Source organism: Alkalicoccus urumqiensis (assembly GCF_002993335.1).
In the GTDB taxonomy this organism is placed as follows: domain Bacteria; phylum Bacillota; class Bacilli; order Bacillales; family Salisediminibacteriaceae; genus Alkalicoccus; species Alkalicoccus urumqiensis.
Genome location: NZ_PVNS01000004.1, coordinates 57,672 through 112,056, shown reverse-complemented (window position 1 = coordinate 112,056; position 54,385 = coordinate 57,672). Strand labels below are relative to the sequence as shown.

Annotated in this window: 69 protein-coding genes (1 of these 69 running past the window's edge); 54 read left to right on the top strand and 15 right to left on the bottom strand. The window is 50.1% G+C overall.

The annotated features are described in order from the left end of the window. A protein-coding gene (locus C6I21_RS05320; RefSeq protein WP_105958418.1) for a CamS family sex pheromone protein crosses the window boundary here: on the top strand, positions 1-95 show its 3' portion. Its footprint begins 1,108 nt before the window's first position; the window shows 95 of its 1,203 coding nt (coding positions 1,109-1,203); its start codon lies off the left edge, out of view; its stop codon occupies positions 93-95. A gap of 128 nt (positions 96-223) precedes the next feature. Here the strand turns inward: C6I21_RS05320 and C6I21_RS05315 are convergent, their stop codons facing one another. Further along, positions 224-1,483: an ATP-binding protein gene (locus C6I21_RS05315; RefSeq protein ID WP_105958417.1), complete on the bottom strand. Its 1,260-nt coding sequence runs from the start codon at positions 1,481-1,483 to the stop codon at positions 224-226. A 208-nt stretch (positions 1,484-1,691) separates the two neighbouring features. Here C6I21_RS05315 and gatC point away from each other — a divergent pair, with 208 nt between their 5' ends. The 4 genes from gatC (at position 1,692) to C6I21_RS05295 (ending at position 5,645) form a co-directional block, all read left to right on the top strand. Beyond that, entirely contained in the window at positions 1,692-1,982 is a 291-nt protein-coding gene (gatC, locus tag C6I21_RS05310; protein WP_105958416.1) for an Asp-tRNA(Asn)/Glu-tRNA(Gln) amidotransferase subunit GatC, read from the top strand. A 17-nt stretch (positions 1,983-1,999) separates the two neighbouring features. Next, the gene (gene gatA, locus C6I21_RS05305) at positions 2,000-3,478 is read left to right on the top strand and encodes an Asp-tRNA(Asn)/Glu-tRNA(Gln) amidotransferase subunit GatA (RefSeq protein WP_105958415.1); all 1,479 of its coding nucleotides are present in this window, start codon (positions 2,000-2,002) and stop codon (positions 3,476-3,478) included. Next, on the top strand, positions 3,475-4,908 hold the full coding sequence (gene gatB, locus C6I21_RS05300; protein WP_105958414.1) for an Asp-tRNA(Asn)/Glu-tRNA(Gln) amidotransferase subunit GatB: 1,434 nt from the start codon (positions 3,475-3,477) through the stop codon (positions 4,906-4,908). The genes gatA and gatB overlap by 4 nt, the downstream gene beginning before the upstream one ends. A gap of 287 nt (positions 4,909-5,195) precedes the next feature. After that, positions 5,196-5,645 (top strand): hypothetical protein, encoded by a 450-nt coding sequence (locus C6I21_RS05295; protein ID WP_105958413.1) that lies wholly within the window; start codon positions 5,196-5,198, stop codon positions 5,643-5,645. A gap of 111 nt (positions 5,646-5,756) precedes the next feature. Here C6I21_RS05295 and C6I21_RS16395 read toward each other — a convergent pair whose 3' ends face one another. The 3 genes from C6I21_RS16395 to C6I21_RS16385 form a co-directional block, all read right to left on the bottom strand. Beyond that, positions 5,757-5,927 (bottom strand): hypothetical protein, encoded by a 171-nt coding sequence (locus tag C6I21_RS16395; protein WP_181186113.1) that lies wholly within the window; start codon positions 5,925-5,927, stop codon positions 5,757-5,759. 528 nt (positions 5,928-6,455) lie between these two features. After that, positions 6,456-6,662 (bottom strand): hypothetical protein, encoded by a 207-nt coding sequence (locus C6I21_RS16390; RefSeq protein WP_181186112.1) that lies wholly within the window; start codon positions 6,660-6,662, stop codon positions 6,456-6,458. 77 nt (positions 6,663-6,739) lie between these two features. Then, positions 6,740-6,883, bottom strand: a complete 144-nt coding sequence (locus C6I21_RS16385) for a hypothetical protein (RefSeq protein ID WP_181186111.1) — start codon at positions 6,881-6,883, stop codon at positions 6,740-6,742. Positions 6,884-7,155: 272 nt separating this feature from the next. Between C6I21_RS16385 and C6I21_RS05285 the strand changes: the two genes are divergently transcribed. Next, positions 7,156-8,079 (top strand): diacylglycerol kinase, encoded by a 924-nt coding sequence (locus tag C6I21_RS05285; protein WP_105958411.1) that lies wholly within the window; start codon positions 7,156-7,158, stop codon positions 8,077-8,079. A gap of 189 nt (positions 8,080-8,268) precedes the next feature. Here the strand turns inward: C6I21_RS05285 and C6I21_RS05280 are convergent, their stop codons facing one another. Beyond that, on the bottom strand, positions 8,269-8,730 hold the full coding sequence (locus C6I21_RS05280) for a DUF948 domain-containing protein (RefSeq protein WP_105958410.1): 462 nt from the start codon (positions 8,728-8,730) through the stop codon (positions 8,269-8,271). Positions 8,731-8,754: 24 nt separating this feature from the next. Continuing rightward, positions 8,755-9,102: a DUF5665 domain-containing protein gene (locus tag C6I21_RS05275; protein WP_105958409.1), complete on the bottom strand. Its 348-nt coding sequence runs from the start codon at positions 9,100-9,102 to the stop codon at positions 8,755-8,757. 273 nt (positions 9,103-9,375) lie between these two features. On the opposite strand from C6I21_RS05275, the gene C6I21_RS05270 reads away from it, so the two are divergent. From C6I21_RS05270 to C6I21_RS05185, 18 genes are all read left to right on the top strand, one after another. Beyond that, complete coding sequence (locus C6I21_RS05270; protein WP_105958408.1) at positions 9,376-10,629, top strand: NupC/NupG family nucleoside CNT transporter; 1,254 nt, start codon at positions 9,376-9,378, stop codon at positions 10,627-10,629. Positions 10,630-10,725: 96 nt separating this feature from the next. Beyond that, entirely contained in the window at positions 10,726-11,397 is a 672-nt protein-coding gene (gene deoC, locus C6I21_RS05265) for a deoxyribose-phosphate aldolase (protein ID WP_181186128.1), read from the top strand. A 593-nt stretch (positions 11,398-11,990) separates the two neighbouring features. Continuing rightward, positions 11,991-12,278: a hypothetical protein gene (locus tag C6I21_RS05260; protein ID WP_105958406.1), complete on the top strand. Its 288-nt coding sequence runs from the start codon at positions 11,991-11,993 to the stop codon at positions 12,276-12,278. Positions 12,279-12,372: 94 nt separating this feature from the next. Next, positions 12,373-12,570 carry a helix-turn-helix domain-containing protein gene (locus C6I21_RS05255; RefSeq protein ID WP_105958405.1) on the top strand — a complete coding sequence of 66 codons (198 nt, stop codon included), beginning with the start codon at positions 12,373-12,375 and terminating at the stop codon, positions 12,568-12,570. Positions 12,571-12,749: 179 nt separating this feature from the next. Continuing rightward, positions 12,750-13,715 carry a DNA-binding transcriptional repressor DeoR gene (locus tag C6I21_RS05250; protein ID WP_105958404.1) on the top strand — a complete coding sequence of 322 codons (966 nt, stop codon included), beginning with the start codon at positions 12,750-12,752 and terminating at the stop codon, positions 13,713-13,715. Further along, the gene (locus C6I21_RS05245) at positions 13,712-14,347 is read left to right on the top strand and encodes a phosphate propanoyltransferase (RefSeq protein WP_105958403.1); all 636 of its coding nucleotides are present in this window, start codon (positions 13,712-13,714) and stop codon (positions 14,345-14,347) included. Before C6I21_RS05250 ends, C6I21_RS05245 begins: the two co-directional genes overlap by 4 nt. Next, positions 14,344-14,991, top strand: a complete 648-nt coding sequence (locus tag C6I21_RS05240; RefSeq protein WP_105958402.1) for a hypothetical protein — start codon at positions 14,344-14,346, stop codon at positions 14,989-14,991. The genes C6I21_RS05245 and C6I21_RS05240 overlap by 4 nt, the downstream gene beginning before the upstream one ends. Next, positions 14,985-15,287 (top strand): EutN/CcmL family microcompartment protein, encoded by a 303-nt coding sequence (locus C6I21_RS05235; RefSeq protein WP_105958401.1) that lies wholly within the window; start codon positions 14,985-14,987, stop codon positions 15,285-15,287. The genes C6I21_RS05240 and C6I21_RS05235 overlap by 7 nt, the downstream gene beginning before the upstream one ends. Then, positions 15,287-16,699 (top strand): aldehyde dehydrogenase family protein, encoded by a 1,413-nt coding sequence (locus C6I21_RS05230; protein ID WP_105958400.1) that lies wholly within the window; start codon positions 15,287-15,289, stop codon positions 16,697-16,699. Before C6I21_RS05235 ends, C6I21_RS05230 begins: the two co-directional genes overlap by 1 nt. Positions 16,700-16,845: 146 nt before the next feature. After that, the gene (locus tag C6I21_RS05225) at positions 16,846-17,124 is read left to right on the top strand and encodes a BMC domain-containing protein (protein ID WP_105958565.1); all 279 of its coding nucleotides are present in this window, start codon (positions 16,846-16,848) and stop codon (positions 17,122-17,124) included. Positions 17,125-17,129: 5 nt separating this feature from the next. Beyond that, on the top strand, positions 17,130-17,954 hold the full coding sequence (tpiA, locus tag C6I21_RS05220; protein WP_105958399.1) for a triose-phosphate isomerase: 825 nt from the start codon (positions 17,130-17,132) through the stop codon (positions 17,952-17,954). After that, positions 17,951-18,421, top strand: a complete 471-nt coding sequence (gene rpiB, locus C6I21_RS05215; RefSeq protein WP_105958398.1) for a ribose 5-phosphate isomerase B — start codon at positions 17,951-17,953, stop codon at positions 18,419-18,421. The genes tpiA and rpiB overlap by 4 nt, the downstream gene beginning before the upstream one ends. 3 nt (positions 18,422-18,424) lie before the next feature. Further along, on the top strand, positions 18,425-18,715 hold the full coding sequence (locus C6I21_RS05210; protein ID WP_105958397.1) for a EutN/CcmL family microcompartment protein: 291 nt from the start codon (positions 18,425-18,427) through the stop codon (positions 18,713-18,715). Next, positions 18,708-18,980 carry a BMC domain-containing protein gene (locus C6I21_RS05205; RefSeq protein ID WP_105958396.1) on the top strand — a complete coding sequence of 91 codons (273 nt, stop codon included), beginning with the start codon at positions 18,708-18,710 and terminating at the stop codon, positions 18,978-18,980. The genes C6I21_RS05210 and C6I21_RS05205 overlap by 8 nt, the downstream gene beginning before the upstream one ends. After that, positions 18,977-19,243, top strand: coding sequence for a EutN/CcmL family microcompartment protein (locus tag C6I21_RS05200; RefSeq protein ID WP_105958395.1), 267 nt, complete (start codon positions 18,977-18,979; stop codon positions 19,241-19,243). The genes C6I21_RS05205 and C6I21_RS05200 overlap by 4 nt, the downstream gene beginning before the upstream one ends. A 188-nt stretch (positions 19,244-19,431) precedes the next feature. Beyond that, the gene (gene deoC, locus C6I21_RS05195; RefSeq protein ID WP_181186127.1) at positions 19,432-20,079 is read left to right on the top strand and encodes a deoxyribose-phosphate aldolase; all 648 of its coding nucleotides are present in this window, start codon (positions 19,432-19,434) and stop codon (positions 20,077-20,079) included. Between the two features lie 163 nt (positions 20,080-20,242). Continuing rightward, complete coding sequence (locus C6I21_RS05190; RefSeq protein ID WP_105958394.1) at positions 20,243-21,346, top strand: S-layer homology domain-containing protein; 1,104 nt, start codon at positions 20,243-20,245, stop codon at positions 21,344-21,346. A 193-nt stretch (positions 21,347-21,539) separates the two neighbouring features. After that, positions 21,540-23,258 (top strand): ABC transporter ATP-binding protein, encoded by a 1,719-nt coding sequence (locus C6I21_RS05185; protein WP_105958393.1) that lies wholly within the window; start codon positions 21,540-21,542, stop codon positions 23,256-23,258. Between the two features lie 39 nt (positions 23,259-23,297). On the opposite strand, the gene C6I21_RS05180 is transcribed toward C6I21_RS05185, so the two are convergent. Then, on the bottom strand, positions 23,298-24,269 hold the full coding sequence (locus C6I21_RS05180) for an SEC-C domain-containing protein (RefSeq protein ID WP_280953442.1): 972 nt from the start codon (positions 24,267-24,269) through the stop codon (positions 23,298-23,300). A 117-nt stretch (positions 24,270-24,386) separates the two neighbouring features. Here C6I21_RS05180 and rlmD point away from each other — a divergent pair, with 117 nt between their 5' ends. The 3 genes from rlmD to C6I21_RS05160 all read left to right on the top strand — a co-directional run bounded on the left by rlmD (position 24,387) and on the right by C6I21_RS05160 (position 27,978). Then, positions 24,387-25,751 (top strand): 23S rRNA (uracil(1939)-C(5))-methyltransferase RlmD, encoded by a 1,365-nt coding sequence (gene rlmD / locus C6I21_RS05175; RefSeq protein WP_105958391.1) that lies wholly within the window; start codon positions 24,387-24,389, stop codon positions 25,749-25,751. A 449-nt stretch (positions 25,752-26,200) separates the two neighbouring features. Then, positions 26,201-27,466, top strand: a complete 1,266-nt coding sequence (locus C6I21_RS05165) for a hypothetical protein (RefSeq protein WP_105958389.1) — start codon at positions 26,201-26,203, stop codon at positions 27,464-27,466. Positions 27,467-27,627: 161 nt separating this feature from the next. Further along, positions 27,628-27,978 carry a DUF2200 domain-containing protein gene (locus tag C6I21_RS05160; RefSeq protein ID WP_105958388.1) on the top strand — a complete coding sequence of 117 codons (351 nt, stop codon included), beginning with the start codon at positions 27,628-27,630 and terminating at the stop codon, positions 27,976-27,978. Positions 27,979-28,030: 52 nt separating this feature from the next. On the opposite strand, the gene C6I21_RS05155 is transcribed toward C6I21_RS05160, so the two are convergent. Beyond that, positions 28,031-28,591, bottom strand: coding sequence for an FAD-dependent oxidoreductase (locus tag C6I21_RS05155; protein WP_105958387.1), 561 nt, complete (start codon positions 28,589-28,591; stop codon positions 28,031-28,033). Positions 28,592-28,896: 305 nt separating this feature from the next. On the opposite strand from C6I21_RS05155, the gene C6I21_RS05150 reads away from it, so the two are divergent. From C6I21_RS05150 to C6I21_RS05055, 19 genes are all read left to right on the top strand, one after another. Next, the gene (locus tag C6I21_RS05150; RefSeq protein ID WP_105958386.1) at positions 28,897-29,346 is read left to right on the top strand and encodes a MarR family winged helix-turn-helix transcriptional regulator; all 450 of its coding nucleotides are present in this window, start codon (positions 28,897-28,899) and stop codon (positions 29,344-29,346) included. Positions 29,347-29,409: 63 nt separating this feature from the next. Continuing rightward, the gene (locus C6I21_RS05145) at positions 29,410-30,315 is read left to right on the top strand and encodes a ring-cleaving dioxygenase (RefSeq protein ID WP_105958385.1); all 906 of its coding nucleotides are present in this window, start codon (positions 29,410-29,412) and stop codon (positions 30,313-30,315) included. A gap of 216 nt (positions 30,316-30,531) precedes the next feature. Continuing rightward, the gene (gene wrbA, locus C6I21_RS05140) at positions 30,532-31,146 is read left to right on the top strand and encodes an NAD(P)H:quinone oxidoreductase (protein ID WP_105958384.1); all 615 of its coding nucleotides are present in this window, start codon (positions 30,532-30,534) and stop codon (positions 31,144-31,146) included. A 469-nt stretch (positions 31,147-31,615) separates the two neighbouring features. Then, positions 31,616-32,734, top strand: a complete 1,119-nt coding sequence (locus tag C6I21_RS05130; RefSeq protein WP_105958382.1) for a GGDEF domain-containing protein — start codon at positions 31,616-31,618, stop codon at positions 32,732-32,734. Between the two features lie 9 nt (positions 32,735-32,743). Continuing rightward, a complete protein-coding gene (locus C6I21_RS05125; protein WP_245411543.1) occupies positions 32,744-33,379 on the top strand; it encodes a class I SAM-dependent methyltransferase in 636 nt (211 codons plus the stop codon). A gap of 167 nt (positions 33,380-33,546) precedes the next feature. Further along, on the top strand, positions 33,547-33,900 hold the full coding sequence (locus C6I21_RS05120) for a hypothetical protein (RefSeq protein ID WP_105958380.1): 354 nt from the start codon (positions 33,547-33,549) through the stop codon (positions 33,898-33,900). Then, complete coding sequence (locus C6I21_RS05115) at positions 33,900-34,463, top strand: YtxH domain-containing protein (RefSeq protein WP_105958379.1); 564 nt, start codon at positions 33,900-33,902, stop codon at positions 34,461-34,463. The genes C6I21_RS05120 and C6I21_RS05115 overlap by 1 nt, the downstream gene beginning before the upstream one ends. A 12-nt stretch (positions 34,464-34,475) precedes the next feature. Then, positions 34,476-34,850, top strand: coding sequence for a gas vesicle accessory protein GvpU (gene gvpU / locus C6I21_RS05110; protein ID WP_105958378.1), 375 nt, complete (start codon positions 34,476-34,478; stop codon positions 34,848-34,850). Further along, positions 34,840-35,283, top strand: coding sequence for a hypothetical protein (locus C6I21_RS05105; RefSeq protein ID WP_105958377.1), 444 nt, complete (start codon positions 34,840-34,842; stop codon positions 35,281-35,283). Before gvpU ends, C6I21_RS05105 begins: the two co-directional genes overlap by 11 nt. A 17-nt stretch (positions 35,284-35,300) precedes the next feature. Beyond that, positions 35,301-35,561: a gas vesicle structural protein GvpA gene (gvpA, locus tag C6I21_RS05100; RefSeq protein WP_105958376.1), complete on the top strand. Its 261-nt coding sequence runs from the start codon at positions 35,301-35,303 to the stop codon at positions 35,559-35,561. 90 nt (positions 35,562-35,651) lie between these two features. Continuing rightward, positions 35,652-35,936, top strand: coding sequence for a gas vesicle protein GvpO (locus C6I21_RS05095; RefSeq protein WP_105958375.1), 285 nt, complete (start codon positions 35,652-35,654; stop codon positions 35,934-35,936). Positions 35,937-35,950: 14 nt separating this feature from the next. Beyond that, positions 35,951-36,691 carry a GvpL/GvpF family gas vesicle protein gene (locus C6I21_RS05090; RefSeq protein ID WP_105958374.1) on the top strand — a complete coding sequence of 247 codons (741 nt, stop codon included), beginning with the start codon at positions 35,951-35,953 and terminating at the stop codon, positions 36,689-36,691. Next, positions 36,691-36,915, top strand: a complete 225-nt coding sequence (locus C6I21_RS05085; RefSeq protein WP_105958373.1) for a gas vesicle protein GvpG — start codon at positions 36,691-36,693, stop codon at positions 36,913-36,915. Before C6I21_RS05090 ends, C6I21_RS05085 begins: the two co-directional genes overlap by 1 nt. Then, entirely contained in the window at positions 36,912-37,694 is a 783-nt protein-coding gene (locus C6I21_RS05080) for a GvpL/GvpF family gas vesicle protein (RefSeq protein WP_181186110.1), read from the top strand. The genes C6I21_RS05085 and C6I21_RS05080 overlap by 4 nt, the downstream gene beginning before the upstream one ends. A 23-nt stretch (positions 37,695-37,717) precedes the next feature. Then, a complete protein-coding gene (locus C6I21_RS05075; protein WP_105958371.1) occupies positions 37,718-37,945 on the top strand; it encodes a gas vesicle protein in 228 nt (75 codons plus the stop codon). After that, a complete protein-coding gene (locus C6I21_RS05070; protein WP_105958370.1) occupies positions 37,911-38,222 on the top strand; it encodes a gas vesicle protein K in 312 nt (103 codons plus the stop codon). Before C6I21_RS05075 ends, C6I21_RS05070 begins: the two co-directional genes overlap by 35 nt. Positions 38,223-38,250: 28 nt before the next feature. After that, entirely contained in the window at positions 38,251-38,559 is a 309-nt protein-coding gene (locus tag C6I21_RS05065) for a gas vesicle protein (protein WP_210200633.1), read from the top strand. A 33-nt stretch (positions 38,560-38,592) separates the two neighbouring features. After that, the gene (locus tag C6I21_RS05060) at positions 38,593-39,348 is read left to right on the top strand and encodes an alpha/beta hydrolase (RefSeq protein WP_105958368.1); all 756 of its coding nucleotides are present in this window, start codon (positions 38,593-38,595) and stop codon (positions 39,346-39,348) included. A 132-nt stretch (positions 39,349-39,480) separates the two neighbouring features. Beyond that, a complete protein-coding gene (locus C6I21_RS05055) occupies positions 39,481-41,112 on the top strand; it encodes a flotillin family protein (protein ID WP_105958367.1) in 1,632 nt (543 codons plus the stop codon). A gap of 58 nt (positions 41,113-41,170) precedes the next feature. On the opposite strand, the gene C6I21_RS05050 is transcribed toward C6I21_RS05055, so the two are convergent. Together C6I21_RS05050 and C6I21_RS05045 are read right to left on the bottom strand one after the other, a co-directional pair. Beyond that, complete coding sequence (locus C6I21_RS05050) at positions 41,171-41,488, bottom strand: hypothetical protein (RefSeq protein ID WP_105958366.1); 318 nt, start codon at positions 41,486-41,488, stop codon at positions 41,171-41,173. A gap of 768 nt (positions 41,489-42,256) precedes the next feature. Continuing rightward, positions 42,257-43,435, bottom strand: coding sequence for a DUF4317 family protein (locus tag C6I21_RS05045; protein WP_105958365.1), 1,179 nt, complete (start codon positions 43,433-43,435; stop codon positions 42,257-42,259). A gap of 140 nt (positions 43,436-43,575) precedes the next feature. Between C6I21_RS05045 and C6I21_RS05040 the strand changes: the two genes are divergently transcribed. Both C6I21_RS05040 and C6I21_RS05035 read left to right on the top strand, forming a co-directional pair. Beyond that, entirely contained in the window at positions 43,576-44,223 is a 648-nt protein-coding gene (locus C6I21_RS05040; RefSeq protein ID WP_105958364.1) for an ABC transporter ATP-binding protein, read from the top strand. Then, positions 44,216-45,016 (top strand): ABC transporter permease, encoded by an 801-nt coding sequence (locus C6I21_RS05035; protein WP_105958363.1) that lies wholly within the window; start codon positions 44,216-44,218, stop codon positions 45,014-45,016. The genes C6I21_RS05040 and C6I21_RS05035 overlap by 8 nt, the downstream gene beginning before the upstream one ends. 60 nt (positions 45,017-45,076) lie before the next feature. On the opposite strand, the gene C6I21_RS05030 is transcribed toward C6I21_RS05035, so the two are convergent. From C6I21_RS05030 to C6I21_RS05020, 3 genes are all read right to left on the bottom strand, one after another. Beyond that, on the bottom strand, positions 45,077-46,297 hold the full coding sequence (locus tag C6I21_RS05030; protein WP_105958362.1) for an MFS transporter: 1,221 nt from the start codon (positions 46,295-46,297) through the stop codon (positions 45,077-45,079). Beyond that, positions 46,294-46,752, bottom strand: coding sequence for an Rrf2 family transcriptional regulator (locus C6I21_RS05025; RefSeq protein WP_105958361.1), 459 nt, complete (start codon positions 46,750-46,752; stop codon positions 46,294-46,296). The genes C6I21_RS05030 and C6I21_RS05025 overlap by 4 nt, the downstream gene beginning before the upstream one ends. 134 nt (positions 46,753-46,886) lie before the next feature. Next, complete coding sequence (locus C6I21_RS05020; RefSeq protein WP_105958360.1) at positions 46,887-47,099, bottom strand: hypothetical protein; 213 nt, start codon at positions 47,097-47,099, stop codon at positions 46,887-46,889. A 260-nt stretch (positions 47,100-47,359) separates the two neighbouring features. On the opposite strand from C6I21_RS05020, the gene C6I21_RS05015 reads away from it, so the two are divergent. Genes C6I21_RS05015 through C6I21_RS05005 form a run of 3 tightly spaced genes read left to right on the top strand, consistent with a single transcriptional unit; the run spans position 47,360 to position 50,724 of the window. After that, positions 47,360-49,387 (top strand): flagellar assembly protein A, encoded by a 2,028-nt coding sequence (locus tag C6I21_RS05015; RefSeq protein WP_105958359.1) that lies wholly within the window; start codon positions 47,360-47,362, stop codon positions 49,385-49,387. Between the two features lie 31 nt (positions 49,388-49,418). Beyond that, positions 49,419-50,111, top strand: a complete 693-nt coding sequence (locus C6I21_RS05010) for a protein kinase family protein (protein WP_105958358.1) — start codon at positions 49,419-49,421, stop codon at positions 50,109-50,111. 55 nt (positions 50,112-50,166) lie between these two features. After that, positions 50,167-50,724: a general stress protein gene (locus C6I21_RS05005; protein WP_105958357.1), complete on the top strand. Its 558-nt coding sequence runs from the start codon at positions 50,167-50,169 to the stop codon at positions 50,722-50,724. A gap of 53 nt (positions 50,725-50,777) precedes the next feature. Here the strand turns inward: C6I21_RS05005 and C6I21_RS05000 are convergent, their stop codons facing one another. Further along, entirely contained in the window at positions 50,778-51,353 is a 576-nt protein-coding gene (locus tag C6I21_RS05000) for a metal-dependent hydrolase (RefSeq protein WP_181186109.1), read from the bottom strand. Between the two features lie 66 nt (positions 51,354-51,419). Further along, the gene (locus C6I21_RS04995) at positions 51,420-51,971 is read right to left on the bottom strand and encodes a hypothetical protein (RefSeq protein ID WP_105958355.1); all 552 of its coding nucleotides are present in this window, start codon (positions 51,969-51,971) and stop codon (positions 51,420-51,422) included. Between the two features lie 237 nt (positions 51,972-52,208). Here C6I21_RS04995 and C6I21_RS04990 point away from each other — a divergent pair, with 237 nt between their 5' ends. From C6I21_RS04990 to C6I21_RS04980, 3 genes are all read left to right on the top strand, one after another. Then, positions 52,209-52,889, top strand: a complete 681-nt coding sequence (locus tag C6I21_RS04990; protein ID WP_181186108.1) for a YjjG family noncanonical pyrimidine nucleotidase — start codon at positions 52,209-52,211, stop codon at positions 52,887-52,889. Continuing rightward, entirely contained in the window at positions 52,889-53,146 is a 258-nt protein-coding gene (locus tag C6I21_RS04985; RefSeq protein ID WP_105958353.1) for a hypothetical protein, read from the top strand. The genes C6I21_RS04990 and C6I21_RS04985 overlap by 1 nt, the downstream gene beginning before the upstream one ends. A 228-nt stretch (positions 53,147-53,374) precedes the next feature. After that, complete coding sequence (locus tag C6I21_RS04980; protein ID WP_105958352.1) at positions 53,375-54,001, top strand: FMN-dependent NADH-azoreductase; 627 nt, start codon at positions 53,375-53,377, stop codon at positions 53,999-54,001. The last annotated feature ends 384 nt before the right edge of the window (positions 54,002-54,385 follow it).

Below are 54,385 nucleotides of genomic sequence, written 5' to 3'. Positions count from 1 at the left end.
CGCCTGTTTACGTCTACCTGGAATCAGTAAACGGCCCGGAAGGTGTAGTCGTGCAGTATCCCGGAGAAGAAGCATTCATGCACATATACCGGTAGTAGGTGAACATACTTCAGGCAGAGAGACTGAAACAGTCATTATGACAGAGAGAAACGGGCACCCCTTTTTGAGGGAGTGCCCGTTTTCTCTGCAGTCTTCGCTGCTTTCCTTTTCCGTCACTGTTTTTTTACTGCGGTGATGGTTCTGTCTCGGCGGGCATGCGGAGGGACACCGTCGTCCCCCGTCCGGGCTCGGAGTCAATGGAAACGTGGCCGTTCAGCTTATCCATCGTCGTAAATACCATCAGCATACCGAGTCCGGTGCCCTCTTTTTTCGTCGAATAATACGGTTTCCCGATCCGCTGTACTTCCTCTTTCGTCATGCCGGCACCCGAATCTTCAATTTCAACAACAATCCAGTTCCGTTCTGAAAAGACCCGGATGTAAAGAGTTCCTCCGGTTTCCGTCATCGCTTCCAGACCGTTTTTCCCGATGTTCAGCAGGCACTGCTTCATCTGCTGTTCATCAAACCGCTTCGTAAGATTATTGGTAAAGGTGAGCTCGATGTCCAGCTTATGCATATGGGCAAACGGAAGCAGAATATTCCGGACGTATTCGGTTTCCGGCTCCAGAGTGGATACTACCATGTGCTGAGCCTGTGGCTTTGCCAGGGAGAGAAAGTCAGTCACAATCGCTTCTGCCCGTTTGACTTCCTGAAGCGACATATCGACGTAGCGTTTTTCACTGTGGTTGATGGAATCCGACTGCTGCAGAAGCTGAAGAAAGCCGCTCGTTACCGTCAGTGGATTGCGGATTTCATGCGCCACACTTGCAGACAGCTCACTGATAAGGTGCAGCCGCTCTGACTGAAAAAGCCGCTCGCGGGCATGGATATTATAGACGATTTTTTCGAGAAGCATCATGAGAACGACTGTAGATCCGGCGTGGATCAGCAGGACGTTCAGTGCTATTTCCCAGAACGGCCACGATACTGCGGAATAAAAGCGGAGCAGCGTGACGAGGTAAATGGACATGACCGTAAATGAAATAACGCCTGCTGTAATCACTCTGCCGGCCGGCAGACGTTTTAAGAAAAAGGGACGGAAAGCAGGGACGATCGTGTAGACAATCGTCGAGAAAAAGAAAGCATCTGCGACAAAGTCCCCGCCGATATAAAAGCGGTACAGGTTCATAACGATAAATGCAGGAAGCGCCGTGGTATAGCCGCCTACCAGCGCCAGAAGTAGAAATGGAACATAGCGCAGGTCAAAGATAAATCCGAGCTCCAGCTGAATTGGAAACGTCATACAGAGGAGTATGGACAGCGATGTAAATAAGGAAAGCTGCCACTTGTTATGGGACAGGCTCGTCCTGTCTTCAAAGAAGAGCAGATAGGCGAGCACCGGGAGCAGGAGAAACAGCATATTGGCCAGCAGGATTTCAGTCATAGGTAAACCTCTCTTTCACATGTCTTCATTATCTTATCAGAATGAAAGCCAAAAGTTAACGTCCTTTTACATAGGAAATAAGAAGGTCCATTTCCGCCTGGACGGTGTCTGGAAAGGGGTGGGGGAGGCGTCTGCTGATTGCCTGCAGGCGGCTTCTCTGGTATCATCATACTATTGCATGGACACTTTCAAAGAGGAGGAACCTGCTGTGGAACGAATTTCAAAAGAAAACATCCGTCACGTCGCGGAGCTTGCGCGGCTGGAGCTGAAAGAAGAAGAAATTGCCCACTTCGGTGAGCAGCTGGATAAAATCATCCTTGCTGCAGAAGAGCTGAATGAACTGAATACAGATAATGTAGAAGCGACTTCCCACGTGGTTGACGTCAGAAACGTCATGCGCCGTGATGAAGTTAAAGAATCCCTTTCACGTGAAGACGCATTGAAAAATGCACCGGATGAAGATGAAGGACAGGTACGCGTCCCATCGGTGCTTGATTAAAGGAGGAGCTGACCAGAATGACGGCATTTACCCTATCCCTGAAAGAGCTGCATGACCAATTACATAGCGGTGAGACGACAGTTACCGCGTTAACGGAACAGGCCCTCGGGCGCATCGATGACGTCGATGAAGCGCTCGGGGCATTTCTGCGCGTGGACCGGGAAACCGCACTCCAGCGGGCAGAGAAGCTGGATCAGGAACTAAAAGACGGCACGAAACAGGCGGAGGAAGTTCTTTTTGGCCTGCCTGTCGGAATAAAGGACAACATTGTGACAAAAGGACTGACAACGACCTGCGCCAGCAGACTTCTGGAGAACTTTGATCCAGTGCATGATGCGCACGTGGTGGAGCAACTGCGCGATGCCGGCACAGTGACGGTCGGTAAACTGAACATGGATGAATTTGCCATGGGCTCTTCCAATGAAAATTCCGGGTACAAGACCGTGCGCAATCCGTGGAACCTGGACCACGTTCCGGGCGGATCCAGCGGTGGGTCAGCAGCGTCCGTAGCTGCCGGCGAGGTGCCATTTTCTCTCGGCTCCGATACAGGCGGGTCCATCCGACAACCGGCGGCGTACTGCGGCGTCGTAGGATTAAAGCCGACGTATGGAAGAGTCTCCCGGTTCGGTCTTGTGGCGTTTGCTTCCTCACTGGATCAAATTGGCCCACTGACACGTTCGGTGGAGGACAATGCGTATGTACTGCAGCAGATTGCCGGACATGATGAACGCGACAGTACGAGTGTGGACATTGAAGTGCCGGATTACCTGAAAGCACTTACCGGTGACATTAAAGGACTGAAGATCGGTGTACCAAAGGAGTACCTCAGCGAAGGGGTCTCGGAAGGTGTAAGAGCACAGGTGCAGGCTGCACTTGATAAGCTGAAGGAACTCGGCGCGGAATATGAAGAAGTATCCCTGCCGCACTCGAAGTACGCACTTGCCACGTACTACCTTCTCGCCTCGTCTGAAGCATCAGCCAATCTGGCCCGTTTTGACGGAATCCGCTACGGCGTCCGGCACGAAGAAGACAACCTGCTGGATACGTATAAAAAATCACGGAGTGAAGGCTTCGGGGATGAAGTGAAGCGGCGGATTATGCTCGGAACGTTTGCACTCAGTTCCGGTTATTACGACGCATACTACAAAAAAGCGCAGAAAGTCCGGACCCTGATCAAGCAGGATTTTGAAGACCTTTTCCTGGATTATGACGTCATTATCGGTCCGACAGCGCCGACAACGGCCTTTAAAATCGGCGATCAGCTGGACGATCCGCTTACGATGTATGCCAATGACATTTTAACCATCCCGGTTAACCTTGCCGGAGTGCCTGCGATCAGCGTGCCGTGCGGACTTTCAGACGGTCTGCCGGTCGGTCTGCAGATTATCGGACAGCACTTTGATGAAGCAACGGTCTTCCGTGTCGCGCATGCCTATGAGAAAGCGGCAGGCCATGAAGAAGAAGTACCAGTGTTTAAAGGGGGCACCCATTCATGAGCTATGAAACGGTAATCGGCCTGGAAGTCCACGTCGAACTAAAAACAAATTCAAAGATCTTCTGCGGCTGCTCCACGGAATTTGGAGCACCACCGAACACCCATACATGCCCGGTCTGCCTCGGCCACCCGGGAGTGCTGCCGGTATTGAACCAGCAGGCTGTAGATTTCGCGATGAAAGCAGCGATGGCCATTAACTGCGATATCGCAGAAGTCACGAAGTTTGACCGCAAAAACTATTTTTATCCGGACAATCCGAAAGCCTACCAGATTTCTCAGTTCGATCAGCCGATCGGGGAAAACGGATGGATTGATATTGAGGTAAACGGGGAGAAAAAGCGGATCGGTATTACCCGGCTTCATCTGGAGGAAGATGCCGGAAAGCTGACTCATGTCGAAGGCCAGGGGCATTCTCTCGTCGATTACAACCGTGTCGGCACACCGCTCGTAGAAATCGTTTCAGAGCCGGACATCCGCACACCGGAAGAGGCGTATGCCTACCTGGAAAAATTGAAGGCGATTATGCAGTATACGGAAGTATCCGACTGCAAGATGGAGGAAGGGTCTCTCCGCTGCGACGCCAATATTTCTATCCGCCCGTCGGGTCAGAAAGAGTTTGGAACAAAAACGGAGCTGAAAAACCTCAATTCGTTTGCCCACGTACAGAAGGGACTCGAATTCGAAGAAAAGCGTCAGGAGGAAGAGCTTGAAAACGGCGGAGAAATTCTTCAGGAAACGCGCCGCTGGGACGACAGTGCCAAAGAGACGATCCTGATGCGTGTGAAGGAAGGGTCAGATGATTACCGGTACTTCCCGGATCCGGATCTCGTGAATCTATACATCGATGAGGACTGGAAGAAGCGGATCAAAGAAACGATTCCGGAACTGCCGGACGCCCGGATGGAGCGCTACGTAGAAGAGCACGAACTTCCGGCATACGATGCGGCAGTTCTGACGCAGCAGAAGGCGATGAGTGATTTCTTCGAACGTGGTCTTGACGCCGGAGCACCAGCCAAGCCGCTCTCCAACTGGCTTATGGGTGAAGTGAACGGCTACATGAATCAGGAAGGAAAAGAAATCGAAGATCTGCCGATAACACCGGAAGCACTGGCCTCGATGATTCACATGATCGATAAGGGAACGATTTCCTCCAAAATCGCCAAAACCGTATTCAAAGAGCTTGTCGAAAACGGCGGCGATCCGGAGAAAATTGTAGAGGATAAAGGCCTTGTTCAGATCAGTGATGAAGGGGAAATCCGCGGCATGGTGAATGAGGCGCTGGATAACAACCCTCAGTCTGTAGAAGACTATCAGAACGGGAAAGGGAAAGCGATCGGCTTTCTCGTCGGTCAGGTGATGAAAGCGTCGAAAGGAAAAGCAAATCCGCAGCTGGTTAATGAACTATTGAAAGAAGAGCTGGACAAGCGGTAAACAAAAAGCCGGACACAGATACCGGCAGCAATGGAACGGGCGCTCCTTTACGGGAGTGTCCGTTTTTCGTTTGCGCGAACGGCAGAACCCAGTAAATATGGAGAGAACGCGGAGTGAAAACGCCTCCATCCGGCGCATTTGTAAGTTAGTTTAAGAACAGCATCTCTTCATTCCATCTTATACTGTTTAAGGCATTGTAACGGTCAAACACGCTCCTTTACATAAAAGGCTTCACTCCCTATAATCATGGACATGTGATTTTTTCTGACGAAAGGAGAGAGGTACGGATGAAACTGATCATGACACTTTTCCTGCGCGCGCTGCTTCTGCTTACGGCGGCAGCTGGTGCCGCAGCTATTTTACTTGCAGGGTTATCTGTACTGCTCTCAGAGCATATAGCGGTTACGTCTGCTGGAGCATTGGCTGTATTTTCAGCCGCACTTCTCGGCTGGCTGGTTCCCGTACAGATTATTGACTGGCTGAAACTGATCCGTGTGCAGCGCCGTTGGAAACGGATCGCATTCCCTTATGCCGTAACGGCCATTCAGACAGGTATGTTTGCCTGGTATGTTACAACTGTCGCATCCGGCATTTCCGGGATGACAATGACAATGTCGGGTGTAATTATCACTACAGCGGCACTGATCATACTTTCCAGAACAACGTATACGGCTATGCTGCGCAGTGTGCGCCACATGAGACAGCCGAAGCTCCGCGTACAGCATTCAGAAGGCTGATAGCATTTTTAAACAGAAAACGGCTTTCCGCAATCGTTAATCGATCGTGGAAAGCCGTTTTATTTACGAGAGGCTTATCATCGCTGCCTCCTGCTTTTTTTATGTAAGCTTTTAATTCAACGCACTGCATCGGAAAGACCAGTTCAGCATGAACATATCGCGGCTGATGTCCGGAACACCTCCGGAATTAATGCATTGCGCCTGCGCTTCCTGAAGACCAGCTTCATTTAATCCGAGCATAAATACAAACATTGTCACCGCAGCAAGCATCAGAATAAACATCCACCGATGCTGCGCTTTCGTTATCCCATGATATCTCCTCCCCCTTTTTCTTTAGTGTAGCAGGAGAGGAAATAACTTGTCAGCACTTCTACGTGAAATTTCTGAAAAAAAGAGATATTCGAAGAAAACGATATCAAAAGAAGAGATATATAAAGCTGAACTCCTTAAAACTAACTATTCTGAATATTTACAACTGTCAGTTAATATTGTAGGATACACTCATACGCAGCACATGCTGCTGTTTTAGGAAAAGGAGGTTTTGCCATCGACGCACCGAAGCAGTAAAACCTGCCGGAGGGAGGGAGCAGAGACATAATGGAAGACGAATCAATACGATAGGCAGCCTGTTGTCCCAATGGATAGCAGGCTGCTTTCGTTGGAGTATAGGAAAGCATAAAACCCAGAGCTTTCTCAAAATAGGTGTGCCTAGGGATGCGGCAGTACAAACCGCTGTTACATAGATCGTTAGTTTCTGTTGATGGAGCTTCTACGCTCCTCGGCAGAAGCTTGCCGTGGGCTTGTCTTCAGCTATTTCTCATGGCCTTCGCCCTGAGAAAGGATCTTCAGACTGCGCTTGATTCCACCGGCGTCCCTGCCGAACGCTTCGAAGCGCAGGTAAATACGGATGAAAAACAGAAAATCCGGAGCAGGACTGATGTCTATGGGGCAAAGATAATCTCTTAGAGCAAGATTGGAAGACAGTATGTTCTGTGCAGAAGGGTCCGCTTCAATCAAACGTTTCTTTTCTACCTGCCGAAACCGGAGGCCGTCGACTCCGGGAGGATCCGAACGAGGCGAAAATCCATGCCGCGTCAAGCGGCTGAAAGCGCGAGCGGAGCCGGCCTATGGTTTAAGGCGCAGGACAGCGAACTTCTGTCCTGCGGCGCGGCCGCGCGGAGCCATGCTTCTTCAATCGAAGCAATGTCCAGCTCCAGCGCCCGCTCTGGTTCCTTCACCCCTGCCGAAGAAAGCAAAGAGCAGCTTTCGTCGGCAGGGCTTCCAGGACTGGTCGCTCGTGACCAGGGCGCTTCCGCTTTTCAGATTCCCTCCGGAACGCATACGGCTGCAGGTGCAGGCAAAAAGCGGAAACCTATTCAACAAACCTCCCTTTCAGGCGGGCTCCGGATGGTTCATTTCAGTCCGTATTTCCATATAGTAGGCTGTCGGGTGTTCCTTATGCTATACTTTATGAATAGAATATTTTCGGAGAAGTGCGGGGGATGCTGTCATGGTAAAACGGGCGCGGGTGATTTACAACCCTACGTCTGGGCGGGAACATATCAAAAGAAACCTGCCTATGATTCTGGAAACGCTGGAGCTTGCCGGCTATGAGGCCTCCACACATGCGACGACTGGGGAAGACTGTGCGAGAAAAGCCGCGAAAGAAGCCTGCAGAAGGCAGTTTGATTTTGTCGTAGCAGCTGGAGGTGACGGCACCATTCATGAAGTCGTCAACGGGATTGCCGGTGAAGAATACCGTCCGGTCCTTGGTCTTCTCCCCGGGGGAACGACGAACGATTTTGCCCGGGCACTCCACATACCTAGAAATATTGAAGAAGCATGCCGGGTCATGGCCGGAGGTAAAAAGCGGGCGATCGACGTCGGCCAGGTAGGAAAGAAGTATTTTATTAATATCGCTGGAGCCGGTACACTGACGGAATTAACATACGAAGTACCGAGCAGATTAAAAACGATGATGGGACAGATGGCGTATTATATTAAAGGTTTTGAAAAGCTGCCGCGGATCAAGCCGACGTTCGTTACCATTGATCATGACAACGGAACGTTTGAAGGAGATGTCATGCTGTTCCTCGTTTCCAACACAAATTCTGTCGGCGGGTTTGAAAAGCTTGCTCCGGATGCATATCTGGATGATGGGCTGTTTGACTTAATCATCGTGAAAAAAACAAACCTCGGCGATGTGGTACGGATCGCCGGTGCTGCCATGAGAGGGGACCATCTGGACGATGAACGGGTTGTCTATCTCCAGTCGTCGGAGATTCACATTCAGTCAGAGGCAAAGCTTCAGCTGAATCTGGATGGAGAGCTCGGTGGTATTATGGAGGATAAGTTCATCAATCTTCACCGTCACATTGAGATGATGGTGCCGGACCAGGAGCACCGGTGCCTTTTGGCGGATCAGGAGGATTGAACGAAAAAGCTGGGAGCAGATTATCTGCTTCCAGCTTTTTGATTATGCGTTACTAGTTTCCGCCCGCTCTGCTGCTCCTTGGCCCGGCCCCGCCTGCAGCGAGGGCCCTCTTACCTCTTAGATGTTTCCACACCCTCCCACAGAAATAAGGCCGTCTTCATTATAGAATGAGACGGCCTTTGGTGATATTTAAATATTCTCTCCGTGAATCGCTTCGCCTTTTGCGACTTGGTCGGATTCTTTTTTAACCTGACGGAGGTAATAAACAAACGCTGCCCCGCGCAGAATACCTTCCAGATCTTTTTTGTTAATGTAGTTTACCCCTTCCTGAGCACGGTCGTGCTTCACGGAAGTATAGCTTGCCATCGTTGCTGTCAGATGGTGGGCTGCTTCACCGGTATCGTGAACGATATCGAACAGCGGATTCAGCTTGCCGATTTTGTCATTTACATCGACCAGGGTTTCGTTCGTATTATAGAGGATAAGCGTCGTTTCACTCGTGATCTCACCGAGACTCTTGTTTAATGTGGAAACAGTCTCTGCTGTGTTTCCAAGTGTTTCTGCCAGTTTCGTTAAAACCGGGCGGAGAAACAACACGCCGATAAAAATAGCAATTGCAAGTACTAGAACTCCAATACCTAACCAATCCATATGTAACACCCCATTCAAAATTTTTTATCCGTTATCACGGTAGCTTTCAATGCTGTTCAGCAGATTACCGATATATTCCCCTACCATCGGTGTGTCTACGAGTGCATTGAGGATGAAAAACAGAAGTGCGAGAAAAATGGCTGTTCCAACTGTCAGACCGACGCCCCTCGCCACCCCGGCAATGAGGTTTGTCTTGATCACTTCCTTTTTATTTGTGAAGTGATAGGCCATATCTTTCAGCCTTCCATTTGTCGTGATCTCCTCCAGCTTATCGAGAAGCACTTCAAAACGTTCATTTTCCTCTGCCCGTTTCTCATCTCCTCTTGATTTCGACGGGACTTTCCTTTTTTCCTGCTCTTTGGACAAAGGCATTTTCTCCCTCCTCTGGCGAATATCAGTACCATTCACATACCCCTGTGCCATTGTTTGTAAACCTGAAGGAAAAAGCAGGGTGTTTCATCAAGCTGGTGGTACAGAAATTCAGCCGAAATTATAGAGAAAACAAACCGCTTTTACATGAAACCGCTTTATTACAATGTTTTTTATAAACTTTTGCTTAAATATAACTTTACATTTTTTCAAACCATCTGTTATAGTATGTAAAGTGTTATTGTTACTATACTTTTTCAGGCGGAGGGGAGCACCATGAACATACTTTGGGGCTTAATGGGAATCATCGTGATTCTCGGAATCGCTTTCCTGTTATCATCCAATAGAAAAGCGATCAAGCCGCGCACGATTCTAGGCGGACTTGCGATTCAGATTTTGTTTGCGTATATTGCATTGTACTCAGAAGCCGGACGCTGGGTTCTGCTGCAGCTGACGGAAGTGGTCAATGCGATTGTCGGCTACACAGGTGAAGGCATCGATTTTCTCTTTGGAGGTCTATTTGAAGCTGAAGGAATCGGGATGATCTTTGTCGTTGAAATTCTTACCCTGGTCATTTTCTTTTCTTCATTAATCTCCATACTCTACTATCTGGGTATTATGCAGTTTGTGATTAAAATTCTCGGCGGTGCACTGTCCTGGCTACTCGGGACGAGTAAGACAGAGTCCTTATCGGCAGCGGCGAATATATTTGTCGGTCAGACAGAAGCCCCGCTCGTAGTTAAACCGTTTATCGGAAGCATGACACGCTCCGAATTGTTTGCGGTCATGACCGGCGGACTTGCATCCGTTGCCGGTTCCGTTCTGATCGGGTATTCGGAGCTGGGTGTTCCGCTCGAATATCTTCTGGCAGCAAGCTTTATGGCTGCACCATCAGGGCTTGTCATGGCGAAAATGATGATGCCCGAAGTGGATCCGGAAAACACAGCGGACAAAAAAGACGTTGAGATGGAAGAAGATAAAGAATCGTACAACGTTATTGACGCCGCAGCACGCGGAGCGAGTACCGGTCTTCAACTTGTGCTGAACATTGCAGCGATGCTTCTCGCTTTTATCGCGCTGATTGCGCTGGTAAACGGCGGTCTGGGCGTTGTTCAGAGTGCTATTAACTGGATCATCGGCGTTTTCGGATCCGGCTTCACGCTGGAAGGCCTGACGCTGGAAAACATTTTAGGTGTATTATTCGCACCGCTGGCATTTGTGATTGGTGTTCCTTGGAGCGAAGCGCTGCAGGCAGGAACGTTTGTCGGGCAGAAGCTCGTTCTGAACGAGTTTGTTGCCTACGCAAATTTCGCGCCGGAGATCGATTCGTACGATCCGAAAACAGCCCTGATTGTAAGCTTTGCGCTCTGTGGTTTCGCAAACCTTTCTTCCCTCGGTATTCTTCTGGGTGGACTGGGTAAGCTTGCACCAAGCCGCCGCGGCGATATCGCGCAGCTGGGTGTCAAAGCAATTGCTGCAGGGGCACTGGCTTCTCTATTGAATGCTTCTATTGCCGGAATGTTCTTTTAAGATGGAATAACAACTTGGGACTCCGCGCTCCCCGTGCGGAGCTTCCCTTTGCCTGTTTATGAAAATAATAATGAAAAAAACTTCAGGAGGAGATATATTATGAAAAAAATCGCAGCGATGATCGACCACACACTGTTAAAGCCGGAGACTACGAAAGAACAGGTTATCAAACTGGCAGAAGAGGCGGCCGAATTTCAATTTGCTTCTGTCTGTGTGAACCCTTCCTTTGTTAAGGCGGCTGCTGAAAAACTGAAAGGCACGGGTGTGGATGTCTGCACCGTTGTCGGATTCCCGCTTGGCGCGTCCACTCCGGAAGTGAAAGCATTTGAAACATCCAATGCGATTGAAAACGGCGCGACAGAAATTGATATGGTTCTCAACATCGGCGCACTTAAAGCAGGTGACCTGGAGCTTGTCGAGCAGGACATGCGTGCAGTACAGGAAGCTGCTGCAGGAAAAGCGCTGACCAAAGTCATTCTTGAAACGTGCCTGCTGAACGACGAAGAGAAAAAGCAGGCGTGTGAAGCGGCACTGCGTGCCGGCCTGGACTTTGTTAAAACTTCCACCGGCTTCTCCTTTGGGGCAGCGACCGTAGAAGATGTTCGCCTTATGCGCAGCGTTGTCGGTGACAAAGCCGGCGTGAAAGCTTCCGGAGGTGTTCGCACACTGGAAGACGCAGAAGCGATGATCGAAGCTGGAGCTGCGCGAATTGGTGCAAGTGCCGGTGTGAAAATTATGCAGGGCGAAGCAGCCGTTTCTGATTACTAAAAATATACTGGCCAGCGGCCTTCCGCCGTGGTTCATGCAGGCGCTCCTATATCAGGGGCGCTTGTTTTTTTGACAGAATAGAAATGTGTAAAATACGAAGCTTTTTCAACGCTTTGAAACTTTACCTGATTCTGTTGATAGAGCTTCGGCGCTGCCCGGCAGTAGATGCAGGTAGAATGCGGCACCTCATTCAATGGACCTCCATTTTTTAAAACGAGGCAGCTCCTTGCCTGGGTTTTCACGTGGAAACGGAAGCAGTCCGCCATGCAGCAGCGGAATACCGCCATAGGAGAGACTCAGGCTGCAATCGCCCGCCATCTGCTGGAACGGGGAGCCGTTTGAAGCATATGGACCGCCGCGGGGTACGGCGGTTGGTAGTCGAAGATCTCATCATGTTTGAAGGGATCGCCACACTAAAGGCGAAGATCGCAGCAAAAAGCAGCAACACCGGTATACGGCAGCCGCAGACCGCAACGAAACATTCAATGCCCGACTGAAATAACCGCAGGGCCGAAAACGAGCTCTCCAAAAAACCGGGCAAAAGCACTGGTCACCTGCTATATTCAGAAGGATTTCGCGTAGATATCCTAAAAATGGTAGTATCGGTAAAGGAAACATACTTATTTTACTATGGAGGGGTTTCTATCCAAACCGCATCAAAACTACTTGCTGTTACCGTACTGTGTCTGATCGTACTCCGGCTCACAGGCATTTTCGAAGCAGGATTCGAACTTCTGAGCGCTGTAATTGGAGGGATGTTTCTGCTGCAGGGAGTCAATATCTGGCAGACAGAGGGGCGGAAAAAAGAAGGGATGTTCTTTGCAGCGGTCGGTATGATAGGATTACTCGCTTCAGCCGCTGCTATATCCGGTATGGCTTAAGGTGCATATTTCGACAAAATTCCCGATATGCTTGCACTATCGTTCACGGTCCCGTATAATTCACTGCAAACGCTTACAGAAAGGCGGTGGGAGTATGACGATCAGTGAACAGCTGGAGAGAGCGAGAGAAGTCCGCGGATGGACGGTCACAGAAGCATCCGAACGGACCGGCGTCAGTATCGGAGATATTGTGCTTATTGAAACAGGGGTGCCGGGAGTGCCGATTGAACTGCTGCAGCAGCTTTCAGACGGCCTGCAGATGACATTTTATATCGGAGACACAGCTATTTAGCAGCTGCGCTCGTGAAAAAACACAGAAAAGTGTTTCTTTTCACGAAAAGCAGTTGCTTTTTTTATTCGCTTATGAAATAATGTTCACAAGTAAATGTTCATCGGTTCAGGTGGAAGCGTATACATAAAACCACTTGGCCGGTAACACTCATTCCATAATAGAGAGGGGGTACGCGAAAGATGCCGAGAGACAAACTAACCCGGGTAGTTAATGCGGCGAAGATGTACTACCAGCTCGATTACAGTCAGCAGGCGATCGCCAAGGAGCTTGGGATTTCCCGCCCGTCGGTTTCGAGGCTGCTTCAGGAAGCCAAAGACCGCGGCATTGTCCAGATCCGGATTGTCGATCCGGAGCAGGATGTGCAGGAGCTCTGCTCGCGGCTGCAGGATGCCTTCGGATTAAAACACTGCATTGTCGGCGATGCGCCGGTAAATGATACACAGGTAATCAAAGAAGAAATCGGCCGCAGAGCTTCCGAATATCTTTATGGGATCGTTGATGACGGCGATATTATCGGCACGACGTGGGGAACGACGATCTACGAAGTAGCAAGACATCTGCCGCAGAAGAGCGTTCATGATGTCCACGTGACACAGCTGAACGGCGGGGTGAGCTACTCGGAAACAAATACGTATGCAGCAGAAATTTTAAACTATCTCGGACGCGCTTTCCATACGTCACCGCACTTTCTCCCGCTTCCGGCAGTCGTTGATCATCTGGTCGTAAAGCAGGCCATCGTCTCCGACCGGCACATCCGGCATGTGCTGGATCTCGGAAAAGAAGCGAATATTGCGCTTTTTACCGTCGGTGACCGCCACGAAGATTCCGCCCTGTTTAAGGCGGACTACCTGACAGAGACCGACATCCAGGTATTGAAGGAGCGTCAGGCTGTCGGAGATATCTGCTCCAGAATGATTGATATTGACGGGAGAATCTGTGATGAAGATATCAATGCACGAACGATCGGCATCGACCTGCTCGACCTTCGTGAAAAGGAGTATTCCATCCTGGTGGCAGGCGGTATGAAGAAAGCCGAAGCAATGGTCGGCGCTCTCCGCGGAGGGTATGCCAACGTACTCGTTACCGACCAGTATACCGCCGAAGCGCTGCTGTCCAAAGTGGAGCAGGAAGGGGGGATTGCATGAGAGAACAGATTGAATCACTCGTCCGCGAAGCACTTCGTAACGCTGAGAAGCCCGCTTCTTCCAACAGAATGACCATACCGATCGCTGTCTCCAACCGGCACGTACATCTCTCAGAAGAGCACATTAAGCGGCTTTTCGGCCGGGGGCTGAAGGAAAAAAAGCCGCTGTCGCAGCCGGGACAGTTTGCTGCAGAAGAGACGGTGACACTGATTGGACCAAAAGGAAAAATACCCGGTGTCCGTGTTCTTGGACCTGCCAGAAGCTCCTCGCAGGTGGAAGTATCAAGAACGGATGCATTTCAGCTGGGCGTCGATGCACCGCTCCGGCTTTCCGGTAATACTGAAGGAACACCGGGGATAAAACTGCAGGGTCCACGGGGCCAGGTGGAAATAAAAGAAGGCGTCATCGTGGCCGCCTGCCACATTCATATGCACCCGGAAGACGCGTCCCGCTTCGGGGTTGCTGATCAGGACCGCGTCACAATCCGATCGACGAGCAGCCGGCCGGTGTCCTTCCATGATACGGTCATCCGGGTATCGGACAAATTCCGCCTGGAGATGCACGTGGATTTTGATGAAGCGAATGCGGCATTTCTGACAGCGGGGGCAGAAGGAGTGCTGATCCGGCCGTGAGAGACCACATAGAAGCGATCGTCCGGGAGACGGTACGCGATTTTTTACAAAATGAAATGAAAACGCCTTCTGTTTTTGCACTAATTGAACAATTTCCGCGGGCCGGACCGGCGTTCTCCGCTCATCTGAAAAAACTGCGGGAAACACATGAACTGCAGACCTTTACTGCACAGGAGGCCGATCCGGATGCGATGTTAAAGGCACCGGTCGTCTATCTGGCAGCACCGAAGCTTGGAACAGCTGCACGTCTGGCCCTTTCCATGGACGATAACCCACTGAGTGAAGCGCTGATTCAGCGTCAGCTGGAAAACCGGCCGATCGTTTTCAACCGGAGTTTCCTGCCGCAGTCTTCCGGCGGCCGTGCCGGGAAAATCGATGAAAAAATCACCCGTTACCTGCACACGATGCAGCAGGAAGGCATCCTTGTGACCACGTCGGCGCTTGCGCCGGAAGCGGTGACTTCCGCAAAGAAGCGTCTGGAAGAGGGGCGGCGGCTGATCCGCGAAGCGGACGTGGAGCGTGCGTATGAATTACAGGAAACAGTGAATGTCTATGCGGGGGATGTTTTATCTCCGCTGGCTGCGGACCGGGCCCGTGAACTCGGGGTAACGGTGCAGCGTAAAGGAGGTAATGAGGTATGGTGATCGGCCGTGTGGTCGGAAGCGTGGTGGCGACGTCGAAGGATGAACGCCTCATGGGTAAGAAAATGCTGGTCGTACAGCCGCTCGATCTCGAGACGGTGGAACCGGACGGGAAGCCGCTTGTCAGTATTGATACGATCGGCTCCGGGACGGGTGAAGTCGTTATGGTTGTCGGCGGAAGTTCGGCAAGACAGACGAATACGACGAAGGATACGCCGGTGGATTCGGCGATCGTCGCGATTATTGATCATATTGATATTCATGGAAAACGGACGTTTGAATCGAGAGGAGGAAGCTGATGAAACTGAGCGAACAGCAGATTCAGTCACTGGTAGAGAAAGTGGTGTCGGAAGTAGCAGCCGGAAATTCCGGAAGTTCGTCCCCTGCAGTAAGCGGGCACGGGGTGTTCCGGACGGTTTCGGAAGCAGTTGCAGCAGCAGAAGCCGCTGAGCGTAAAATGCGTGAAACGGATGTAAAGACGAGGAAGAAAATGATTGAAGCGATGCGGAAGACGAGCCGGGAGAATGCGCGCGCACTTGCGGAAACGGCGGTAAATGAAACCGGCCTCGGACGAATCGACGACAAAGAGCAGAAAAATCTGCTTGCAGCGGAGAAAACGCCTGGCGTGGAAGATCTGCAGAGCATGACGTACACTGGGGATGACGGTCTTACGCTGGTCGAGCCTTCTCCGTTCGGGATTTTCGGAGCGATTACTCCGACGACGAATCCCGGAGCAACGATTATTAACAACAGCCTTTCCCTTGTCGCTGCAGGAAATGTCGTCGTCTACAACCCGCACCCGGGAGCTAAACGGGTTTCACTTCAGGCGATGTCACTTTTAAATGACGCGATTGTTGAAGCAGGTGGTCCGGAAAACGTACTGACAGCAGTATCAGAGCCTACGCTTGAGACGAGTACGGAGCTGATGAATCATCCGGAAATCCGGGCGCTTGTTGTCACAGGCGGAGGAGCCGTCGTGAAAGCGGCGATGTCCACCGGAAAGAAAGTGATCGCAGCAGGCCCCGGTAACCCGCCCGTCGTTGTCGATGAGACAGCGAAGCTGGATAAAGCGGCCCGCGATATCGTTCTCGGAGCCAGTTTTGATAACAACGTTCTCTGTACCGCAGAGAAAGAGCTGTACGCCGTACAGTCGATAGCGGAAGACTTGAAAAACCGCATGATAAAGAATGGTGCGTATGAACTGAAAGGACATCAGTTGAAAAAAGTACTGGATCTCGTCCTGGTGGAAAAAGACGGAAAGGTGTATCCGAACAAATCCTACGTTGGAAAAGACGCTTCTGTCATTATGGAAGCTGCTGGACTGCGGCCGGATCCGGATGTCCGTCTGTTAATTGCAGAAACGAAAGACGATCATCCGCTCGTTCATACAGAGATGCTGATGCCGATTCTGCCGCTTATCCGTGTGAAGGATGTCCATGAAGGCATTGATCTTGCGGTGAAAGCGGAAAAAGGCAACCGGCATACGGCGGTAATGCATTCCCAGAATGTATCAAACCTGACAGAGATGGCCCAGCGGATCGATGCAACCATTTTTGTGAAAAACGGTCCTTCGCTTGCAGGACTCGGTTATGAAAGCGAAGGGTTTGCGACACTGACCATTGCCGGGCCGACGGGCGAAGGGCTCACGTCTCCGCGTACGTTTACGCGGGAGCGGCGCTGCGTGCTCGTAGACGGGCTCCGCATTATTTAAGCTGTTAGGAGGGACCGGACGTGGCAGAGGAAAACAACGACAAACAGGTGCCGGAGACCCCGGAACCAAAAGCAAAGCGTACACCGGTTAAGCGAACGCCAAAAAAAGCCCCGGCTGCCACTGCAGCGGGATCAGGAGGAATTACTATGACTAGAGAAGCACTCGGTATGATTGAAACTAAAGGACTTGTAGCATCGATTGAAGCGGCAGACGCAATGGTAAAAGCAGCAAACGTGGAACTGATCGGCAAGGAAGTTGTCGGCGGCGGTCTGATTGCAGTTCTCGTCCGCGGAGATGTCGGCGCTGTCAAAGCGGCAACAGAAGCAGGAGCGGATGCAGCGTCCCGTGTCGGAGAACTTCTGTCTGTACACGTTATTCCACGCCCGAACGGCGAAGTCGAATCCATCCTTCCGAAATCGGAGTAGGATAAATGAACGGCGCACACGAGATCGAAGCGCTCGTCCGCCGCGTTGTGGAGCAGGTGCTTGCCGGCAGCGGAGAACGGCGGCCGCTCGCAGCAGCCAACTGGAAGATGAATCACACGAGTATAGAAGCGGCAGCGTTTCTGGAAGCGCTCGATCCCGGTGACAGCAGCTGTGACATCTGGATTGCGCCGCCGGCGACGCTCCTGCCGGGCATGAAAGCAATCATTGAACGACGCAACCTGCCTGTCACACTCTGTGCACAGGACGTGCATGAGAAGGAGAACGGCGCGCATACCGGAGAGATTTCTGCAGCAATGCTGAAAGATGCCGGTGCGGAAGCGGTGCTTGTGGGCCATTCCGAACGCAGAGAGCAGGGAGAGGGCGCCGAACGGCTTCAGGCCAAGGCAGAACAGGCCGCAGCACACGGTCTCCGGATACTTTACTGTATCGGAGAGTCCGAAGCCGAATACAGCGCCGGTCTGACGAAACAGGTGCTTGCCCGTCAGCTGGAAGCAGTTCGTAACATTCCGGCGAATCTTCTTGATATTGCCTACGAGCCTGTCTGGGCGATCGGTACCGGACGGGCGGCAGGAAAAGAAGATGCGCAGGAGATACACGCCTTCATCCGCTTGGAGGTGCAGCGTCACTTTCCGGATCAGAGCGGTGCGGTCCGCATTGTGTACGGCGGGTCCGTCAAGCCGGAGAATGCTTCCGGGTACGCGGACGGAGCGGACATTGATGGAGCACTTGTCGGCGGAGCTTCGCTTCACGCAGAGTCGTTTCAGTCCATTATTCACGCGTTTCAAAAGAAAGGAGGAAGCGGCGGATGACGACATACGTAGCCATCGGTTCCGACCATGGCGGATACGAATTAAAAGAAAAAGTGAAAGCCCACTTAGATAAAATCGGCTTTTCCTATATTGATTACGGCTGTCACAACGGCGAGTCGGTGGATTATCCGGATATCGCCTTTCTCGTAGCGGAAACAGTCGCCTCCCATGACGATTACGTCGGCATCATGATCGACGGCGCCGGCATCGGCAGCGGCATGACGGCAAACAAAGTACCGGGCGTACGCTGTGCTGTCTGCTGGGACATTACGTCAGTCATCAACAGCAGGGACCACAATAACGCTAACATGCTCTCGATCGGCGGACAGCAGCTCGGGGACGGCCTGGCACTTAAAATGGTGGAAACGTGGCTGGAAACACCGTACTCCGGTGGAAGGCATGACCGCAGAGTAACGAAGATCATGGAAATCGAAAGCCGGTTTCTCGGCCGGGGAAAGCAGGGGTAGCGCATGTTTGCAGCGAAGGTGACCGGCAGTGTCGTCAGCACACATAAGGATGAAAGTCTGCACGGGCTCAAGCTGCTTGTCGTGCAGCCGCTCTTCGACGACGGCTCTCCGAAAGGGAAGCAGCTGATCGCGATTGATACACTCGGCCAGGCGGGGGAGGGCGATCACGTCTACCTTGCTAAAAGCGGGGAATCAGGTATGCCGCTTGAAAAGAAGCTTGTTGCCTCAGATGCAGGCATCATGGGAATTATTGATGATTACTACATTTTGAAGGAGGACGTTAACAATGAATAACGCACTGGGAATGGTAGAGACAAAAGGACTCGTCGGAGCGGTGGAAGCAGCAGATGCAATGATGAAAGCAGCGAACGTAGAGCTCGTCGGCAAACAGCAGGTCGGCGGCGGAATTGTAACCGTCCTCGTGCGTGGTGACGTCGGAGCGGTGAAGGCAGCGACAGAAGCTGGAGCAGATGCAGCACAGCGCGTCGGTGAATTCCTCACCGTGCACGTTATTCCGCGTCCGCACCAGGAAGTAGAAAAAATCCTTCCAAAAACATGAAGCTCGCTGTCGTCAAAGGGAACGTCGTTTCCACGATAAAAACTGAAAGTCATCAGCGCTATAAGCTGATGATCGTCCAGCCGGTCGACCATAATGGGAAGCCGCTCGGCAAAGATACGATGATTGCCGCAGACGGCTCTCAGGCCGGCATCGGGGACACGGTTCTGATCGTGGAGGAGGGCGGTTCCGTACGCCAGATACTCGGAAATAAAAAAGCTGCGATCGATGCTGTTATCGTCGGCATCGTCGACACATGGGAGTGAACATCATGAGTCAGGTGGATATGGAACAACTCGTCAAACAGATTACCGATCAGGTCATGGACCAGCTCGGCGGAGAAGAAAAAAACAGCAGCACATTGTCAAACGGGGGCGGAGGACGTTCGATTCCACAGCCTTCCTACTCGCCCGGATACAATCAAAAGCTCGTGACCGGCGCAGAGCTTGCCCGTATGATCGATCATACACTGTTAAAGCCGGAAAGCACGAGGGAACAGGTGGAAACGCTCTGTAAGGAAGCTGATGAGCACGGCTTTGCGACAGTGTGCGTCAATCCAACCTGGGTGCCGCTCTGTGCAGAGCTTCTGAAAGACAGCAAAGCCGGCGTGACGACCGTGATCGGGTTTCCGCTCGGTGCCACGAGCACCTTCACAAAAACAGCGGAAACGCGTGACGTTATCGCCTCCGGTGCGGATGAAGTGGATATGGTCATGAATATCGGCGCCATGAAATCAGGCGATTACGACCTGGTCAAGCGTGATATTGAAGCGGTTGTGCAGGCAGCGAACGGTCAGGCGGTCACGAAAGTGATCATCGAGACAGGCTTCCTGACGACGGAGGAGAAGACAAAAGCATGCATGCTCGCGAAGATGGCCGGCGCGGACTTTGTCAAAACGTCCACCGGATTCGGTCCGGGCTGTGCTACTGCCGAAGATATTCAGCTGATGCGTGAAACCGTCGGTCCGGATATCGGCGTGAAGGCGTCAGCCTGCGTCCGTGACCTTGATACGGCGCGTAAAATGGTAGCTGCCGGCGCCACGCGGATCGGTGCCAGTGCAGGAGTGAAAATTATTAAAGGCGAAACCGGAGAAGGGTACTAAGCCGTTTCTGCGGATGAAAGAAAATACGTTCAGGCTGCGGTGGTCCTTTTTTAGACCGGCCGCAGCCTTTTCTGCATCATCAGCTTTATCTATACAGAACGTCGTTTTCAGGGGGAGTGGAAGGGGAATGGGTAAGTATCATGAATAAAGGGGGCTTTTCTGTATGGTACGATACCGCACGCAGATAATGGCCGCAGCGCTCAGCGGAGCCGTTTTATTCCCGGCGGCAGCCGGGGCATCGCACTCGTTTCCGGACGTCGGAGATGCGCACTGGGCACATGATGTGACGGGCTACCTGACAGATTTGAACATTCTCGGAGGCTATCCGGATGGAAGTTTTCAGCCGAACCGGGAGCTGACACGGGCGGAAACAGCCGTTATTCTGACACGGGCACTGGATCTGGATCTGAGCAGCGATAATGATTTTACAGACGTCAGTGAAAGCAGTTTTGCTGCGTCATCGATTGCAGCGGTGGCGGATGCAGGTATTATGAACGGCAATGACGGGAAGTTTTTCCCGGGACGAAGCCTGACGCGGGCAGAAATGGCAGCCGTGCTTACGAGGGCATTCAACCCGGACGCGATCCAGACAGAAACAAGAAATTTTCCGGATCTGGTGGATGGAGCCTGGTATTCGTATCCGGTGGAGCGGATCAGCCGGGCAGGAATGACAGAAGGGTATCCGGACGGCACGTTTCAGCCGAACCGGGATTTGACGCGGGCGGAATTTGCCACCTTTATCGGCCGGGCGATGGACCCTGAAATGTTCTCTGACGCCTACGCTGCCAAACAGAAGGCGGATGAAGTCGTCGATGCCCTGGCTGCGGCGGACATGGGTGAATTTTCTTCTTATGTGTACACGGACGGCGTCCGCTTTACACCGTACGGCTATGTAACGGATGATGACGTTCTTTTCGGTGCCGGTGAAATCGAAGATGCATGGAACAGCGGCGAGGACTTTTACTGGGGGGACTACGACGGCACCGGTGACGATATTATTCAGTCGTTTTCCGAATACTACGATGAATTTATCTACGACCGGGATTACGCCTCTGCACCGCAGACAGCCTACAATCAGCGGATTGGAGAGGGCAACAGCCTGAACAACATTGATGAGTACTACCCGGACGGAGTTTTCGTCGAATACCACTATCCGGGAAGCGACGAGTTCGCCGGGATGGACTGGAGCAGTCTACGGATTGTGATGGTTGAATCAGACGGCGAATGGTACGTCGTTGGTGTCATCCACGATGAATGGACGATTTAAATGAAGAAAGCAGGCAGCCGCTGCCTGCTTTTTTTGATGCCTTTGGACTGCCTGCTGCGGAAGCTGAACATAGCACCTGTTCCGGATCCAGCAGCGTCTGCGGGTCGAAAAGTTGATAACAATTCTCATTTAACCTGTTTTTCTTTTCCACCTTCTGCTAAACTAAACGATGTAGAAGTTGGAGGAGATACATATGCTGAAGCGATTTTTCCGCTATTACCGACCGTATAAGCGGCTGTTTACACTTACATTTATCTGCGCCGTTTTCGTGGCGCTGCTGGAGCTTGCTTTTCCACTGATCGTGAATTACGTGGTGGACACGCTTCTCCCCGAGGAGAGCCTTATGCTCGTCGTCAGCGCCAGTGCGGCGTTATTTGCCGTCTACGTCATCAATTCAGGAGCCCACTATGTTGTCACCTACTGGGGGCACCGGCTCGGGATCAACATCGAAACGGATATGCGCCGGGAGTTGTTTGAGCACGTTCAGAAGCTCTCGTTTACCTACCACGATAACAACAAAACCGGCCACCTGCTTTCCAACCTGACCAACGACCTTTTCGAAATCGGCGAGGTCGCCCACCACGGTCCGGAAGATATCTTCATTGCGCTCATGACACTCATCGGATCGTTTTTCGTCATGCTCTATATCAATGTGGAGCTTGCTGTGCTGACGTTTCTCGTTGTGCCGGTCCTCGTCTTTATCGTCGTGTACTGCAATCGAAAAATGTCCGATGCGATGCGGACGATGTTTGTCCGGATGGCTGACTTTAACGCCCGGGTGGAGGACACGATCGGCGGGATCCGTCTCGTGCAGGCGTTCGGAAACGAGCGTCACGAGAAAAACCTGTTTCAGGTGGACAATGAACGATTTAAGGAAGCCAAGATCCGCTCCTACCGAATTATGGGCATCAATAACTCGCTAAGCTACATGATGATGCGGATCATGACACTGTTCGTCCTGCTCTGCGGCGCATATTTTATCGTCCAGGGATCGCTTTCGATCGGCGATTTCATGGCATTCATCCTTTTGACGAATGTATTTTTCCGGCCGATTGAGAAAATCAACGCCATCATCGAGAGCTATCCAAAAGGCTACGCCGGGTTCAAACGATTTCTGGCCATTTTAGACACTGAACCGGACATTCAAAATCATCCGGAAGCGAAAACGCTCACTGCGGCAGATGGCCGTGTGACATATGAAAACGTGACATTCGGCTATGACAGCAGTGCCCCCGTGCTGAACCGGATCAACTTAACGATAGAACCCGGGGAGACCGCCGCATTTGTCGGACCATCCGGGGCAGGGAAAACGACGCTCTGCAGCCTGCTGCCGCGTTTTTATGACGTTAATGAAGGCGCGGTCCGCGTCGATGGGGAAGATATACGGGAGATTGAACTGTCCTCGCTCCGGAAACATATCGGCATCGTTCAGCAGGATGTGTTCCTATTCTCTGGAACGCTCCGTGAGAATATCGGATATGGGGATCTGGACGCAGGAGAGGAGGCAATCCTGGAAGCTGCGCACCGTGCCGAGCTCGGCGCTTTCATCGAGGAGCTTCCGGACGGACTGGACACCGTTGTCGGCGAGCGCGGTGTGAAGTTATCCGGCGGACAGAAGCAGCGGTTGTCGATCGCGCGGATGTTTTTGAAGAACCCGCCGATTCTCATTCTGGACGAAGCGACGTCTGCCCTTGATACGGAAACGGAAGCGTCGATTCAACGTTCGCTCCGGGAGCTATCTAAAGGAAGGACGACGCTCATCATTGCACACCGGCTGGCAACGATCCGTCACGCCGACCGGATTATCGTCGTTACGAAAAGCGGCATTGAGGAGCAGGGCACCCACCAGGAACTTCTGGAAAAGAGAGGACACTATGCAAACCTCCACGCTGCAGAAAAGCATACCGGATAAAAAAAGCAGGGCAGCCGCATCTTGGCTGCCCTGTTCGTTTTAGGAAAGTTCTTTCATCTGTTTAAATTTCGACGAAACGGCGCTTGAGGACACTCCGTACGTTTCAGCTACAGCTTTCTGCGACTGCGCTTCTTCGTCCGGAAGCATCTGAGCCGCCCAGTAGTGAACCGCTGCGGCGAAGCCTTCCTTTTTGGTCATACGCGGCTTTTTGGCAGCGAGGTAGCGGCGGAGAGCTACAGCGCCGGCAATGGCGGACCGTCTCGAATCGAGCTGGATGAGTTCAAGGATTTCCTCATACGATTCTTCCTGCTTGAACGTGGTACCGTACTGCACGAGAACGGCAAGGAGCGGAAGCAGGTGGTCGAAGTGTTTCGTGAAATGCTTCTGCTTTACCGCGCCGGCTTTTTTCATTTCTTCGTAAAACGCCAGACCAAGTTTTGACGGCAGATCGACGGCATCGGAGCCGAGCGCCGGTCCTTCCGGCGATGGATACAGATAGCCGATCACGTATTCACCGGCCTCGATTTTATCCGCCACCGGTGTTTTTAAAATCGTCTGCGTTTTCCCGGACCACAGATCTTTTAACGCCATGTACTCGGCATCGGCGTGCGCGACATAGAAAAAGCGCGGCTCCAGGTCTTTCCATTTTTTAAGAAACGAAGCAAAAGACTGCGAGTAGGCATTCTCAAACTCGTCGACATACTGATCGATGACGGTATGTTTTCCGTCCGCCTGCCAGTTTAAAAGCATCCAGTGATACAAAAGCTGGGAGAACGCATTCCCGTCCGGAATCGACAGCCCGGAAAACGCGCGCGTCTGCGCATCATAAACAGGTTTTAACGTCGCATCGTATTTTTTGCTGTAGTCGAACAGGTTTGGAAGCAGCTCATTGTAATCCCGCTGATCCTGCTGGTCAAACCGGGAGCGGGTCTCCAGTTTTTTCAAACAGCATTTTTTGTATTTTTTGCCGCTGCCGCATGGACAGGGGTCATTTCGTTTTAACGTTGCCATCATGCCACCTCATTCTCTCGTCTTATCCCTTTCCAGCATAACAGCCTGAGCAATTTTTTCAAGCACAGCCATATGGTACAATCGGAAAAGATACCAGGAGAGAGAGGATTTCCAACGATGAAACCACCAGTAGAAAAAAACGATTATATCGATGTTTTTATAGAAGATTTAACGCATGACGGCGCAGGGGTTGCCAAAGTAGACGGCTACCCTCTGTTTATTAAACAGGCGCTTCCCGGGGAACGTGCCAGAATAAAAGTCATTCATACGAAAAAGAACTTCGGCTTCGGGAAACTGCTGGAGCTGGAGGAAGCGTCGGAAAACCGCGTGGAGCCGCCATGCCCGATCTTTCAGCGCTGCGGGGGCTGCCAGCTGCAGCATCTGAGCTATGAAGGCCAGCTGCAGTACAAGCAGGATCAGGTCAAGCAGGTGATGGCACGGATCGGCGGGCTGACGGATATTACGGTTCATCCAACGATCGGGATGGAGAATCCGTGGCGCTACCGCAACAAATCCCAGGTACCGATCGGAGAGCAGAACGGGCAGGTCGTCGCCGGTTTCTACGCCGAGCGGAGCCATCAGATTGTCGATATGGAGGAATGCCTCATTCAGCACGAAGATGCCGATCGGGCCGTGCAGCTCGTAAAAAAGCTCGCAGCCGACTACGGAATCCGCGGCTACGATGACCGCACCCATAAAGGACAGCTCCGGCACGTCGTTATCCGCCATGCGAGATCGACGGACGAGCTGATGATCGTCCTCGTTACGAAAGGCACCGGCATTCCGAACAAAAAGCACCTCGTCCAGGCACTGAAAGAAGCCTTTCCGAACGTGAAGAGCATTATGCACAACGTCAATCCGAAGCGGACCAATGTCATTTTCGGGGAGAAAACGACGAACCTGTGGGGAGCGGATGAAATCTACGACGACATCGACGGCCTCCGCTTTGCTATCTCTGCACGTTCGTTTTACCAGGTGAACCCGGTGCAGACAGAAAAGCTGTACAGTCAGGCGCTTCAGTATGCTGGACTGACCGGCAGAGAAACCGTCGTCGATCTGTACTGCGGCATCGGAACAATCAGCCTGTTTCTCGCGCGGAATGCACGCCGGGTGCTCGGTGTGGAAGTTGTGCCGGAAGCCGTGGACGATGCGAAGAAGAATGCGGAATTAAACGGCCTGACGAACACCGAATTCGCCGTAGGGGAAGCAGAAGGCGTGCTGCCATGGTGGAAAGCTCAGGGCGTGGAAGCCGATGTCATCGTCGTCGATCCCCCGCGTAAAGGACTGGAAGAATCCCTGCTCGATACGATGCTCGACATGAACCCGGAGCGGATCGTCTACGTCTCCTGCAACCCGGCGACACTCGCACGGGATTTGAAGTATTTAACGGCCGGAGGCTACAGCGTTTCAGAAGTGCAGCCGGTGGATATGTTTCCACAGACGACGCATGTGGAGTGTGTCACGTGGCTCGAGAAAAAGTAGTTCACAATGGAGGAATAATCATGGAAGCGTATAAAAAATGGACTGCCATACCAAAAGAGTCGAGAAAGAAAATTATGTCCAATGTCTATTGTGTCAACTGTTCCGACGCCGTGACTATTACTAATTTCACTGTGAAGAACGATGCTTATGGCATCTTACTGAAAGGAGAATGTCGTACCTGTGGCGGCAGGGTCGCCAGGCTCGTGGAGATGGTGTAGCGGAAAGCAGGGGAATGTCCTGCCTTAGATTGTAAATATAGTTGGTCAAAAAAGGTTTATCTACAATTTTTCATTAATTATAAGAGGCTTTCCAGAAGATATAACGGGGGCAGTATGATAAGGACGCTGGGTCCTTGATACTAAATAATGTGAATTCGTAGAAGCATCAAGTGGTGAAGTGGTCTGTATAATCTTTCATTATAGATAAGAGAACATATAGGGGGGATTTTGTTGAAAGATCAAAAACTAATTACCAAGGAGGAATTTAAAGGGTTAAGAAGTACTGTGCCAATCTCTATAATATTAGCATTTGGTTACATATTAATTTCTATTGGCATAACACATATCTTCAATTATTTTTCTGAGGATACACTGTTGACCGGGGTAGAAGCTTTAACTATTGGGGGAGCAGTATTTTCGGCATTCATAGGTGCTAAATTGGCAGTAGACCGTTCAATTGGACGGGAGAAACATAGGGAAGAAGATAGAAAAAAAGACGAAATCAAACACTCTATTGAAGCAGTAATTAATGCAGTTGATTTTGGTTTTAGTAATCTTATAAATACAACTGCTTACGGATACTTTTTAAATAAAAGAAGAACAAACTCTCTGCACCAATTAAAGCTTGATCCATCAGGAATTAAATTCAAATCGTATTATCATTTGAATCCTCATATAGATAATTATATTGAAACCTTGCTTTCAAACCATATTTTAAACTCCGATGAAGTTAGAATCTTGTATCTATATCGCAGTTTACTTCAACAATCTGAGAATCTAATGGAAGATTTCAACCCTGGAAAAGTTAATTATTTTTTAGAAACTGTAGCATCATCTGGATTAATCAATGTGGATAATGGATGGGGCCGTACTGGAAATAATAGCAAAAATAAAAACTTAGCCTTTTTACAAAAAATAGCTGAAATCGAAGAAATACTTGTGTATGAAAGAATAACGAAAAATATAAGTATTGATGATGATGGGGCAGATTTTGATACATTTGTGAAGAGAGTGCAAATAGTAGAAATCAATAAAGCTTACTCAATAGATCATGAAGTACAAACAAGCCTATTTGAAGAGTTTTCTTCATTTGTTTTAGAAGATGATGATTATCATAAGATAAAATATAGCTCTCCGCCCTATGAGTTCCCATATGAAGTTAGCTACAAAGAAGATATATTACACTTTTTAAATGCGTGTAAAAGTGACTTAGAGACTTTCAGTTTTGATTCGGATAAGTATAGCATTGTAGATCGTAATGAAGTAAGTCTCTCTTCACTGCTTTCTTTAGAAATAATGGAGGCTGAAGAAGTAATTAGCTACATAGAAAATTGGGTTGGAAAAAAATTTAATTTCGAAGATGATTTTTATTCGTTCAAAGATTATTTACTTGAAGAAATTGTAAAAGATGATCAAAGCAAAAAAGAACTTATGGGGAAAAAAATGCTTGATATTAAAGCGAAATTAAGTAAATACAAACAAAATGTATATTCATAAATTCACCAAGGTTTTGTATAAAATTTCAAAGATGGATTCATGATGAATAATTTCAAATGAAATATCTGGTTTATCAATTAGTTAGTAGTCTGGCTGATATTTAATTAACGTCAGGTGAAAACTGTTATAATATACGGATCAAAAAAAAGGAGGCACCGGAGATGGGACATAAAATTTTTCAGATGGCGTTTGCTGATATCTATCCGCACTATGTGAACAAAGCAGAACGGAAAGGTCGGACGAAGGAAGAAGTCGATGAAATCATTTACTGGCTGACCGGCTACACCGAGCCGCACCTGAAAGAAGTGCTGGATCAGCGCGTAACAATGGAAACCTTTTTTGCGGAAGCTCCTTCATTGAATGAATCGAGAAGACAGATTACCGGAGTGATCTGCGGTGTTCGTGTGGAAAATATTGAAGACCCGCTCATGCAGGAGATACGTTATATGGACAAGCTGATTGATGAGCTTGCGAAGGGCAAAAAGATGGAGAAAATTCTCCGCACGGCTTGACGAACGAAGAAAGACGGAAAAAACCTGCACCGCATCCGGCGCAGGTTTTTCGTTATTTCAATACGTCGTGATCCACGTACCGTTCGCCATTCAGCTCGCTGATGATATTAATGGCAACTTCTGCGCCGTGGCCGGAAGTGACGATTGTATGGACACTTTTCCCGGCGCACGTCCCTGCAGCCCAAACATGATCGAGACTCGTTCTGCCTTCGGGTGTAATATCCACGACCTGTTTAATCCGAGGTTCCGGGCCTTCTTTTATCTGAATGCCTGACTTTTCCGCTGTGTCGGTAAGAGCTCCGGTTGCAAGCAGCACGTGTTTCGCTTCGATGGTTTCTTCTTCCGTCGTGACAGAAGCTCCGGTGTCTGTCGAATCAATAGACAGCACTTTCGCCTGACGATGCTCTGCTCCAAATTTTTTCATCTGCGCCAGGCCTGTTTCAACGAGGTCCGGTCCGGAAATTTTATCCCGCCCGTAATGGTTTTCGATCCACGCCTTTTTCGTCATGCTCTGGTCGCTGTCGATTACGAGTGTTTTCTTTCCGGCTTTGGCTGCAAACAAGGCAGCACTTGCTCCTGCCGGTCCGGCACCTGCGATAATAATATCGTACATGAGAAAACCTCCTTCGTTCATTGTATCCTCATCAGATGCCTTTCCCTTTCAGCGAAATGAGAAACATGACCGTCGTTATTTTCTGCCGAAATAGAGCATTCCAAAATTCATCCAGAATAAGGTGACAACGGCCGATCTGCCTTATCAAAGGCATATATCCTGCATCTTTTTTAGCTTTCCTCTACTTATTTGTCATTAGATAACTTTAAAGGGTAATGGTTCATTAAGAGAAGGTATGCAATTTGACAGTCCGGTTCTGGAGGAGTATACTTATCTCGAATTCGAGATAAAAAGGAGGGAGCTGCATGAGCAGAGAGGAGCAGGAGGCAGAAGAACTGTCGCTCAAGACATTTACTGTTCTGACACGTGCTGCACAGGCAGTGAAAAAGCAGGCGGAAGAAGATATCCGTCAGCACGGCCTGAATCCGACGGAATTTGCTGTGCTTGAGCTCCTGTATCATAAAGGAGAGCAGCCGATTCAGAAGATTGGCGGAAAAGTGCTGATTGCCAGCAGCAGCATAACCTATGTCGTTGATAAACTGGAGAAAAAAGCGTATTTAAGCCGCCGTCCGTGTCCGACTGACCGGAGGGTGACCTATGCTTCTCTGACGGAGGAAGGAACGGATCTCATGAATGAGATTTTCCCGAAGCACCGGCAGCGGATGCATGACGTTCTCGGCGGCGTAACGGAGGATGAGAAGACAAGTTTGATTGAACTGATGAAAAAATTAGGGATGCACGCCGGCAGTCTCTAATTTTTTTCGATAAATATCTCTAATTAAGAATAAATGAATTAAAAATAAAGGAGGGGACACAGCATGAACAGCATTCATCATATTACAGCAATTGCCGGAAAGGCCGGGGTGAACGCAGCGTTTTACGAGAATGTGCTCGGTCTCAGGATGGTGAAGAAAACTGTTAATTTTGACGATCCATCCGTCTATCATCTCTATTACGGAAATCAGACAGGAGAACCGGGCACGATCATTACATTCTTTCCGTGGGAGAAGGCAAATCCGGGAATTCCGGGAGGCGGCCAGGCAGCGGTGATTACATTTGCAGTTCCGGAAGGTTCACTGGGTTTCTGGGAGAAGCGGCTGCAGGCGGCGGGTGTAGAAACGGATAGAAAACGCCGGTTTAATGATTCGTATGTTGTGTTTGATGATCCTGACGGTATTCCGCTGGAACTGGTGGAGCGGGGCAGTGCCGCAGAGAAAGCGGAACGAACAGCGATTACCGGGATCGCAGGCGTTCTCCTGTTATCCACTGCGCCGGAGAAAACAGACACCTTTTTCACAGAGATTCTGCACTGGACACGAAAAGATGCAGACGATTCTTTTGTGCGCTACGCGACGGGAGGCGATTTTACCTGCGTGGATGTGCTGCAGACAGCAGTAGAGCGGGGAGAGGACGGGCCAGGGACGATCCACCATGTGGCGTGGCGGGCAGCAGATGATAAGGTGCAGGGTGGATGGAAGAAAAAAGTAGAGCAGTCCGGCGTCTACGTTACTCCGGTTCGGGAGCGTCAATACTTTCAGGCCGTCTACTTCCGGGTCCCCGGCGGAGTTCTGTTTGAAATCGCGACGGACGCACCGGGATTTTTAGTGGATGAACCGGAGTACCGTCTTGGAAAATCACTCATGCTCCCATCCTGGCTGGAGCCGGAACGAAAGCAGGTGGAAGCATCTCTCCCGCCACTTACGGAGAAGAATATCTCGAATTAAAAATTTTTAATTTAAAATAGATTGATTTCGAGATAAATGATGTGTTAGGATGAAACATGTAGAAAGTTACTTTAAAAAGTTAAGTGAAGGAGGGTGCGGTCCGCCGGTTTTCATCAGGAAATCATTCGGCCTGAACGACGAAAGGCACAGGAGCGGTGAACAATGGGGTTTCTATCAAAGCTATTCTCTACATCAAATTCAAAGGAGTCGGATAATATGGCAAAGGTAAACGTAGCAGTAGTATTTTACAGCATGGGCGGTACAAACTATCAGCTTGCAAAATGGGCAGGCGAAGGCGCTGAAGCAGCAGGAGCGGACGTCCGTGTGTTGAAAGTAGAAGAACTTGCACCACAGTCGGTTATTGAAGGAAACGAAGCTTGGAATAACACGGTAAACGCAACGAAAGACGTGCCGGTCGTAACATCAGACGACGTAGAGTGGGCAGATGCAATTATCTTCAGCACACCGACGCGGTTCGGTAACGTATCTTCCCAGATGAAGCAGTTTCTTGATACGCAGGGTGCTATCTGGGGTGAAGGCAAAACGATTAACAAAGTCGTAAGCGCTATGTCTTCTGCACAGAACGTGCACGGTGGTCAGGAAGCAACGATTCTTGCACTGTATACGTCCATGATGCACTGGGGTGCGATTATTGCAGCTCCGGGTTATACCGATCCAGTTCTTTTCGCCGCAGGCGGTAACCCGTATGGTACAAGCGTAACGGTCGGCCAGGACGGAAAAATGGCAGACGATGTTGAAGATGCCGTGAAGCATCAGGCACTCCGCACCGTTACTGTTGCAGAATGGGTAAAAGAAGGTCAGTCCAAATAACGATCGTTTCCAGCGCACTCCGCTTCCAACATGGAAGAAGCGGAGTGCGTTTTTTGTTGAAAAATAGGAGAAAATCAGTTCTAAACTGCGCATTATCGAAAGAAGTTGTAGATCCATGTCCATTTCTTCATAAACAGAAGCAAGTCAGCAGTCTTTTCGAAAAGCGCCGCTCATCGAAAAAGGCATCACTTATTTGGGCCGCCCCGCGCATTGGGAATACGATAACTGGATCGTGAAGAAGAGTACAGAGGCCGGTTTTGTAGAGGAAGCTTCAGCCCCGCTCAGCAGGAAGATCGTGCAGATCAGCCAAGTGACCGGAATGAAAGAAAGCGTTCTGTGTCATGTATTCGAGGCATATCCAAAGAATATTGAACAAAAAAAGTATATAGGACTATTAAACCAGTCTTTCTCCTGCTATAATAAAGAAAATAACTTTCTGAAAATTTAAAAAAGACAGGGGCGTTCCGTAATGGATTATGCGGTTCAGTTTCAAATAAACATATTTGCGCTCATGATCCTGCTCGTTTTGTACTTAATTATGAAAACTCAGGCTAAAGTCAAGTCGACGGGCAAGCAGCTGCTGAAAGCTGTCATGGCCGCAAGTGCCGCTGCCATCATTATTGAACCGCTCACCTGGATATTTGATGGAAAGCAGTTTTTTGGTGCGTTCACCCTTGAATACGGCACCAATGTACTGCTTTTCATGATGGGCCCGATTCTCGGCGGTCTGCTGCTCAGCTACGTGGACTACCGGCTGTTCCGGAGCCCTGCCCGTCTGAAAAAGAAAGGGTATTACCAGCATGCCTCTGTTTTGACCGCTCTTATCCTTCTGGTCAATGTCTTTTATCCGCTCTATTTTACGGTGGATGCGGTAACGAACAGTTACTCCAGCGGAGATTTTAAAGAAGTCCACTATGTTGTACTGGCATCTATGTATATTTATATGTTCTTTTTCATCACAAAGCATCACAAAAAAACGAATCAGTACGTGGTGAATATTTTTCTGCTGTTTTTTGCGCTTCCGATTGCAGGAATGATCGTGCAGCTGTTTGATTCCAAGCTTTATTTCTCCTGGACCTCAACGGCTCTGGGCATTCTGGTAGCCTACGTCTTTCTGGAATCCTCCTCCTCGGAAGAAGATTTTCTGACCCGTCTTTATAACCGGAAAAGCTATGACCTGCATACTGCCAATCTGCTGGAACTGCAGAAGCCGTTTCAAGTCATCCTGATCGATTTAAATCATTTTAAGGAAATCAACGATACGTACGGGCATGATAAAGGCGATGAGCTGCTCATCCGCTTTGCCGGACTCTTAAAAACGGTGTTTTCCAAAAAGGCACTCGTCTCCCGCCTCGGCGGGGATGAATTTATGATCGTTCTGGAGGATACAGCTGTTTATCCGGAGAAAAAAGTTCAGGAGCTGGGCCAGCTTCTGCTTAAGCAGAAGGATCCGTTTCTAAGCCGCCTTACATTCAGCTGGGGGACTAAGACGTGGCAGCCCGGGATTACACAGGAAATGATGTACAAAGCGGTGGATAAGCAGATGTATGAACATAAATATGCGTCAAAAAGAACAGATCAGGGATAAGCATCGACGATGATAATCAACAAAAGAATGCAGGTGGATACAATGACAATATGGAACGAACGATTTTCCGGAGAGACGTATGTATATGGAAAAGAAGCGAACGTCTTCATTAAGGAGAAAGCTTCCCTTCTGGAGCAGGGAACGGTCGCCTGTTTTGCGGAAGGGGAAGGGAGAAATGCAGTATTCCTTGCAGAACGGGGGCTTACCGTGACCGCTCTGGACAACGCAGATACAGGTCTTGAAAAAGCATCTGCTCTGGCTGGTGATCGCGGTCTTGAGATTGACGTGAAAAAAATGGACTTAACGCTGGAGGCTCCGGAGCGGGAGTCGTTTGACCATGCCATCATGGTCTTCGGCCATGTACCGAAATCATCGCAGGCATGGATGATGCGGAATATACTTGCTTCCGTGCGTCCGGGTGGTGTCGTACTTCTGGAAGTGTATTCGGAAGATCAGCTCGATTATGGAACCGGCGGACCGCCGGACGCCGGTCTGCTTTATGATCCGGAAGATATTCTTACATGGATCAGGGATCATCACGTTCTTCACTTTTACTACGGGGAAGCAGACCGTGTGGAAGGGGAAAAACACACCGGCCGCTGTCATCTGATTCAGGCAGCCATCCGTATTCAAAGTTCAATATAAGTCAAAAGTAGGGGTATAGCGATTATTCTCTTCATGAAGCATACGCCCTGAGCCTGTTTTTCCATGTGGAGAAGCAGGCTATTTTCTTATTTCTGAAAAAAAAAGATTAATAACCAGTATTTAAAGGTATGGAAAGAGAAATGGGAAATTCAGAAAGGAGCGGAGGCATGGCAGATAGAGCGAAAGATGATTACTCCCGTCAGGAAAAAACGTACATCGCAGCAGGAGCAGCTCTCGGCGGGCTGAGCGGCCTGTTGTCCAGTTCATCCGGGGCCAGAAAATTATTTATTAAGGCAGTCACATCCGAAGCAGCGGCTGCAGCCGCGATGCAGGCGTACCATGTACTCCAGTCCCGTCAGGAGCAGCAGGGTGGTATGCTCAGCAGGCTTCTCCCCGGCGGTCATCAGGAAGAGAACAGTTCAGAAGACAACCGTGACGATGTGAATGAACGCCTGGACCGGCTGGAAAGAATGATGGAGCAGCTTCTCGAAGAAAAGCAGAACGATAAGGAGGATTCTTAATGGCTAAAACCCGAACTGTTTCAAACACGGTTTCCGGAGCGTTAATCGGCGGAGCCGTCGGTTATTATCTATCTCCGGGAAAGCGCGAGGCGATCCGCGAAAAATTATTGAATATAGAAGGCGGCGGGCTCAAAGAAAAAGGGCGTGAGACGACGAATAATCTGAAAGAGAAAAGCAGAGAAACTACGGATAATCTAAAAGAAAAAAGTAGAGAAACGTCGGATAACGTAAAAGAAAGAAGCAGGAACACCGGCGATAAAGTAAAAGGTGCAACTGCGAAATGGAAAGAGAGCGCCGGCGAGAAAGTGAGCCGGATCCGAGATTCATTCAGTTCATCAGAAAATACAGAGGAAGAAGCCGATTCGGAAGAGTCCAGCCAGAAATCGTCAAAGAAAGCCTCCGGACGGGAAAAAGAGCTCGAAAAAGAGAATGAAGAATTGAAAAAGCGCCTGGAATCCATGGAAAAAAAGCTGGACAAGCTTTCTTCCACCGGTTCTTCCTCGCCGGGAAGAGGACAGAGCGCGAGAAGCCGGAAAACGACCGTTCGTAAAAAATCATCGTAGGAGGTGGTATCCGTGAGTGAAGATGTACTGCTGCAGCGGGTTGTCTCGAGTCTAAATGGCGATGACGAGGAAACTCCATCCATTACCCTTCATATGCAGGGGCTGTTAATAAGCGGTGAAATGATCGGTGCTTCCGAGTATCTGGAGCACCTGGCAGAAGAATTTGAAGGTGCACCCGGAGAGCTTTTAAAAAAGGCGGCCGAAGATACCGGTGCGGCAGATGATGCAGATGTACATTTTATCCATCTTGCGGATGCCCAGTTCTTTGATATTGAAGGCCGGCCGCTTCCGTCCGATGAAGGCGTGCTCTGGCGCGGCCGGATTGATAAAGTGGACAGCTTCTTTTTCGGACGACTGAGCGGGGAGGGTGACGACGATGACGGATGATCCATCCTTGAAAAAGAAAATTAAAGATAAGGCCTCTTCGTTGAAAGACGATTTTACAGATGCGGGGAAAGATGCCGCAGAGAACCTCCCAAAAGGTGAAGAAGCGGTTGAGGCAGGCGAGACAGCAAAAGATCTTTACGATAAGTTTTCCCATGCGAAAGAAAAAAAGGAAGAGTTCGAAGAGAGCTTTTCTGAAGCCGGCGACAAATTGAAGGAAACGAAAGAAAAGGCGAAAGAGCGGGCTTCAGAAGCGAAAGAAGAACTTCAGAGACAGGGAAAGAACATGAAAGAAGAGCTGCAGGATAATGCTTTGACCAACGCTTCAGGTGGAAGCAGTTCAGATGGTATTAAGAAGGCTGCCGATATTAAAGGGTATGCCAATGTGAAGGGGGCCAGCTCCATTAAAGGAGCTTCCTATATTAAAAAACCTTAGAAGGAAGGAATGATTAGATGGCTATTCAAAAGAGTACGGATTCATCCAGTCTGGCAGATGTTATTGACCGCATTTTGGACAAAGGGATTGTTATCGATCTCTATGCCCGCATTTCTCTGGTGGGGATCGAGCTGATTACCATCGAAGCACGGGTTGTTATTGCGAGTGTTGATACATGGCTTCGGTATGCCGAAGCAGTCGGACTGTTAAGGGATGAAGTCCAGGGTGAAATTGAAGACGGTTCCTCCGGTGGACGCGAACAGCTGAACTTCGCCTGATAATGACGGGAAGCCGGAAGCACCGAAATGGATGCTTCCGGCCTTTCCCGCTTTCTTTTATGAACGAAAAACTAACTGAGGAGGGATGGCATGAAACCCCAGGAAATGATGAAAGAAGTGCGCGAGTTTATGAACGAGAACGTGGCACCGGTACTGCGATTTACGTCTGTTGCCAACAAGGGGAACTACTGGGAAGTAGGAACGGAAGTAGTGGAGGAAAAAGATTACATGCGCCGTTACGGGCGTGACCAGATCGTCGGATCCTACCTCGTCCGGGTAAACAGTAAAGGAGAAGTGACTTCCTTTCACCGGACAGGACTGCGTCAGCGCACGTCCACAGATCTGCATGAGGAAGAAGAGGAAGAAGAAGCTTAAGGAGGAAGGCGCTCATGGCGTACTATGTATTCGGAATTATCCGTGGAAACGGCGGGGAGAACTGGCCGCACGCAGAATTGAACGGCAAGTCCTACCGGGTGCTTCCCATTGAGACGAATCAAATGGCAGCGGTGGTAGCGGACGTGAACGAAACGTCGTTTGATCCAAGCCGGAAAAATGCCCGCACACATCAGAAAATCACGAGTGAAGCCCACACGCGGGAAACGTTTCTGCCGATGAGTTTCGGTACCGTGCTTCAGGAGAAAAAAGACGTCAAAAAACTGCTGACCACACTGCGGCCGCAGGCGGAAAAAATGTTTCCGAAGCTTGAAAACCGGATGGAAGTCGGCCTCCGGCTTACGGCAGATGAAACGTATCTTCGGGAGCTTGCTTCCCGTTCGCCGGTACTGAAAAATATTAAGGCAAAACAGCAGAAAAAAGGACAGCTTCATTTTGGGGAGCGTCTGGAAGCTGGAGAGGCTTCCGCTGCTTTTATGAAAGAGCTTCACGAAAACATTCAGCAGTCCTTTTTTAAACCTCTATCTAAAATTGCGGACAGCGTGAAATCGAATGATCTCATGCATGAGAAAATGGTGATGAATGCTTCCTTTCTCGTTCATGAGGAAAATGAGGAAGCGTTCGATGAAGAAGTGAACCGGCTCCACGATGAGTGGAAAGAAAAACTCTCATTTACCTATACCGGTCCGTGGCCGCCGTTTAATTTTGTGGATATTCAGATGAAAGCAGGCCGCTGATGATTGGGAAATTATTTACTTGGCCGCTCGATACCGTTGTGTTTGCAGCGAGGAAAGTAAAAGAAGAAGCCGACCGCCAATATTATGACCCAAAAGAAATTCAGCGGCAGCTCGCGCTTCTTCAGCTGCAGCTGGACGAAGGCACATTGTCGGAAGAAGAATACGATGAGCAGGAGGAAGTGCTTCTGGAGCGGTATCGTCAGGCGAAAGGGGAAGAATCGTGAAAAGCTGGTATGTGTATGGCTATACGAATAGAAAACCGGAGGAAGCGTTTGTTTACCCCGGTATAGACGGCGAGCCCGTCCAATTTGTGAGCGAAGGAGAGCTCTTTGCAGCTGCAACGGAGGTGGATGCGGAGGAATTTCAACCTGAACGCCTGCAGGAGAAAGTGGAAGAGCCGGTGTGGGTCCAGGAAAAAGCGGCGCATCATCATCAGGTGGTGCAGAAAATCTTCGAGAATGTTCCTGTCCTGCCGGTGTCTTTTGGAACCGTATTTGCATCGAAGCCGCTGCTTCCGGAAGAAAAAGAATCGTATCTGCAGTCCAGGCTGAAGGAAGTTGACGGCAGAGAGGAATGGAAAGTCAAGTTGTTTCTGCATGTGGAAACATGGATGAATCATGCTGATTCCGCAAGAGAAATGGAAGAATCCATCGCCGGGCTCTCCAAAGGAAAGCAGTTTTTTGCACGGAAAAAGCTGCAGCAGGATCTCCGGGCACGTGCTGAACAGGAAGCAGAGGAGCGTGCATCGGAGCTGTTTCATGCAGTCGCGTCGTGTGCTGAAAAAGCTGAGAGAAAAAAAACGTGGGAAAAGCAGGTGAGCGGACGAAGAGAAGAAATGGCTGCGAACGATGTGTTTCTTTTCTATGGAGAAGAACAGCTCAACGAAGCTGCCTCGAGAATCAAAGCGTTTAAAGAAGAAGAAGAAAAGCTGGGGCGTGGATTGATCGTTGAAGTGTCCGGACCATGGCCTCCGTATCATTTTGCTGCGGCTGAAACTACATAATCTGCAAGGGAAGGAGGGAGGCAATGAGTATGCGGGAACTGAATCCGGATCAGGAAACATCCCTCGTCGATGTTCTTGACTGCGTTCTGGATAAAGGAGTGGCCATAAAAGGGGACATTGTTATTTCTGTTGCCGGGATCGATCTTGTCTATCTGGATCTGCGCATTCTGCTGACCTCTGTCGAAACATTAATCCAATCAAGGGAGGAAGATTACCATGAGCAGTCTCACACCACAGCAGGGAGCCGTTGAGCAGCGGGATAATTCCAGCCGCATCGCATTTGATTCTGAAAATGCCCAGGACGGCCTTGCCCAGCTCGTTCTCACCGTCATTGAACTTGTCCGCGAACTGGTTGAACGTCAGGCGATGCGCCGTGTGGAAAGCGGCAGTCTTTCGGATGAAGAAGTGGAGCGGCTCGGTGAAGCACTCTGGGAACTTGAAAGCAAAATGGAAGAACTGCAGGAGTATTTCGGTCTCACAAAAGACGATCTGAACATCGATCTGGGACCGCTCGGCAACCTGCTTTAATAAAGAGAGGAGAGATCCAATGTCGGATATGGAACAAATCAAGCATCCCACGGCTGCCAACAGTCTTGTGGATGTCCTGGAAACCGTTCTGGATAAAGGGGTGGTCATTGCAGGGGATATCTCCATCAGCCTTGCAGAAATCGAATTAATTACCATTCGGATCAGGCTGCTGATCGCCTCCGTGGATAAAGCGAAAGAGATCGGCATGGACTGGTGGGAGACCGACCCTTATTACTCATCCAGTGCCAACAGCCTGAAACAGGAAAATGACGATCTCCGTCAGCGGATTGAAGAATTAGAGAAAAATGCGCTGCAGGAAAACAAATCGGATTCATAATACAGCATACTGTTGAAGACGAGGTGAAGAAACATGCAGGAGAACTACCCCGTTCTGCCTGGTGCGGAGCCGTTTTACAATGAGGGCGGCCGGACCGGTATATTGATTTCACACGGATTTACCGGGACGACGCAGAGCATGCGCGCGTTCGGGCAGGCGTTTATCGAAGATGGCTATACGGTCTGCGGTGTCCGCCTTGCCGGACATGGCACCGATCCGGAGGATATGGAGAAAAGTACGAGTGAAGACTGGATTGCTTCTGTAGAAGAAGGGCTTCACTGGCTTCGGGAGCGCTGTGATACGATTTATGCCGCCGGTCTGTCTATGGGCGGCACGCTGGTTCTGCATCTGGCAGAACATCATCCTGATATTCAAGGGATTATTCTGATCAATCCAGCCGTGGAGGTACCGGAAATGGAGCCGGTGCTGCAGATGGAAGAGGTCCGTTTTCTTGATGCGATCGGATCAGATATAAAAAAGCCCGGCGTCGAAGAGCTTGCGTACGATAAAACCCCGACGACGTCCATCCGGGAGCTTCTGCCGCTCATGGACCGTGTGAAGCAGCACCTCCCTGAAGTAAGGACACCGGCGCTTTTTTTTGTTTCCGAGGAAGACCATGTCGTGCCGCCGTACAATACGGATTTAATTATGGAAGGCATTTCATCGAAGCAGAAAGAGAAGCACCTGCTTGGGGAAAGCTATCATGTGGCAACGCTTGATCATGATCTGCCGTTTATTATTGAAAAATCGAGGCGCTTTCTGCCCTCCGTATCAGATTCAGTGAAATAACCTTTCCCTGCAAGATAGCAGCATAAAATAATATACGAATTTCCTTTTTCGAGGAACTTCCACTTCCTGCATCCGTATACCAACACAGATGCAGGTTTTTTCCTGTAATACATAAGAGAGGAAGTGTTGTGCATGATGGGATTTATTTATGCAGCGGTTGCCCTTGTGGTGCTGATCGTTGCGGTGATCGGATATTACATCTTCATGAAAATCCGGTACCGGACAGCCCGCTCCAACGAAGCGTTGATTATTACGGGACCGAAACTTGGAGATGAAACGAAGGATACGAACATTTTTACGGACGAAGAAGGAAGGTCCATGAAGATTATCCGCGGCGGCGGGGTACTGCTCAAGCGGTTCCAGACGTCGACACCGGTCAACCTGACATCGTTCCAGCAGAAACTGACAACACCGCGTGTGTATACTGAAGGCGGAGTGCCGATCATCGCGGATGCGGTTGTCATGGTGAAAGTGGCGGATGATTTAAAAGGGATCGCGAATTACGCAGAGCAGTTTCTTGGGAAAGACCAGGATGAAATCGAAACCGAAATCTCTGAAGTTCTGAACGGAAACCTGCGTGCGATTTTAAGTAAGATGACGGTCGAAGGCATTAACGCCGACCGGGAAGGTTTCGCTCAGCAGGTTACGGAAGTGGCCCAGACACAGCTGGACCGGATGGGCTTTAACATTACGGCTCTTGCATTAACAGACCTCCGCGACGCGGATGAAGAAAACGGCTACCTGGAAAATCTCGGTCGTCCGCAGATCGCGAAAGTCCGTAAGGAAGCCGAAGTTGCTGAAGCAGAAAGCCAGCGGGAAACACGGATTAACAAGGCGAAAACGGAAGAAGAAGCAAAGAAGAGTGAGTATGAAAGTGAGATTTCCACGGCGGAAGCACGCAAGGAAAAAGACATCCGGGCTGCTTCCATCAAAGAGGATACGGAAAAAGCCCGGGCGAAATCCGAGCAGGCCTACGACCTGGAAAAAGCGGTCCTGGACCGCCGCGTAAAAGACGAAGAGCTGAACACGCAGTTTATGGAGCGGGAGCGCTCCGTTAAGCTCGAAGAAGAGGAGAACAAAGTCCGCCGGACAAAACTCGACGCGGATTACTACGAAACAACGAAAAAAGCCGAAGCGAAAGCAAAGTCGGACGAAATTTCCGCAGAAGCAAAAGCGAAGGCCGACCGCATTGCTCAGGAAGCCCGTGCGCACATGCGTGTAGAGGAAGGAAAGGCCGAAGCGGAAGTTACCCGCGAGCAGGGTAATGCCGCAGCGGAAATTAAAGTCCGTGAAGGTCAGGCGGAAGCACAGATTATCCGCGAAAAAGGTGAAGCAGAAGCAGAAGCACGCCGCCTTCTTGCAGAAGCAATGGCTGAAAACGGAGAAGCAATCATCCGTGAGAAGCTCATTGAAATTCTTCCTCAGGTCGCTGCAGAATTTGCCCGTCCACTCTCTAACATCGATTCGGTCAAAGTCATCGACAGCGGCAGTGGTGAAGGTATGAACACGATGGGAAGCAGTGTAGCGAAAAATCTAATGAGCATGCAGGAGCCGGTAAAACAAGCGACCGGCATTGATATTGCAGGCATCGTCAAAGATTTCACAAGTAAGAAAGCAGAATCGGTAAAGAATACTGTGGATTCGTTCACATCCCGTGCACCTGAGGCGGAAGCCGATCCGGTCGTTCAGCCGCCGCCAGTTGCCGTAGCCGATCCGGAAGAAGAGAAAGATGAGAAAGAAGCTCCGGATAAACCGGCAGAGTAAATGATATTTCAGCAGAAAGAGCACCAAAAGCAGTCAATCCACTGCTTTGGTGCTCTTTTTAAGCTTCTTTTTTCTTCCACTGGTAAAATGTAAAAATGAACTGAACCAGGGCACTGAAAATCATGGCGGCACTTAAAAGGGAGATGGTGCTTCTGCTCCAGTCGGTGACGTACGGCATAGCAATAATCACTGGAATAATCAACAGCAGAAGAATGAGCGTTCGAATCATTTTCCGCCGGTAGGATAAATGAAAGTAGTTAAACACAAATCCTTTATCCACTTTTTTCGGCTGTTTTGCTGCGCGGATGGCTGCGATCAGGGAGAAGAAAACTACGATAGCGATGACGAGAGGAAGAATATAGGACAGGGTGGACACACTCCTTTTGCGTTTTTTCAGAGAAGGTTTTGTATTTTTGTCTGGTTGATCCTATCCTCATTTTACCATAAGTGTAATTTGTCAGCTGTTGTGGAATCAGTGAACAGCAGTGGAAACGAGTAGAAGTTCGATGGAGCCCGGATAAAATAAACCAGGCAGAACCCGCCTGGTCTTAAAAGAAAAGGGAGGTTTGTTGAACAGGTTCCCGCTTTCTGCCACACCTGCAGCCGTTCGCATTCCGGAGGGAACGGCCTCCGGTTTCCGCAGGTAGAAAGAAAACGCTTGTTAGAAGTGATCCCTTTTGCGCAGAAAATGCTGTCATTCAATCGAATTGGAAGAGACCATCATTACCTTATAAAATCGTTCCTACTACAGAGCCTCTGTTTTTCATCTCTATTTTGCTACGCTTCGAAGCGTTCGGCAGAGACGCCGGGGGGATTCCTTCTCTACTTGAAGAAGCATGGCTCCGCGCGGCCGCGGCGCATGCCAGAAGTTCGCTGCCCTGCGCCTTAAACCAAAGGCCGGCTCCGCTCATGCTCTGCAGCCGTGCAACTAGCGCCCGGCTGGAATACAAGCCCACGGCAAGCTTCTGCCGAAAAGCGGAGAAGCTCTATCAACAGAAACAAACGATAAATGGCACAGAACACTGAAATGCTGCAGCCCTTGGCATAGCTGCTCGAAAGAAGCTTTGAATTTTATACATTCTTACCCTATAAAAAAGCCGCCGGAATATCCCGGCGGCCTGACTTATGCCGCGGAGTGATGCGGCTATTCTTCATCCTCCGGGTCTTCCACTTTCCAGCTGAATGCCTCCGGAAGCATACGAAAGCCATCCACTTCGGCATCTTCATCGATATCGATCATAATACAGCGGCGGTTGTCATACTGCACCTGCCGGACGTACTGCAGGTCCTGCGGGCTGATCGTAATATCCGCCGCTTTCGTCTTAATTTTAATCGACTTGGACTCGTATTTCGGCACGATGCTGCTCGCTTTCATCTCGTAACTTTCCTCCGTAGTTACGTTTTGGAAAGCGGCTTTTACCTGCTCGCTTTCGACCTGCTGGCCGCTTGCGGACAAGACTTTTTCCACATCGCGGTAGTCCAGTGTGGGCGGGGTGCCTTCTTCTTCGCCTTCTTCGATCATGCGGTTGATTTCGCCGTAGACATTAGCCAGCGTCGCCGGCGGAAGCTGATCGCCGATGACTTCCCGCACGACTTCCTCAAACACGGCCTTGTCCTCCTGCGCCGTCATTACGTCTTCTGCGCCGAGCACTTCCTGAATCATATGCTCATCCGGTTCATTCGCCTTCACTGCTGCATACAGAAGGCGGTTTACATCCGCTGCACCGTCTGTGACCGCAGGGAAAAAGAACCCTGTCAGCGGGTGTTTCAAGTCAATAACCGGATCGACCTCGACTTTGTACTTAAATTCTTTTTCCACGTAATCGAATTGAATTTCGCGTTCGGGCTGTTCTGTTTTATTCACGACGCAGAGAATGAATGAGTTGGCTACAACAGCACTGTCATCATCGCTTCCAGCCCTGCCCGACGACTGATAGTAGTTTGCCCGGATGAACGTCAGCACAGTGTCCGTTTCCTGCGGATTGTCTGCGATCATTTTTTCTGCCATCGTCAGCATTTTCCCCTGCCATTCTTCGCGGCTCTCGGTGAGCAGCGCTTTATGAAGAAGAAGCTGGGATGGAGATTCGTGCTGGAATTTCAGCTCAAACAATTTTTCATCGAGTCGTCCTGTTAATATTTTTTTGAAGTTTTTTGTATAAAGCTCCTGCTCTTCCTGATCGATCATATCAAAAGGCTGGCTCTGGGCGTGGTAGACATCGGTCGTATCTTTCATTACATAGACATTAAATAAATCCTGAATCTGAAGTTTCGTCTGGCCCGGCTTTAAATAGCGCCGGACAGCTGCGATATCTTTTTTATCCATCGTCGATCCCTCCCGGCTGAAACTGCTTTTCCATTTTAGCACAGCCCGCTGCATGGAGGGAGGTGGATCTGCGGGAAAAGACAGACCGGTGCTGGTTCGTGTAGAATAAGGACGGATATTTAAAAGGGGGAGAAAGATTCATGACTGCCGTATTGGAATTGAAGAATATTTATATTTCCGGCATTCTTTCCATGCCGGAATGGACCGTGGAGGAAGGAAGTGTTGTCTGTCTTACAGGTGAGAGCGGAAGCGGGAAAACGACGCTGTTGCGGCTGATGAACAACCTTCGTACTCCGGAGCGGGGGGATGTTGTCTACCGCGGAGAATCTGTGCAGAGCAAAGATCCGCTGACATTGAGACAGCGGATCGTTATGAGTGCCCAGACCCCGGTTGTTTTCCCAGGTACGCTGAAGGAAAATGTCCGGCGCGGCGCAGATATTGCAGGACGGGACGTTACCGACAGCGAAATACAGGACGTGCTCCGCCGCTGCCGCCTGGAGAAGCCGCTGGAGGAGGAAGCATCCACATTATCCGGCGGCGAAAAACAGCGGATGGCGCTTGCCAGAGTGCTTTTGATGGATCCGGATGTGCTGCTTCTGGATGAGCCGACGTCCGCGCTCGATGAGGAGACAGGAAAAAAAGTTTTGGAAGCAGTTCTTGCTGTCTGCCGGGAGAAGGGGAAAACGGTTATTATCGTCACCCATGACCGTTCTCTTGCAGAAAATTGGGCCGATACCGTTGTGGAAATGAACGAAATCGCAGCGAAGGAGGGTGCCGCACATGAATGAAGAAATCATGGATCTGGCCTTCTGGCAGGTGGGGGCTGCCTATGTGTTCGTGCTGATCCTTGTCTGGATCGTCCGGGTGAAGGGCATCCGGCGGGAAAAAGAAATTTTTATCGGAACGACCCGGATGACGCTTCAGCTGATTCTGGTCGGCTACATATTAATGTTTTTATTTGAACAAGCGAATCCGTTTCTTACCATCGGCACGGTTATTCTCATGCAGACATTTGCAGTATATAACATTTATCAGCGGACGAAGCTGCCACTGACGACGGCATTGAAAAAAGTGATTGCTTTGTCCATGAGTGCGGGGATTGCGTTCAGTATCATCTTTTTCATGTTTTTAGTGCTGAATCTGGATCCTTGGTATGACCCAAGGTATTTTATTCCGATTGCAGGCATGATTATCGGCAACTCGATGACGGGAATAACGCTCGGCGTCAACAATCTCGTCGTCGGTATGCGGGATAATCAGGATCAGATTGAAGGCGCACTGATGCTCGGCGCGTCCCCGAAGGAAGCTTCCAAAATGGTGAGTGATCAGGCATTCGATGCGGCGATGCTGCCGACGATCAATGCCATGGTCGGAATGGGTATTGTGTTTCTGCCTGGAATGATGACCGGCCAGATTATCGGTGGTGCATCGCCGATCACAGCGGTGGAATACCAGATTGCAATTATGCTCGGTATCGTCGGCAGTGTATCCCTCTCCGTCCTCCTGTTTCTACAGTACGGATACCGCTCGTACTTCAACGAACAGGCACAGCTGATTCCCCAGAAAAATAAAAAAGAATAATGAAAAAGGGGGGCATCGTCCAGAAAATGGAGGATGCCCCTTCTGTATAGAATAGAACGATCATTTCTGAAACACGACAGGAATAAGCAGGAGCGAGAGAAGTCCGCCGATGACAGCAAGTCCGGGAAAGCCGGTTCCTGCTGCCACCATCCCGGAGAGCGCTCCACCGGAAGCCCCGGAGAGCGCCACAAATATGTCAGCTTTCCCCTGCACAGCCGCCCGCTCATCCAACGGGGCATGGTCAACAATCATCGCTGTGCCGCTGATGAGGCCGATATTCCAGCCGAGACCGAGTAACATCAGCGCCGCGGTGATAAGAATGAACGAGCCGCCTGAAGCGGCAGCGAGCAGTCCGGAAAGTAAAAGTATGATTCCGGCTGCGGCGGTCATTGCCCGCCGGCCGATCAGATCAATTAATTTTCCTGTAACGAGAGAAGGAAGATACATCGCTCCGATATGAAGGCCGATAACGATACCGACAGCCTGAAGGTGATGGCCGTGCGCCTGCATATGCACCGGCGTCATCGTCATGAGAGCAACCATGATGAGCTGGGAGAGCACCATAATAAATGCCCCGCTCATTACACCTTTCCGCGAGTAGGTAATTTCTTTATCAACATGAGCCTCTCCATCTGTCTCCACCTCTTCCTTTTGAAACGCCGCTGCAAGCTCCATCGGATCCGGACGCAGAAACACGGTTAAAATGAGAGAGGCGCCAAAGTAAGCGAGAGCCGCCAGAATAAAGGGACCGCTCAGTGCCGGGAGCTGCATTGATTCAGCAAACCGGCCGGTCACATCCACAAGAAACGGTCCGGCTACTGCGCCGAACGTTGTTGCAACAAGCACGAAACTTACTGCTGTAGCCCGCTGCTTCTCTAAAGCCAGATCTGTCCCTGCAAAGCGTGCCTGCAGATTGGCGGCCATCCCTGCTCCGTAGATAAACAAAGCCGGAACGAGAAGAGCAAAGCTGTTGAGCGCTGCAGCTAAAACAATGAACGAAGAGCCGAGGCCGCCGGCTGCAAAGCCTGCAGCCAGCCCTCTTCTCCTGCCGAGTTTCTGCGTGAGGCGCCCGATCGCCCAGGCAGCTGCTGCAGAACCGAGCGTGAAAATAGCGATTGGAAGTCCGGAAACGGTCGGGTCTCCGAGCATATCCTGAGCGAGAAGTGAACCGACGGTAATCCCGGCTGCCAGGCCGCCTCCGGCCAGTACCTGCGCGGCTGCGACGATCCAGAGTGTGCGTTTAAACCAGTAGGCACGGTTTCTGCCGCCAGTGATCATCATTCTGCTTTCCTTCTTTCCGGTGACTGATGTTTTGCTAGAAAGCTGATCACGCTCTCATCGAGTTCCTCCACAATCTCAGCGATCGTTACTGACTCCAGGTACTGTTTCAGCTGTTGTTCACCGATCTCCATTTTCTTTTGAATGACACACTCTTCTTCTTTTTCCACGTCCGCAAGCTGGCAGGTGAGGATCGCCTGTTTTCCTTCCACGGATTCAATAATATCAAGAAACGTAATATTCTCCGGGGGCAGTGCGAGGGAGTAACCGCCCTGGGCGCCGGGGCTTGAATGGATCAGATTATCCTTGGCAAGCTTCGTTAAAATCTTCGATAAGTAGGCAGAGGAAAGTCCCTGCAGCTCCGCCAGCGGCCGTACGCCGACGAGTGAGCCCCGCGGGATACTTGCGAGGTATACCATTGTATGAAGCGCATAGTTGGTTGCTTTTGCATATTTCATTGTCATCCTCCTGACTAAAAAAGTAATTAAAGAGTCATAATGTCTATAATTACTATAGCTTAAACAAACAGTCGTGTACAGTGCCAGGCATGGAAAAGCCCCCGTACCATTCATCGGTACGAGGGCCATTGGTACTATCGGCGCTGACGCTGCTTCCACGCTTTATACGTGCCCTCTCCTTCACAGGAAGCACACGGGGAAGCCGGCTCATAAAAGAATTCGTGAATGACAGGCCGTGTCACACCACGTCCCCGGCAGTCCGGGCACTTGTCTTTCATTTCAAAACGATGCACTCTCCGCTGATACAGAAGTTTCCGGGTTCCTTTATGCCTGTCCATTACAGCCACTGCAGCCACCTCCTTCAATCGTAAAAGGAAACGCCATCAGAGACACGTGAACATGACCGGTACCATCTGATTGATACGTATAGTATAGCATAAAAAAGGAGTATTCACAATATTGGAAATAATATGGGTGCATAAAGTAGAAGTATAGGAAGATAGGACACTTGTATTTGAAAACTGTCGATATTTTGCAAAGCGCCTACTCAGATAGACGAGGGTGTTGTAGAATAGAGGTAACGATAGAGGCAGAAAGGAGGGTGTACATGGCACAAGATACATTTACCGGTATGACGGTGGAGGAAGCAGTGGATACAGCAGCTAAACATTACCAGGTACCGGCTGATCAGCTGGATATCCGGGTTCTGGAATCAGGCGGGAGCGGTTTTTTTGGAATCCGGAAAAAATCCCAGGCGAAAATCAGTGTCCGTATGAAAGCATCTGCGTCCATTCCAGAATGGGAAGGCCTTCTGGATGTCTATACCTCAGCCGATCAGCGGAAAGATCATGGATCTCTGGCGGGTTCGACGAAAGGGAAAGTCTGGATCAGGGAAAACCAGATCTATTTCGATGACTCGGGACCGAGAAAACCGATCGTTCATGTACCGCGGGAGGTGGAGTTTCGAAAAAATGGAGAAGCTGCAGACGGCAGGGTGTTTTTATCTTCTGGCGATACCGTTGAAATGACGGTGGATGTACCTCCGAGAGAAACATCGTGGTCTGTCGAAGTGGACAAGAAAAAACAGGAAGTCCGGCTGACCGTCCGTCCAGGAGCTTTTTTTACAGCAGAGATTAAAGAAAAGCGGCCCGCAGAGCAGATCCGGATCGAATATGATGTGACGGAAACGCCGTTTAATCAGCTGAACCGACAGGATATCATGGATCAGCTCGGAAGAATGAAGATCTGCCACGGCATTGAGGAAAAAGCGATTCAAACAGCATGCCGCGCGGATAAAGAAGCGGTATTTGTCATTGCGAGCGGAAAACTTCCAAAACACGGGAAAGACGGCCGGCTTGATTTCACCATCGATATAAAAGAACGGAATAAAATTTATAAGGAACGTGAAGACGGAACGATTGATTACCGGGAATCTATTGAAATTCCTAACGTGGAGGAAGGGCTCGTTTTCGCAAAGGTCATTGAACCGACTGAGGGGGAGGACGGGATCAGTGTTTTTGGCGAAGTCCTGAAGTCGAGGCCCGGAAAACCAATTCAGTTGATCGCAGGTGACGGGGTGGCGCTGGAAGAGGAGTCCCGTGAGTTGATTGCAGCTGCGAGCGGCCGGCCGAAGTTCGAACACCGGGGGCAGACAATCCGGCTTTCCATACTGCCGAAACTCGTCCATCGTGGTAATTTAACGCTCGAGGAGGGAAATATCCGCTTTATTGGAGATGTGGAAATTGTCGGATCTGTGGAATCAAAGATGGTCGTAGAGGCATTTGGAGACGCCTGGGTGCACCAGAATGTGGACGGCGGCTTCGTGCATTCGCGTGGTTCGACGACGATTAACGGTAATGCACTTAATGCACGTGTTGCTGCCGGCAGGAGCAGCGCACTTTACGATGACGTACAGCATCTGCTCCGCAGATTTTTAGAAGCGTTTCTGCCATTCCGCAAAGCATTTGAACAGATTATCCAATCCGACGCGTTCCGCAGCTCGTATACGCTGGAAAGCGGATGGGGGCCACTCGTCAAACGTCTTCTGGAAAAAAGATTTTCTGCGCTTCACCGGGAAGCCCAGACGTTCACCGCATACGTGGAGGAAAACAGCGGTCTTCTGGACCGTCGCTGGACGGACTACAGCACCGATATAAAAAAGGGGCTTCTCGTCTTTCATCAAAGGAAGTCACTTCCGGAAGATTTTTTTCTGCAGCTGGAGGAAGGCGGACGTGAACTGCACGATCTGCTGCAGACACCGGTGCTGAGTACTTCAAGGCTGGCTCTCCGTTACGCAGCACAAAGTGTGCTGTACAGTGATGGGGAAATCGACATTCTCGGAAAAGGGGTCATGCATTCCCATTTGTATGCAGACGGTGCAGTTACGATTCAGCAGCGGATGATTGGCGGTAGAGTGCATGCAGGAAAAGAGATCACCGTAGGGGAGGCAGGATCACCGGGAGGAGCAAAAACACAGCTCACGGTGAAAGATCCTTCAGGCACGATTTCCTGCAGTGTCTGCCATCCGGATGTCGTTTTTACAATTGATGACAGAAGGTATATCGTACAGCAGGAAATGCATCAAGTGAAGGTGTTTTTAAATGATAAAGGACTTTTGGAAGTGACTGAAAAATAGCAGCATAGGTAAGCCGGGAGGAGCAGATAAGGTGAAGCAGTGGCAGGAAATCGTGCAGGAAGCATCACAGCTCCACATCCAGGCTCATCCGGACAATCAGCCGGTAACCATCCGCGGAGCTGCAGAGAAGCTTGTCTGTGTCGGTATCGGCACGGATGCTGCTGTATTTCAGCACATGGAGGCGCCTCAGTATGCGCTGAAAATGTATGCTGAAGACCGCGGGTATAAAAGCCGCCTTGAAGAAGAGGTTTACCAGCTGCTTGGCGGCAGCCCATACTTTCCAACATGCTTTGGAAGAAGCGGTCCGGTGCTTGTGCTTAGTTTCGAAGAGGGGACAACGTTTTTCGACTGTCTTCTGCAGGGTATTGTGATTCCGGAAGAAGCTGTGAATATGGTGGAAAAAGCAAGGGAGTATGTCCGCAGCTGCGGGCTGAATCCGCGCGATATTCATTTGAAAAATATTCTTCTTCAGCCGGAAGGCACGGTAAAAGTGATTGATGTGTCGGAATTTATCGTCGCCGGCGATGACTTACGATGGGAACACCTGCTGCGGGGCTATCAGGAGTACTACGCATACATCCAGGGGCGGCCGCTTCCCCACTGGCTTTTGGAAACGGTGCGGCGCTGGTACAACCGTCGTCACGAAGACTTTGACTCCTACGATGACTTTGTCCGCTCGGTCTTGAAATGGACAAAGATGCGCCGCCCGCCGGATAAACGTTAGCGGTTTTTTAGCACTTCTTTCAGGGAATAGACTACCAGACAATTCCCTGGAAAGGATGGTTACGATGGAAAAACAGCTTCATGGATTTTATGAATCGGCGAAAGAAGCAGCGGAGGCAGTGGAAGATATCCGGATGAAAGGCAGCCGCCCGGAAGAAATTGTGCTTGTGTGCGGAGATCGTCAGACGGAAAACAGTCTCCGCGATCAGGCAGCCGCCCGGGTCGAGGTGCTGGAAGGTGAAAAGGAGAACACCCCTGCTGCTGAAGAAAAATCGATGGGGTTTATGGATAAAGTGAAAACGGCTTTTAAAGGGCAGACAGAATTTGCCGGCTCTCAGGAGGGCAATGATTTAAAAGAACCGTTTGACTTTACCCGCCACGGTTTTTCAAAAGAAGATGCGGATCAATTTGAAGAAAAGATCGGAAGCGGATCGATTGCTGTTCTTATCCCCGCGGATCTCAATCAGACAGGCGGAGGCGCTGCCTCAGAGGAGCCTGCCGGACCGAGCCAGATTGGTGATCCCATGAGTGAGGAAGACCCGGCCTCCTATGCAGAAGAAGCGCCGGAAATGCCGAAGAAACGGGATGTTCCACCCGAAAAACGAGATCGGTAACAGAAGAGGCCCTGAAAAGCGTACTGCTTTTCAGGGCCTCCTCTATATCGTTTTTATTCAGAGGGGCGTTTTCTGCGCAGGTAATGACGAAGTACGAGAAAGGTCCCGCAGGCGAGAAGAAGCAGGTTCGAAACGAGACTGAAGAGCGGCCCATAATAAGCCGGGTCCCAGTAAGAAACAAAGGCAGGGAACGTCCATTCAGAAAACGGATAGAACAATGGAGTTGCGTCTGTAACATGCGTCAAAGCGTCCAGAAGGATATGACCGAGCCAGCCCCATACAAACAGCATAGCGTTGGAAAGAAGCGTGCGCGTAAGCAGCCAGAAAAGGAGCGCAGCGCCGGCCCAGAATACAAGAGAGTGGGCGCTGTTCCTGAGAAGAATACCAAGTGGGTGTTCGAAAATAGCGTGAACCAGTTCATGTAGTTCCCACCGGCTGGGGGCGTCTGCTGAAAGCAGCATCCCGGCATGCAGTGTCCCCCGCTCTACACCCATCCCAAAAAACAGAACAACATAGCTCACATCAGGCATCACTGCACCGGCTGTGGCCCAGCGCACCCCCGCTTTTCTTTCCGGTATTGATATTTTTCCTGCAATGTACGTCCATGCTGCATGATGTACCGTATTCACTGCGCCACATCCTCTCTGAAATACAGAAAAACAGCTGCTTCTGCATTCAGTGTAGCACAGCGATTCCTACGCCTGCTGTGTTTCGCGGGAAAGAGATGACGCCTCGCCTTTTTTTGCGGCTGCTTCTGTCTGACGGAAGAAAGGGTTCCATTTGCGGAACTGTTTCGGCAGGTAGGCCAGCTCCACGTCGGCATGAAAAGAAGGGAGCATCCGCTGGATATGACGCTGCAGCGAAGCCTGTTCGGATCCGGGTGCAAATCGTATTTTTCCTTCCGCAGCATGTGCAATATCTCTATAGGTGGAAAAAATCTGAATGGATAAAGCAGAGCCGGCTTCTTCCCGGCAGTGTTTCAAGGCAAATAACAGCGCAGCAAGCGTTCGATAGCTCTCCTCCGATGCAGAGGGGCTATTTCGTCTGGAAGCCTGGCGTTTTGTAATCACTCTGCCCGAGCGTATAAATGTAGCAGTGACGACAAACGCCTCTTCTCCGGATGACGGCTCGGCATGAATATAGATTGTCAGCTGTGAACGGGCGGCATACTGCTGCTGGACCAGCTGACGGACTTCACGTGTAGCGAGAGAACGGTGCGGACCCCAGAAGTCAACGGCGAGTGTCATACATATCCCTGCTTTCTCTAATATATTATCTTCATTATAGAACAAACGTTCTTAAAGAACAAGTGTTTGCGCTTTAATTTGTAAAAAAATGAAAAATCACATCAGACCGGCGGCTGTAAAGATAAATTTGTTCTTATAAGAAAAGGGGGAAGCAGTTGATCACCGGGGCTTCTTCCGTGACGCAGAAAGTTACATATGGTACGATGTCAGTGCTTTTACATGTTAGGAGAGATCTCGATGAATGTTCTGTTTGACTTAGATGATACGCTGCTGGATTTTCAGGCGGCTCAGGAATATGCGCTGTCAAAGCTGTTTACGCAGCATGACATTCCGCTGACAGCGGAAATAAAGCAGCGGTACAAAGAAATTAACCGGAATTTGTGGAGTGCTTACGAAGAAGGCGAAGTAGCGAAATCTTTTGTGCTGACAGCACGGTTTGAACACTTGTTTGAAGAACTGGGCCTTCATTTCCGCGGGGAGGAGCTTGAGCCGCTCTACCGGAAATTCCTTCAGGAAAAAACAATATTCATTTCCGGTGCAGAACGCGTAGTGGATACATTGAAGCAGTCCTGCCGTCTTTCCATTGCGACAAACGGTGTAGCAGCTACCCAGCAGGCCCGTCTGAAACTGTCGGGACTGATGGAAAAAATGGATGATATCTTTATCTCTGAAACGATCGGCGCCCAGAAGCCTTCTGCAGGTTTTTTCTCCTACGTTCTGGAGCGGCTGCCTGAGCAGGAAACGGTGATTATCGGTGATTCCCTCACAGCGGATATCGCAGGCGGCAATAAGGCCGGATTAAAAACGATTTGGTTCAATCCGGAGGGGAAGCAGCGTGATACCGGGATCACCCCGGATATGGAAGTGCGGAAGCTTACAGAAATCCCATCACTTCTTGAGAGAAAGGAGAAAGTCTGATGGGTGGACCTTCTATCAAGCGGCGCAGTACCGCTGCCGTTCTCACTCTTATACTCGGTGTCATGGGGCTCGTGTTTTCCATTCTGCTCGGCATCCCGGGTGCAGTCATTGCACTCGGCGGGCTCGCGGCAGCTTTCCGCGCCCGGAGTGACATACGAAAAGGAGAAAATGGAAAAGGAATGATGACCGCCGGATTTATTTTGAATACACTGGCGCTTCTCGTCACCGTCGTTCTTGTCATCATTACGTTTGGATAATAATGTTTCTGAAGTCCTCTGTGCATATGCGCGCAGGGGATTTTTACATGAACGGAGAAGGAGGAAGTAGCAGCAGACCGTTGGGAAAAAGCGTAAGCGATTACATATAAACAAACGTAAGTTTTTTTGAATGAAAGCCTTTTCCTTCGTTGACGACATAAACGAAAGTATGTATACTTTATTTTCGTAAGTGAAAAATTGGAACGCAATTGAAGGAGGAACTCATCTATGGCAAACGTATTATTCATTAAAGCAAACTCCCGACCGGACGATCAGGCAGTAAGCCTGCAGATGTATAATAAATTTAAGGATCAGTATCTGAAAGAAAATCCAAATGACCGGATCGAAGAACTGGATCTGTTTGAAGAAAACCTTCCTTATTATGACGCGGATAAAATCCACGGCATGTTCAAAACGGCAAAAGGGATGGAACTGTCTCTAGAAGAAGAGAAAGCTGCAGCATTGGTCAAAGGCTATCTTGATCAGTTTTTGAATGCTGATAAAGTTGTTCTTGCTTTCCCTCTGTGGAACTTCAGTGTGCCGGCGGTACTTCACACGTACTTTGACTACCTCTGCCAGGCCGGAACAACATTTAAATATACGGAAGAAGGCCCTGTCGGTCTGCTGAACGACAAGAAAGTAATGCTTCTGAACGCCCGCGGCGGTGTGTACTCTGAAGGAGCTGCAGCATCGATGGAAATGGCGGTAAATTACGTGGAAACGATTATGACGTTCTTTGGTATTGAAAACCGCACCAGTGTGATCATTGAAGGACACAACCAATTCCCGGACAAAGCGGGAGAAATTATTGAAGAAGGTATGGAAAAAATCGAAAAGCAGGCTTCCAGTTTCTAATAGAATCCTCACGCTCCGGTCTGATACAGGCCGGGGCTTTTTTTAGAGCACAAGAAAGTATAAAATTCGAAGCCTCTTCCGAGCAGGGAGGCCAAGGGTTATCGCATGTCAACGTTATGTTCCATGTACCGTTTGTTTCTGTTAATGGAGCTTCTCCGCTTTTCGGCAGAAGCTTGCCGTGGGCTTGTCTTCCAGCCGGTCGCTGTTTGCACGGCTGCAGCGCCCACTCGCTCGAGGCTCCTTCACCCCTGCCGAAGAAAGCAAAGAGCAGCTTTCGTCGGCAGGGCTTCCAGGACTGGTCGCTCGTGACCAGGGCGCTTCCGCTTTTCAGATTCCCTCCGGAACGCGTACGGCTGCAGGTGCAGGCAGAAAGCGGGAACCTCT

Bases quoted from the DNA above. Each gene is read 5' to 3' on its own strand.
- C6I21_RS05315 (WP_105958417.1), bottom strand. From the start codon at position 1,483: ATGACTGAAATCCTGCTGGCCAATATGCTGTTTCTCCTGCTCCCGGTG.
- gatA (WP_105958415.1), top strand. From the start codon at position 2,000: ATGACGGCATTTACCCTATCCCTGAAAGAGCTGCATGACCAATTACAT.
- gatB (WP_105958414.1), top strand. From the start codon at position 3,475: ATGAGCTATGAAACGGTAATCGGCCTGGAAGTCCACGTCGAACTAAAA.
- C6I21_RS05295 (WP_105958413.1), top strand. From the start codon at position 5,196: ATGAAACTGATCATGACACTTTTCCTGCGCGCGCTGCTTCTGCTTACG.
- C6I21_RS16395 (WP_181186113.1), bottom strand. From the start codon at position 5,927: ATGTTTATTCTGATGCTTGCTGCGGTGACAATGTTTGTATTTATGCTC.
- C6I21_RS05285 (WP_105958411.1), top strand. From the start codon at position 7,156: ATGGTAAAACGGGCGCGGGTGATTTACAACCCTACGTCTGGGCGGGAA.
- C6I21_RS05280 (WP_105958410.1), bottom strand. From the start codon at position 8,730: ATGGATTGGTTAGGTATTGGAGTTCTAGTACTTGCAATTGCTATTTTT.
- C6I21_RS05275 (WP_105958409.1), bottom strand. From the start codon at position 9,102: ATGCCTTTGTCCAAAGAGCAGGAAAAAAGGAAAGTCCCGTCGAAATCA.
- C6I21_RS05270 (WP_105958408.1), top strand. From the start codon at position 9,376: ATGAACATACTTTGGGGCTTAATGGGAATCATCGTGATTCTCGGAATC.
- C6I21_RS05260 (WP_105958406.1), top strand. From the start codon at position 11,991: ATGGTAGTATCGGTAAAGGAAACATACTTATTTTACTATGGAGGGGTT.
- C6I21_RS05255 (WP_105958405.1), top strand. From the start codon at position 12,373: ATGACGATCAGTGAACAGCTGGAGAGAGCGAGAGAAGTCCGCGGATGG.
- C6I21_RS05250 (WP_105958404.1), top strand. From the start codon at position 12,750: ATGCCGAGAGACAAACTAACCCGGGTAGTTAATGCGGCGAAGATGTAC.
- C6I21_RS05245 (WP_105958403.1), top strand. From the start codon at position 13,712: ATGAGAGAACAGATTGAATCACTCGTCCGCGAAGCACTTCGTAACGCT.
- C6I21_RS05235 (WP_105958401.1), top strand. From the start codon at position 14,985: ATGGTGATCGGCCGTGTGGTCGGAAGCGTGGTGGCGACGTCGAAGGAT.
- C6I21_RS05230 (WP_105958400.1), top strand. From the start codon at position 15,287: ATGAAACTGAGCGAACAGCAGATTCAGTCACTGGTAGAGAAAGTGGTG.
- C6I21_RS05225 (WP_105958565.1), top strand. From the start codon at position 16,846: ATGACTAGAGAAGCACTCGGTATGATTGAAACTAAAGGACTTGTAGCA.
- tpiA (WP_105958399.1), top strand. From the start codon at position 17,130: ATGAACGGCGCACACGAGATCGAAGCGCTCGTCCGCCGCGTTGTGGAG.
- rpiB (WP_105958398.1), top strand. From the start codon at position 17,951: ATGACGACATACGTAGCCATCGGTTCCGACCATGGCGGATACGAATTA.
- C6I21_RS05210 (WP_105958397.1), top strand. From the start codon at position 18,425: ATGTTTGCAGCGAAGGTGACCGGCAGTGTCGTCAGCACACATAAGGAT.
- C6I21_RS05205 (WP_105958396.1), top strand. From the start codon at position 18,708: ATGAATAACGCACTGGGAATGGTAGAGACAAAAGGACTCGTCGGAGCG.
- C6I21_RS05200 (WP_105958395.1), top strand. From the start codon at position 18,977: ATGAAGCTCGCTGTCGTCAAAGGGAACGTCGTTTCCACGATAAAAACT.
- deoC (WP_181186127.1), top strand. From the start codon at position 19,432: ATGATCGATCATACACTGTTAAAGCCGGAAAGCACGAGGGAACAGGTG.
- C6I21_RS05190 (WP_105958394.1), top strand. From the start codon at position 20,243: ATGGTACGATACCGCACGCAGATAATGGCCGCAGCGCTCAGCGGAGCC.
- C6I21_RS05185 (WP_105958393.1), top strand. From the start codon at position 21,540: ATGCTGAAGCGATTTTTCCGCTATTACCGACCGTATAAGCGGCTGTTT.
- C6I21_RS05180 (WP_280953442.1), bottom strand. From the start codon at position 24,269: ATGGCAACGTTAAAACGAAATGACCCCTGTCCATGCGGCAGCGGCAAA.
- rlmD (WP_105958391.1), top strand. From the start codon at position 24,387: ATGAAACCACCAGTAGAAAAAAACGATTATATCGATGTTTTTATAGAA.
- C6I21_RS05160 (WP_105958388.1), top strand. From the start codon at position 27,628: ATGGGACATAAAATTTTTCAGATGGCGTTTGCTGATATCTATCCGCAC.
- C6I21_RS05155 (WP_105958387.1), bottom strand. From the start codon at position 28,591: ATGTACGATATTATTATCGCAGGTGCCGGACCGGCAGGAGCAAGTGCT.
- C6I21_RS05150 (WP_105958386.1), top strand. From the start codon at position 28,897: ATGAGCAGAGAGGAGCAGGAGGCAGAAGAACTGTCGCTCAAGACATTT.
- C6I21_RS05145 (WP_105958385.1), top strand. From the start codon at position 29,410: ATGAACAGCATTCATCATATTACAGCAATTGCCGGAAAGGCCGGGGTG.
- wrbA (WP_105958384.1), top strand. From the start codon at position 30,532: ATGGCAAAGGTAAACGTAGCAGTAGTATTTTACAGCATGGGCGGTACA.
- C6I21_RS05130 (WP_105958382.1), top strand. From the start codon at position 31,616: ATGGATTATGCGGTTCAGTTTCAAATAAACATATTTGCGCTCATGATC.
- C6I21_RS05125 (WP_245411543.1), top strand. From the start codon at position 32,744: ATGATAATCAACAAAAGAATGCAGGTGGATACAATGACAATATGGAAC.
- C6I21_RS05120 (WP_105958380.1), top strand. From the start codon at position 33,547: ATGGCAGATAGAGCGAAAGATGATTACTCCCGTCAGGAAAAAACGTAC.
- C6I21_RS05115 (WP_105958379.1), top strand. From the start codon at position 33,900: ATGGCTAAAACCCGAACTGTTTCAAACACGGTTTCCGGAGCGTTAATC.
- C6I21_RS05105 (WP_105958377.1), top strand. From the start codon at position 34,840: ATGACGGATGATCCATCCTTGAAAAAGAAAATTAAAGATAAGGCCTCT.
- gvpA (WP_105958376.1), top strand. From the start codon at position 35,301: ATGGCTATTCAAAAGAGTACGGATTCATCCAGTCTGGCAGATGTTATT.
- C6I21_RS05095 (WP_105958375.1), top strand. From the start codon at position 35,652: ATGAAACCCCAGGAAATGATGAAAGAAGTGCGCGAGTTTATGAACGAG.
- C6I21_RS05090 (WP_105958374.1), top strand. From the start codon at position 35,951: ATGGCGTACTATGTATTCGGAATTATCCGTGGAAACGGCGGGGAGAAC.
- C6I21_RS05085 (WP_105958373.1), top strand. From the start codon at position 36,691: ATGATTGGGAAATTATTTACTTGGCCGCTCGATACCGTTGTGTTTGCA.
- C6I21_RS05075 (WP_105958371.1), top strand. From the start codon at position 37,718: ATGAGTATGCGGGAACTGAATCCGGATCAGGAAACATCCCTCGTCGAT.
- C6I21_RS05070 (WP_105958370.1), top strand. From the start codon at position 37,911: ATGAGCAGTCTCACACCACAGCAGGGAGCCGTTGAGCAGCGGGATAAT.
- C6I21_RS05065 (WP_210200633.1), top strand. From the start codon at position 38,251: ATGGAACAAATCAAGCATCCCACGGCTGCCAACAGTCTTGTGGATGTC.
- C6I21_RS05060 (WP_105958368.1), top strand. From the start codon at position 38,593: ATGCAGGAGAACTACCCCGTTCTGCCTGGTGCGGAGCCGTTTTACAAT.
- C6I21_RS05055 (WP_105958367.1), top strand. From the start codon at position 39,481: ATGATGGGATTTATTTATGCAGCGGTTGCCCTTGTGGTGCTGATCGTT.
- C6I21_RS05045 (WP_105958365.1), bottom strand. From the start codon at position 43,435: ATGGATAAAAAAGATATCGCAGCTGTCCGGCGCTATTTAAAGCCGGGC.
- C6I21_RS05040 (WP_105958364.1), top strand. From the start codon at position 43,576: ATGACTGCCGTATTGGAATTGAAGAATATTTATATTTCCGGCATTCTT.
- C6I21_RS05035 (WP_105958363.1), top strand. From the start codon at position 44,216: ATGAATGAAGAAATCATGGATCTGGCCTTCTGGCAGGTGGGGGCTGCC.
- C6I21_RS05030 (WP_105958362.1), bottom strand. From the start codon at position 46,297: ATGATGATCACTGGCGGCAGAAACCGTGCCTACTGGTTTAAACGCACA.
- C6I21_RS05025 (WP_105958361.1), bottom strand. From the start codon at position 46,752: ATGAAATATGCAAAAGCAACCAACTATGCGCTTCATACAATGGTATAC.
- C6I21_RS05015 (WP_105958359.1), top strand. From the start codon at position 47,360: ATGGCACAAGATACATTTACCGGTATGACGGTGGAGGAAGCAGTGGAT.
- C6I21_RS05005 (WP_105958357.1), top strand. From the start codon at position 50,167: ATGGTTACGATGGAAAAACAGCTTCATGGATTTTATGAATCGGCGAAA.
- C6I21_RS04995 (WP_105958355.1), bottom strand. From the start codon at position 51,971: ATGACACTCGCCGTTGACTTCTGGGGTCCGCACCGTTCTCTCGCTACA.
- C6I21_RS04990 (WP_181186108.1), top strand. From the start codon at position 52,209: ATGAATGTTCTGTTTGACTTAGATGATACGCTGCTGGATTTTCAGGCG.
- C6I21_RS04985 (WP_105958353.1), top strand. From the start codon at position 52,889: ATGGGTGGACCTTCTATCAAGCGGCGCAGTACCGCTGCCGTTCTCACT.
- C6I21_RS04980 (WP_105958352.1), top strand. From the start codon at position 53,375: ATGGCAAACGTATTATTCATTAAAGCAAACTCCCGACCGGACGATCAG.